Source organism: Luteolibacter pohnpeiensis, from assembly GCF_016595435.1.
Taxonomy (GTDB): Bacteria; Verrucomicrobiota; Verrucomicrobiia; order Verrucomicrobiales; family Akkermansiaceae; genus Luteolibacter; species Luteolibacter pohnpeiensis.
This window is the reverse complement of sequence record NZ_JAENIJ010000003.1, coordinates 173,015-230,685: the sequence shown is the minus strand read 5'-3', so window position 1 is coordinate 230,685 and position 57,671 is coordinate 173,015. Positions and strand designations below refer to the sequence as shown.

Below are 57,671 nucleotides of genomic sequence, written 5' to 3'. Positions count from 1 at the left end.
GCCATGGAAAGCGATTACCGGATGCGATCTAGATTTTGATATGCGTTATGACTTTCAGAAAGAAAATACCATTAATCGCCTGTGCAGGGGTTCTTATTTTAATATTTTTATTAAGCCGATCGAGGAATCCATTAGAACCTTTCCAGAGTCGGGAGAGCGCCAGAAAAAATGCACAAAACTCCTCCTTATTTAATTCTCATGATACGATAGAAGACCTATCAAGCCGCTCGAAAACGAGATTGCATAATGATGAATTGACCGATGAAGATTGGCTTGCAATCAATAGAGTTAAAGAAGAATTCGAAGACTACCTTAAAGAAGAGGAACTTCATCGTGTATATAATGTCGCATCTCATGAAAATCCTGAATATTTTAATGCGTTCACCTATGAGATTTCCATTAAGCCACCAACCAATGATGAAGTCAAAGCGTGGAAGTTATATAAGAAAGAATTGCTCGCCGAGCTAAATGAAAAGCAGATCGGGAAAGCAAAGCTTGCTTTAAATGAATTAGATAAAGAATACTCAGTATATTTGACGAATGAGAAAAAGGTTACGGTAAGAGTTCCTCATGATGAATCAGAGCTTGCCACTTATGGCGAAAGTTTCATCCTTGATCTAAAATCAGGAAGAGACTCTCAGTCCGCATATGCCTCTTCTTTCCCTTCTGGAGGCGTATACAGTTTGCTTAGGTTTTCGGGGCATCGAGCCGATATTTTAAAAGCATGGAGATATGATCATGTATTAACTCTCAAATAAATATGTCTGATGCTTCAAAGTGACGCACGATTCTCTTTTTAGGTCACATCCGAAAACCTCTTACCATAGCCGTAGATTTCAGTTAGACCACAGCATGGGATTTCGACGACCCGGCAGCAACCAGCAGGATCTTTTCGGACAACTTGATCATGATAAAAATGGTGCAACGCATGACGCCGCTCGACAAGTTGACTTCGTTTTCACGATTCAAAATCGTGGTGATGCAAAAATACCACGCGCTTTCCGAGGCGCAGACCAAAGAACAGATTCTTGATCGTTTCAGCTTCATGCGCTTCCTTGACATGGTTCCGGGCGATGCGATTCCCGACAAAAGCATGATCTGGCATTTTTAAAGAAAAGCTGGGAGCCGATGATGTGACGGACTTGTTTGCGGAACAATGGCGATACAGCAGCGCAAAAAGGCAAGGCACGCATTTGCCAGAAGGGGTCAAGGCGCAAACCGCTAACCAAAGCGCAGAAAAGAAAAATCGCAAGGAGAGCTGGATCCGAGCGCGAGCCGAACATGTGTTCGGTGCGCAAGTGTGGCAGATGGGCGCGGACCGGATTGCTAAGATAGGTATCGTAAGAGAGGTGCCTCATTTACAACCTACTTCGACTGGGACAGCTCAATCTACGCGTGGCATGGTGATGAATAGCACGGCAGCCGCCGTCGAGGTCAGCGAAAAAACCACCGAATTTCCCACGATTTATCCGATCCAAGAGACCGCCATGATTCGACTCCGTCACCGGATGTGGCCTTTAGAAAACCCTAATTGGCAACGTCTGCCTTCGCCTCGATCAGCACTGCAAAGTCCGCCACGGTGCTGAGATTTTCAATTTCATTCTCGGATATCGTGACTCCGAATTCTTCTTCCATGGCATGAAGCACTTCGTCCATGGCGAGGGCATCCATTTGTAAATCCTGGCCCAGTTTTTGATCCATGGAAACGGATTCCCCATCGAGATGCAGGGTGGTCGCAATCACTCGGGCAACCCGGTTGCGTAGGGCTTCAGAGACTTGGTCACCAGGCACTGTTTCCCGGGTGGGCGGCCCGTCATCCGAACCAAAGCTTTTGATCACTTCCATCATCAACGGCAACATCTCCTGTTCTTTGGAAATGGAAGTCCAGGCTATCACTTGATGATATGACTTTGCCGTCTCGACCGAATATCGGTGATATACAATATTGATGCCATTTGTTGTGCCTTGAAGCCGATGGTATATCGCCGGGCATCCCCCCATGGTTTGCGATTCTGCAGCCGATAGCTCTGGATTACCCAGTGCCTCAAAAAGTTTACCGGTCGTTAGTTGGTCAAAGTCTTCCAATCCACCCGCGATATCCAATTTGGAATCCGTGATTACCATCGCGCAAACTTGCTCATTCCGACTTGTGGCTCCGATAGCAGCGTAGTCATTCAGGGAAGCTTTCTCCTTCCAGCTTTTGGGAATATCCAGGTGACTGTGTAAATCTTCGGAAAAAATCCGATACTTCGGGTCATCGGTCTCATGGGCCAAACTCGACTTCCCAACGAGGTTCACTACCACACCAACCCCCAACAAACTTGAAACCAAAGCCACCACGCCGGAAAGAACGCACCAAATGACCCAAACGCCCTTGCCCTTGGTGATCGATTTGATGAGTGAAATCATGAACAGCAGCCCGCCGCCCAGAACTCCCGTGGCGACCAAGCCATACACCACCGCTTTTCCAATCAACTCTCCAGTTCCGTCTGCAGACATATCTTGGCATCGTCTCCATTTAGCAATTTTCAGCAAGATGATTTCTCGCCCCGTTAGATTGAGCGAAGCGAGAGAAGATCCATCGACACGGCACGATCCAGCTCCATAAGATTTCCCCAGAGCGCCTTTGCGGTTTAACCATGAAAAAGCAATCCTCCACGATTTCCGTCCAGGCTGGGAAAATCGAGTTTGTCCGTAAAAACTCGATTCACCTGGGGTGGAGAGATCTTTACCGCAACATTTTATCCCTGACGTGGCCGAGATTTTTGCTGGCGGTCCTGGCTGTCTACCTTTTGCTCAATCTACTCTTCGCCACTGCATTCACCTTGGGAGGGCCATGTCTCGCGGAGGTGCCGCAGGGATCATTTCCGGGAGCATTTTTCTACAGTGTCCAAACTTTATCCACGGTGGGATACGGGCACGTTTATCCAAAGACGGCTTACGGGGACATCGTCACCACTTTGGAAATCATGGTCGGGATGTTCTTCACGGCCGCGATCACAGGGCTCATCTTCGTTCGATTTTCCCGGCCGGTGGCCCAATTGCTCTTCAGTGACCATCTGGTGATTTGCCACTACAATGGAATGCCAACGCTCCAGTTCCGAGTGGCGAATCTTTATCATCAGACCATGGTCGATGCCGAGTTTCGTCTGATGATGGTGAGGAAAGAAGCCATTGATGACGAAGAAGATGCGAGGCGATTTCACACGCTCAAACTGGAATACGATCGGCTGATTTTATTTCCCACGGCGCTCACCATTCGCCACGTGATTGACGAAACCAGTCCGTTGTTCGGAGTGACGCCGGCATCACTAGAATCCTCCGCCAGCCGCTTCATGGCCTCGATCGTCTGTGTCGACACTGTGATTCCCGCGAGCGTTCACAGTGAGGCCGATTATTTGTGGAGTGATGTCCGCTTTGATCACCGATTTGTCGAAATTTACCATGAGCATCCAGATGGCCGGATGGAGGTCGACTATGGCAGAGTCCATGAGACCGAATTGCATCCAAAGCGCTTATTTCGGTTAGAAAAATGAGAGTACTTGGCATCCTCCGGCTTGAGCTGGAATTCGATCGACCGCACGGATTGATCCGCAACGTTTGCGAAATCACCGAATTGCCGCTAGGATGAATGTCTGCGGAGCAGGACCTCCGTCAACATTTCCACCACGCCTATTTCTGCCTGTCCGGAATTCAAAAATGCAAAACTCCGTCCCCACCTCCACCGCCAAAGAAAGCCGACTTTCACTGCAACGCCTGCTGGCCAGGTTGCATAAAACGTTTCCTGATGAAGTGGAGTCTGCGGATTGGCAGGCATTTGAATCCCGTCTGGAAGACCACTTCCCTGTCCTGTTCGATCTGTTGTGGAGAATCTACGGGCCGAGCTACGATTTCTTTTTCCACGTAGAAGCCATCCTCCAAACGGCCGCCCAATCCTGGTTGGACCGCCCCGGAGATTTGAAATCTCTCGATGCCATCCGCGAAGGCCATCCGCATTGGTATCAGTCCAATCGCGTGGTGGGCGCTATGGCTTATGTCGATCTTTTCGCCGGAGATCTGGCGGGATTGCGCGAGAAAATCAGCTACCTTAAGGAAATCGGTGTCACTTACCTGCACCTAATGCCGCTCTTCAAAAGCCCGGCGGGCGATGATGACGGAGGCTACGCAATCAGCAGTTACCGCGATCTGGATCCATCGATCGGGACGATGGATGAACTCAGGGAGCTCTCCGCGGAGCTGCGCCAGCAAGGGATGAGCTTGGTATTGGATTTCGTGTTCAACCACACCTCCGACGAACATGAATGGGCGATGCGGGCGCTGGCAGGTGAAGTCGAATACCAATCGTATTACCGAATGTTCCCGGATCGGCATGAGCCCGATGAATACGAGCGAACGCTGCGGCCGATTTTCCCGGACGCGCATCCGGGATCGTTCACTTACCGCACGTCTCTCGGTAAATGGATCTGGACGACATTTAACAATTTCCAATGGGATCTCAATTACGAGAACCCGGCTGTTTTCAATGCGATGGCTGGCGAAATGTTGTTCCTTGCCAACGCCGGTGTGGAGATGCTGCGCATGGATGCCGTGCCGTTTTTGTGGAAGGAAAAAGGCACCTCCTGTGAAAACCTGGAGAATGCTCACCTGTTGATCCAGGCGTTCAACGCCATGGCTCGCATCGCCGCGCCGGCTCTGGTTTTCAAATCAGAGGCCATCGTCGCACCGGATGAGATCAAACGCTACGTTTCAGAGCGCGAGTGCCATTTGTCCTACGATCCACCGCTGATGGTGCAACTGTGGAACTCCATCGCCACCCGCGATGCCCGGATGTTGAACGAGTCCCTGCCCAAGCGTTTCCAGCTGCCATACGGTTGCTCGTGGGTGAACTACATCCGTTGCCACGATGATATCGGCTGGGGATTTGAAGATCGCGATCTATGGGAAATGAACATCAATCCAGGCGATCACCGCTGGTTCCTCAATCGCTTTTTCTGTGGCGAGGAACCGTCGAGTTTCGCCCGCGGAAAACTTTTCCAACTCAATCCCGTCACGGGAGACGCCCGGATCTGTGGGACCACCGCATCGCTCTGCGGATTGGAAAAAGCGCTGGAAGAAAACGACGATTTCCAAATTGGCCAGGCGATCCAGCGGATTCTCCTGCTCCACAGCATCCTTTTCACCATCGGCGGCGTGCCATTGATTTATTTGGGAGATGAAATCGGCCAACTCAACGACCACTCCTATCACGATGACATCGGCAAGGACGGCGATGACCGCTGGTTGCATCGTCCGCCATTCGATTGGGAAAAGGCCGAACGGCGGCGCGATCCAGAAAGCGTGGAAGGGCGCATTTTCAACGGCATTCTAAAGCTTTCTCAAATCCGCAAAAACAACCACGCCTTCAACGAATGCCACACCGAGTTCATCGATACCGGCAATCCTCACGTTTTCGGCTATTTCCGTAGCAGCGAAGGGCAAAGCATTCTCTGCCTCGCCAATTTCTCCGAGCATCCGCAGGATTTGCCGGCAACGCGCCTACGCCAATTGGGAATGCGGAAAACCTTTACGGACATCATCGCAGGGCGCACCATAGTCGCCACCCAAAAACTCACACTTGAGCCATTGCAATTTGCTGCACTGATGTAAGACTCACTCCACGACTTCATCGGCAGCAGGCTGCCACTGACCATTCGCTCCCACGAGATCCGCTCCCCCGAGATCCAATCAACGAATGAAAATCCTAGCATGTCTTCTGCCCGTTCTCCTGGGCACCGCATCTGTCGTTTCCGCTGCAGATGCCTATGTGGAAGGGGAAGTCCTCGTCACTTTCAAACCCGGAGTTGCCGAACAGGACGCCACCACGACGGTGAACGGAAAATCCGCGCGTTTCACCAAACGCTTCCAGCGCATCGGCAAACACAGCAATCGAGTTTCCGGAGTGATTCAACAAGACGGTAAGACAACTGCGGAGTTGATCCAAGAGTTTAGCGCAGACCCTCAAGTCGAATCCGTCGAGCCGGATTACATTCGCCACGTCACTGCCCTTGGCGATGATGATCCACAATTCAGCCAACTTTGGGGACTCGAGAATACCGGCCAGACCGTCAACGGAACCACCGGCACGGCTGGGGTCGATATCGAATTTCAAAGCGCTTGGGCACTTGCCAAACCAGATAGCGACGAAGTGGTGGTGGCAGTCATTGATACTGGAGTCGATATCACCCACCCCGACCTCGCTGATAATATCTGGACGAATCCGGGAGAAATCGCTGGCAACGGAATCGATGATGATGGCAACGGCTACATTGACGACGTCCACGGCTATGATTTCGCGAGTAAGACCGCGACCATCACCGATTCCGGAGAGCACGGAACTCACGTGGCCGGAACCATCGGCGCCACGGGTAACAATGAGATCGGGGTGATCGGCGTGGATTACAAAACCAAGATTCTGCCGCTCAAAGTCTCTACTGACGGAGACACGATGCAAACTTCCGCCGTGATGAGCGCGATCAATTACGTGATCGCCCTCAAGGAAAGCGGCGTCAATATCGTCGCAGTCAACGCTTCCTATGGCGGCAGCTCATTTAGCAACAGCGAATACACCAGCATCAAAGCATTGCGAGATGCTGGCATCGTGATTTGCGCCGCAGCCGGCAATGATGGTACGAACAACGATAGCAGCCCACTCTATCCGGCATCCTACGACAGTAGCAATGTCATCGCCGTTGCCGCGCTAAGCCAAACCAACGGACTGGCGAGTTTCTCCAACTACGGAGCCACCTCCGTCGACATCGCCGCACCTGGAGTGAACATCAAGTCCACCATGCCACTCAGCCTGACCAGCGTCTCCATCAGTTTCACCGCCAATGATGAAGAGATCGATGCGAGCCAGTTGGAATATTCAGAAACCACCGATTCCGCAGGCGTCAGCGGGACCTTGGTCGATTGCGGCATCGGCAACACCTCGGAGTTCCCCACCAGTGTTGCGGGAAATATTGCTCTGATACAGCGTGGCACCCTCACCTTCGCCACCAAGGTCTCCAACGCGAAAGCTGCCGGAGCGATCGCCGCCATCATTTATGACAACACCGATGAGTCACTCAGCGAATCCGCTGGCTGGACCCTCGGCGCGGAAGGCGACTGGTTGCCCGCACTGCAAATCACCAAAGCAAGCGGTGAAGCTCTTCTCGCGACCTTGCCAACCACGGCCACCGTTGTCATCAGCAGCAACACCGACGATGCCTATCAGTTTCTGAGCGGCACCTCCATGGCCACTCCATTCCTCACTGCAGCCGTTGCTTTTTCTGCGAGAAATTTCCCCGAGGAATCCATGAGCGAGCACATTGCCCGCATCCTCAATAACACCACGCCTGTAACCGCCCTGAGCGGGAAAATTGTCACCGGTGGCCGCCTTGATTTACTGAAGATTGTCGATACCGATAGCGATGGGCTTCCCGACTGGTGGGAGACCGAACATTTTGGGGACCTCGCGCAAACGTCATCGGATGATCCCGATAATGACGGATACACCAACCTCGAAGAATTCACCGCAGACACAGATCCTACGGACGCCACCGACTCACCGACTTCTGGAACGACTCAATCCTTGCTGGCGATTGATAGCGTTTCCACCACGACAGATTCCACCGGCAGTCACTTCACCATGACGTTCAATACCGAAGTCGGTTATACTTACGAAGTCGAGTGGAGCGAAACCCTGGAGACCGGAAGTTGGCAAACACTCGGCGATCCGATCACCGGGACGGGATCGGCCGTCCAAGTGTCCGATCCCGATGATATGGCGGATGTGCCAAAACGATTCTATCGAGTCGTGCAGTCAGAATGATTCTGTTACGGTAATCACTTTCCTTTCGGAATGAATTTCGAAGGAGGAGCACCGAGGTATGGGATGGAGCAATCCGTTGGCGTTCTCTTCCCACAATGCCTGCATGCCAAAATCACTTGGGTGCCCGAATGATCAATTCTCCCCACCGCTCTGCCACATGATGGGCAAAGCTGATCTGTGTAGGCGTTTTGGATCCTGATGATTTGCGGGATGGCGATGGTGAAGCAAACGATGAAGAAACCCATTGCTCCCACCCATTCTGCACCGAGCCAATACGCCAGACCGCTGAATCCTCCCATGATCAGAATCGCGAAGAAACTTTTCCGCCCCAATTGATGATACCAAATCTGATGAACGGAATGAAAACATTCTGCAACGTCAGTTGACTCCTTTTCCGGCTTCATCGCTTGAGACGGGTTCTAAAGATCAGGGCACCAGACGTTCTAGCTGGAAATCTTGCCAAGCATTCGCATTGTCCGTGTATTGTTCCAGCGGGACTAAATTGCCGGTCTGACCACCGGGAATGTCCCATGCTTTGCCATCGTGAACGAAGTAGAATTTGAACGTCCCGTTCGTCTTGGGTGCGATGCGCAATTGTTGGTTTGTTAGATTGGAAGTACTATAGCTATATAACTGGCAATCCTCCCCATTGACCGTAGACGCATTGGCCATGCTGATCACCCGTGTCAGGGCATTCAAGCTGGAGGCCTTCATATAGCCATTCGTTGTCCCTTCCAGTCTCCACTTGAACCAAGGATTGTTTTCCCAGGAATATTGAACGATGCGGTCACCATCACTGTTCCCGGAGTTTTCAATGCAAACGTATTTCCCGGTTGAAGCCCTAACAAAGTAGTCCCCCCATGGCTGCAAACGCCATTGCTGGTTATTCGATCCAACATCGGCACTCTGCTGGATACGATCGTTATTGGCAGTGCCCGCCCCTACCACTTCAAGCACCAGGCCGCTGTTCACATTACGAATCTTATAGTAGCCATTGCCAGCATCGACCAAATCAAATTGCTGACCGGGATTGTTTCCCGTGTAGTCGTAGGCATGCAACAATGCTCCGGCGCTTGTAGAGTCCGATTCAATGCAGGCGCACTTGCCACTCACCCATGAACTGATCCGGAAGTGATCGCCATTCTCCGTGGGCGCGAGTGCCCACCGTTGATTCGGTCCATTGTAATCGTAAGTCCACTGATTCACCTGGGCACCGTTTGATGTGTTTCCACTGATCAAATCGATCGCCTTGCCGCTGTTGCGGTTCACGATCATGAAGTAGGCAGGATGCGCCACGGCTCTTCCGGACGGAGCATTGGTATTATAAATCATGCTCGCCCGATCCGCGTTGGCGAAGTCCATCAAGATCGCGCCAAATCTCCCGCTCGGGTTATCATTGAAGAAGGTCGTCAGCTGCGGATTGATGCTGTTCGAGACCGTGGTGATGCTCGGAATTCCCAGAAAGCTGGTGTTCACACCACTCGAAAAATTGACATAGAGCGTATTCGGTCCGCCGTAGCGAGCCTCGTTCAAGATCGCCTTAATCTGATTCCACTTATCGGTATTGCTTGAGACGTTGTAGTGATCCTGCACGCGCAAGGTCCCCCCGGTGCTAAAAGTGGTGTCATCCGGAAAATTTGAGGCATCGATCCCTTTCGGCAAGCTGGATGCACCGAAACGCCGGAACAGCACAATCTTGCCACGAGCCGCACTCAGCGTCGGGATATTTGAACCCAACAACCAGACGCCCGGATTCTGTGCCACATACGCATCGAACGTCGCCTCAAATGAACGCGTCGTATTGGAAGAAGTGTATTCTTCTTTCACGCTCATGATGACGGTTTCACCCGGATTCGCCGTGAGAAACGAGATCGTGGAATTCAGGACATCCGCGAAGTTGAGGTTTTGGTAAACCGAGCCGTGATGGATCGTGAACGCATCATCAATATGCCTGCAACGAATGTCCAAAAAACGGATGCCGGCATTCAATTGCTCTGGAATGGTCAGGTCCTGGCACTTAGCCGTTCCGGGAAAAGACTCATATCTCGCTCCGGTATCGTGGGTTCCCGGGATCGAAAACTGTGAAATCGGAAGCGATCCGTTCAAGGAAGTCATCCAATTGTTACCGGCAGCGGAGGCGGAAGCCGTCAATATCAACAGCATTCCCAATACTTTCGACAGATTGATATTCATGGATTTGTGTAAGGTTGAGCAAGCAACTCTGATTCTACAATCAGAATCCGCATTAATTTCAAACTAATATTCCAGCATGGCATTTACGTCACCAAAGTAGCTCCAAATCCGGCTCCCGCCCGAACGCTAAATGAAGCCAGCGCAAACAGCAGGTAAAAAACCTTTCATTGCTCGCCAACATCCCCGAAGACGGTCGCTCCCATGCATCGCCCCTCACCCGGACAACGTTGGATTTCCACTTCCGAACCCGCCCTCGGCCTCGGCCTCGTCAAATCACTGGATGGCGACCGAGTCGAAATGCGCTATCCAGCCGCAGAGGAAACCCGGATTTATGCGTTGGAAACCGCACCGCTCGTCCGAGTCCAGTTTGCTCCAGGTGATCTGATTTCCGGGCGCGATGGCACTACATTCAGCGTCACCAAAGTCACCGGAGATGAAATTCTAACTTACCACGGCGAGTCCGAGGTTTTGGAAGAAACCGAGCTGCTGGATTCACTGACTTTCATCCGCCCTGAAAAACGTCTGCTAGCCGGATTGACCGATCACCCGCGCGACTTTGATCAACGTCTGCAGGCGCTTGAGTGGAACAGCCATGTGCGTCAATCACCAGCCCGCGGATTTACCGGTGCCCGAATCGATCTCATCCCCCACCAGCTCGCCATTGTCTCTGAAGTTGCAGGCCGGGTGCATCCGCGGGTTCTCCTCGCAGACGAAGTAGGCTTGGGCAAAACCATCGAGGCATGCCTCATCCTTCACGGGCTCCATCTAACAGGTCGTGCGGACCGAGTGCTCATTCTGGTTCCCGAGCCCTTGGTTCACCAATGGTTTGTTGAGCTGCTGCGCCGATTCAACCTGTTGTTCGCGCTCTTCGACGAACCTCGCTGCGAATCCATCGAGACCCATGATCCGCTCAGCAATCCGTTTCTGGATTCCCAACTGATCCTCGCCGCAACCGATTTCCTAGCGTCCCATCCGGATCGGGCCGAGCAGGCAAAATCCGCAGGATTTGATCTGCTGATCGTGGATGAAGCCCATCACCTCGCCTGGTCCCCGGAAGCGGCATCGCCGGGGTATGAAATGGTCCAATCACTGGCCGAAAGCATTCCAAGCCTGCTGCTTCTAACCGCCACGCCCCAACAGCTCGGACCAGCCGGACACTTCGCACGTTTGCGGCTGTTAGATCCTGATCGTTACCCGGATCTGGATGCATTCCTTGCCGAAGCGGAATCGTACACCCCACTCGCCGATGCGGTGGTCGCCTTAAAATCCGGCACCATCCCGGATTCCATGGATCATTTCGCCGCGGACTCACCGCGCGTGGCGGAACAACTTGCATCGCTCCGAGCTGGCAATGAATCCGCCCGCTCAGTGCTGATCGCGGATCTGGTCGACACCTTCGGAACGGGACGCGTCCTGTTCCGCAACACCCGCGAGCGCTTGAAAGGATTTCCAAAGCGCATCCCTCACCTCCATCCACTCGCAAAAGGTGCCTCGCCCTACACCTGGCTCGCCCAGCTCATGCGGGATTTGCCAGAACAGGAAAAAGTTCTGCTCATCACCAGCTCCCCAGAGGCGGCAATGGCGGTCCAAGAAAAGTTGCTGGCGGAAATCCAGGTCGAATCCGCACTCTTCCACGAAGATCTAACACTTCTTCAGCGCGACCGGAATGCCGCCTGGTTTGCAGACCCGGAGGGTGCGCGCATTCTCATCTGCTCGGAGATCGGCAGCGAAGGGCGCAATTTCCAATTCGCCCGCCAACTCGTCCTGTTCGGTCTGCCACGCGATCCGGAATTGTTAGAACAACGTATCGGCCGACTCGATCGCATCGGCCAAACCGGCGACATCCACATTCACATTCCCTACGGCGAACATAGTAAGTCCGAATTCCAGGCGCGCTGGCTTCATGAAGGCCTCGATGCTTTTTCCGCACCACTCAAAGGCGCGACCACGCTCGCCACCACCCTGCTCCCTGAGCTTGAAGAACTGGAAGACATCCAGCAGCTACCGGCATTCCTCAAACGCAGCCAGGACTTCAAAGCATCCATCACGCGACAACTCGCCACCGGTCACGATCTTTTGTTAGAACTTGGTGCCCCTCCGGCGGAAAAAGCAAAGCATCTGCGCCAAGCGATCGAATCATCCGACTCGAACATCCGGTTTGAGAAATTTGTGCTCCGTCTGTTCGATTTCCTCGGTCTGGACGTCTCTGATTTATCCCATCGCAGCCATCACTTCAATCGGGGGCAGCGCCAAAGCGAGGCATTTGCCGATCTACCGGAAGACGGTCTCTCCGCGACCTTTGATCGAAACATCGCACTGGCTCGTGAAGATCTGGCGATGCTCACGCCTGATCACCCGATGTTCCTCGGGGCGCTGGATCAGTTGTTAGACAGCCCTGCCGGCAATGCTTCCTTTGCTCGATGGAAATCCGGCAAAGGCAAATCTGTGATCCTTGAATGTGCCTTTGTGTTGGAAGTCGTTGCTCCAAAACGATTGCATCTGGATCGCTTCCTTCCCCCCACCCTCATTCGGATTCTGGTGGATCATCAGGGAGCTGAGGTAACACAACAACTGCCCACAGCTCTCCTTCAACCCGGTGACGCCCGCAAACTGGTTTCTCAGGAGACTTTCAGAAACACGCTCTTCCCGAAAATGCTCGCCGCAGCGGAACAGCTCGCGCAAAAGCAAGCTGCTCCACTCACGCAAAAAGCCGACAAACTCTCCAAGGAGTCACTTGAGGCCGCGATTCTCCGACTGCAGGATCTGGCGGTGCGCAATTCCACCGTTTCCAGCAAGGAAATCGACGCATTGCACAAAACCCGCGACGAATCGATCGCCCTCATCAGCAAACCAAGAATCCGCCTGGATTCACTGAGACTGATCTGGAAGGACTGAAAAACCCGTTACGTAGGTTTCTGCTAAAACGAATCAGGATCCGCTAGCTGTTTCTCGTCCGGCTCAAATTGATGAGAACCTTTGAATGGACCATAGGCTTGGCGATGCTGCCGCAGAGCAGGAATGAAAAGTTCAGTCTCAATGCCATCGCGCTCTCCTCCATGGATCTTGCAGGTCAAAGTATACATCAATGGAAAATCTTTGGGGATCTCATCGCTCCTTGCATGATAAGCGCCAAGGTCAACTTTGGTAATTTCGATCCGGTCGCACTCAAATCCCCATTGTGACCAAACGAAATGCTCCTTCAACGCGGTAGTCACCTCTTCCCGGTTCAGCACTTCGTAATCTCCGATTTTCTTCCAACCGCGCAGAGTACCAGCGAATTTACAAAACTCCCCACCATCTCCAATTGAGCATGCCAGCGAACCTCCAAAGCCATGCCAGACTGCTGGTAGACCGCCAATCTGCTGTGCAATGTTGAGAGTCATTCCATACTTATATTTTTTTTCAACTTTAGTCCCGTATGCATACATTGAGGAATAATCGACGCGACAGAGGACATCAAATCCATCCGGGCCATCACCGTGTCGGTAAAACTCATTCTCATCAATTCCAAGCTTTGCCATCCACTCACGCGCAATCTTCATCCCCTCTTCCTTGCTCGGCAGAGGCTTCACAATAGGCCTTTGATGTTCATCCCTTTCGTATGAATCGTATTTAGCGACTTCGACATCAATCATGCGAATATTTGGGTTCCCGCCGATTATCTGCCGACCTTTCGAAATTCGATCTCCATAACAAAATCCCCCTTGTTTGATCGTGCCATAGAATTTCTGAAACTCAGATTCCGGGATTGGCTTCATGTGGTATGCTTCCGCAACTTCCTTGAACTTGGAAAAGTCCATGGGACGTTCTCCGTGCACACAGACCGGAGCTTTCTGATGGAACCATTTGCTATCTGCACTCCAAGTGATGTCTCCGAATGTTGCAATCCCCCGGTGCCCCATCAACCTTTCGGGAACTTTGGAAAAGCGGATTTCTTCGGCATGCAATGGAACCATGCACAAGCATAGTAACAAGAAGATGTAGATTTTCATTCGTAGTAAGAATCGTGTTTATCTAATCGCATTTGATTGCCATCTCCATTTGGCTGGGTGAAGCTTTCGTATTTCACTCCTGGTAAGGTATCTCCTTCGCATTCCGGCCAGTAAACTGACCTGGCATTCCGGATCGTACTCACCGTTCCATTGGACTTATTTGTCTTGCTGTTGTCCGAATGAAGCCAGGCGTAATCAAGTGCATTAACTAAGGTCATCTCGGAATCCTGCTTGTCCTGCTGAAGGGCCGCCGTCGAAAATGCCTCGCCGAATTTCCCGTCGATATCGACTGAAGTGGTAAAACTTCCGAGAATATGAAGGCCCGGGCCGATTTGGAGAGTTCCGGCATTTTTCATCGCATCATAAATATCGTGCAATCCCGAACCATTGTGGGCGGCAACCCGCAGATAGTTGCAGCTGATGACATACATCCACTTCAGTTTGCCTGAGCCGAACTTAGGATTTGTGCCGCTCTGTAGCCAAACAGTCTGGCTAGTTCCGCGATCCGCAATGAACGGCAAATAGTGTTGCGGGGGTAGGGTATGTTGCTGGCCCGGCACATCGGTATAAGTACCTCCTGACGAAGCCACACCGTGACCAATAAGAAAACCCATATCATAGTCGTTATAAGCGGTTCCGAGTTTAATATCAACTGCTGGGGATCCGTATCTTCCCCACGGCTGGGCATTGTATTTGTTGTCTGGCAGCCAAAAATTCACTTTCCAGCGGGGAGCCTTACCAATTCCGTCTTGTAGTCCCCCAATCAATGCCTGTGGCCCTGCGCCGAGCGGAGTCCATGGTCCCCACGATCTCTCGTAGGTTGAGCCTCCTGTGGTTAAAATTTGAGTCCACCACTCCGGTCGATATATAGTACGCTCTGCTCCCAGCAAGGTCTCTCCGAGAGCCAGGAGTTTGAACTGCGTGGGACCATTGCGAATCAGAAGCGGCTCGGAATTTCCAATATCACCAGGAATTGATAGGTAAAAGTCAGCATTATACGGCCCATCCGGCGCGGTTGATCCGTCATCCATCGTTCCATCCCATTCAAAGGTGATCTTCCCAGGCCCTGGCCCTGGTTCCTCCCCACTGTGTTGCCGCACCGGATTGCCATACTCATCCGAAATGGTGAAATGGTAGGGTATTATATCCATAGGCTGACCACCACTTGAGATATAGGAAAACTCAAAAGATATCTCGGTGGAAGTCGGATCTCCCGGTTCACCTCCATTGATTTGATCTTCACTTGCCCGAATTCCTGTCAAACCCGGATCATCATTGATAAATGCCACCTCAGGCGTCCTCAGCACCACTGTTGCCGATGTGTCGACTCCATCTTCGGGAGTTGTATAGGAACTGCAATCGATTCTCGCATACACCGAATGGGAACCTGACCGGACCAGGGATCGATTGATCGAATATGTATAGGTATTTGAAGTTGTCTGGTTGCAATAGCCTACCCGCTCTCCATCAATCATCAGCTCGACCAATCCGGGTCCCATGCCGCTGGGTAGATTCGTGGTAACGATCGCCTGGTTCGATAGCGAATCGATGGCAACGGTTCCGCCGAAAGTGCTGGTTCCATCGCCGCCAGACGCATCACTAACCACTTCTGATGCATAGCCAGTTTCAACGACTCGGTAAAAGCGCTTGCTGGACTGGGACCATTGCCCCCAAGTTCCGGTATCGCCAACGACCGGCATAAAATCAGCACCTGGATACCATTCTACCAAATCATCGGAAAACTCGACGCGGAATAGTCCACCTGGTTCACCCTGCCAAGCCAGTAAAGTTTGCCCATTGGACAAGCGCTCCATGGCAATGATTTTCGTAACAACAGGTGCCCCCGTGGAACAGAGCATGGTGCTGGGCCATACCAAATGGATCGACGACGTTTCCCGGGATTCGTCGCTTGTTTCAGCAGCCTTAGCCTTTCTTCCCAAGTGGGGAATTTCGTCCAGGCTTTTCATCACTCCTCGCTCCGTGAGCAATTTGCGAAACCTGCCGAGTTTCTCCTGATCCCTTGCCCTTTTTTGAACCGCAATCTCTTTACGAATCTCCAAGGCAACTTCCGCCTTCACTTGCTGGATGGGTAGATCGCCATGTTCTGGATCTGTGAAATCCAACATCTCTTCGTAATTCGACTTCCCGTCACCATCGTCGTCATTACCGGGCCGGGTGATGTCGACCTTCGGAAATAGATGAAGCCATAAGTCATCCCAGCCATCCTGATTTAGATCCGAAATGGCAAATCGTGTTGATCGCCCTGATTGATTGCCACCGCTTTCCGGGTTCCCCCATCCAGTCGACCACCCACCTAGCAACAGCACCACTCCGTAAGCATAGGGTAAAAAATTACTGCCAAAGCTACACATGATTGAAACGAATAGCGAAACCATTTCAATCTGTAAAGGTATTATGACAACATCTCGGAATCCGAAAGCCACGTCGCACCCTTTCAGCTCTCTGAACTCAATCTGCAACAAGGCAAGTATCGCCCGAATGGACAGCCAGCCACATCACCAAGTAAAACAAATGCCAGGCAGTTTGGTGAACCTGCCTGGCATCGGATTATAAACAGCCACGATACCGCAAGGACCGTGGGATCAAGTTGAGCGAATTAGCTGCCGGGGAAAATCTTGGTATTCTCATCCCGCCTGCCGGTTGGGCCGCCAGTTCCTCCTGGGCCTCCAGAACCGCCTGGAGGTGGACCGGGTGGCCTTTTCCCATCGGTCCCATTTGGGGGAGGGCCCGGCGGGCGTGAAGAATCTCCACCTCCTGGAGGACGACTACCGCCCATTCCCTGACCGCCTTCTTTCCATTCAGCCTTCGGATCGATGCCCACCACTAAAGCTGCAATGTAGCGATCTTTCTGCTCGCGAATGGAACAGTAGGAACCTTCCCCTGCCTGCGTGGCGATCCCATCCAAGCTGTTCAGGGTGTCTCTTGTCTCATCGCGATGGTAAACCGGATGCTTCAGGTAAATGTATTCGCTCAACGCATCCGGGAAAAAGATCTGGCTGGTGAGCACGGTCTTCTCATCCAAAAATACCTTGTAGTGGAGGTGCGTCGTCCGGCCTCGATACCAGCCTGGATAAATGGTCTCAAAAGTCACCACGCCGAACTCATCCGTCATCTGCGTTCCACGGAGGAAGGTTTTCTTTTCCGCGCCTTCCTCGGCCTGCATTTCAAAACCCGAGTAATTCCCCGTAGCGTCACAATGCCACAGATCCACCCGAGCACTTTTGACCGGCTGGCAATCCGCTGTCACCACTTGCACTTTGAGCCGCAACAGAATGCCTTTGCGGTCCTCGGTGATGTCACTTCTAACCAATTTCGGATCCACATAATACGGCCCTTCGGTCGTCTCCGGCATCACCGAGGCGACGTTGGTTGAAATCAGTCCCATCGTCGCTGCAGCTAACGCTAATTCATGGGAAACGGCTGATGTTTCTTCTTCGCCAAATGCATAATTTGCAAATAACGCAGTCGTCGGAGCGGCGATGAGCGCCTGTAGTAAATTGCGGCGTCCAATCAATGGTTGGGGGGATTCCTGAGGCTTCATAAGTATTAAGGTTTTGGATGATCCCTGAAATTTGGATCAACCGATCCATCATGCGCGGAATCACCAGAACTAACCGCAGCAAACCCCTGTTGGTTGCGGGAAATCTCGGATCTCCCGCATCGAAACAAATCGGCCAACGAGTCCATGATGCCTAACTGGCTTCATGATTGACCCGTTGGCCGTTGACTCTTTGAATTTTTCTGAAATCAGACTTTCATCAGGTCGGCTTCTTTCGCGACCGCATGCTCGTCGATTTTTTTGGTGAACTGATTGGTCAGTTCCTGAACCTGCTTTTCGAAATCCTTCTGGCTGTCTTCGGTAAGCAAATTGTCCGCCTTCATCTTTTTCGCCGAATCCATGCCTTCCTTGCGGGCGGCACGCAGACGCACCTTGGCTTCCTCGGCGAGTTGCTTGATCAGCTTCACCATGTCGCGACGGCGCTCTTCCGAGAGCTCCGGAATTGGCACGCGAATCGAGCGATCTGCGGCGGCTGGATTGAGGTTCAGTTTCGATTCACGAATCGCCCGCTCGATGTCACGAGTGGTCGATGGGTCAAACGGCTGAACCACCAACATCCGGGGTTCTGGCGAGTTGATCACCGCGAGGCTCTTCAGTTTGCTCACCGCACCGTAAGCATGAACGTGGACGTCGAGATTTTCGATCAGAGCAGGGCTTGCCTTACCAGTGCGAACACCAGCGAACTCGTGGAGCAGGTAGTCCACGCATTTCGACATCGCATCCTCGACTTCTAAAATTGCTGTATCCGGGTCCATAATCTGTGGGGGTTAGGGAAAAATCATTCGCCGTGAACCAACGTGCCGATCGGCTGGCTGCGGAGGGCATGGGAAAGGTTGCCATGCGGGGCGAGGTCGAACACCACGATCGGAATGTGGTTGTCCATGCAAAGGCTGAATGCAGTGGCATCCATGACGCTCAAGCGCTTGGAAAGGCACTCCTGGAAGGTGACAGTCTCATAGCGGACGGCATCCGGATTTTTGCGAGGATCGCTATCGTAAACGCCATCGACCTGGGTCGCTTTCAGGATGATGTCCGCATTCATTTCGCTCGCGCGGAGTGCGGCAGTGGTATCGGTCGAGAAAAACGGGTTGCCGGTGCCAGCTGCAAAAATCACCACTTTTCCAGTCTCCAGTTGATGCTCGGCACGGCGGCGGATGAATGGCTCCGCAACGTTTTTCATCTCGATCGCCGAATGGACGATGCAGCTCACACCGTGATGCTCAAGAGCGCCCTCAATGGCCAATGCATTCATCACCGTAGCCAACATGCCGACGTAGTCAGCGGTCGCGCGGTCCATGCCACGGGCGGAAGCACTGGCTCCGCGCCAGAAATTTCCACCGCCGACCACGATGCCGAGTTCCAGGCCGGTATCGATCGCTTCGCGAATCTCGACCGCGATGCGGTCCACGATTTCTGGCGAAATATTGTCCCGTGAACCAGGTTCACGGAGAGCTTCGCCGCTGAGTTTCAAGATAGCACGTTTGAAAGGTCGGGGATCGGCAGGCTTCGAGGTCATAGGTTGGTAGTTGGACGAAAGGGAAGCGGAATCACCCCCTGTTTGGAAAGGCTAAATACCATCCGATCCAAGGTTCAGGGCGCTCCGGGCATTTCAAAAGTCACATCGAGGTCCTTCAGGGATGCCTTCGCGTCGTCGACTCCCATGATCACGACCTTGACCTTCAAAATGTCCGCTTGCGGAGCTTGATAAACCTCAAGCGTCTTACGCAGAGCGACAATCGCCAGGTTCAGCACCTGGCGGCTGGTCAAATCGACATCGGCGGGAATTGATAAATTCGCCACATCTAGCCGCACCAGCAAGCCGTCATCGGTCATCTCGCCACTGATTCCGACATTGCAGAGCACCAGCAAATTCACCTCATCCACCGTGTAATTCGGGTTGTTCGTCGGCACCTTGTGCGGACTGCGGATGGAATCGACCAAAACTTCCGGAAAAGCACCCGTTAGAGCCATGGGCCGACAAAGCACCGTTGCCTGGAGAGCTTCGCCGATTTCGGAAATCGCATCGTCGCTGTCGGTGCCGTGCAAACTCAAGGGTTCAAAAATCGGCACCATGCTGATGGTGGTAGCGCGCGCGCCGGTCAGAAATAACGCACTCGCCAGGATCGCTAACTTTACGACTTTCATGAGGTTCAGGGTATTTCCGCGTTGGTGACTTGGCCAGTGGGAAAATGGATCATGCCCATTGCCGTGTTCGTCATTCTCACCACTTGCCAAATCTTCCCATCCGCCGTTCGATGGGGCATGGATTTTCTCGCCCGCGCCCGGTCCGTCATTGAGATCGAAACAGATGGACTGCGGCAAATGTCTGCCCGGCTCGACGCATCCTTCACGGCAGCGGTCGAAATCATGCAATCGACCCTGGACCAACGGGGCAAAATCATCGTCGTGGGCATCGGAAAATCCGGCAACATCGGCCACAAAATCGCCGCCACCCTGAATTCCACCGGCGCCACGGCGGTCGTTCTGAATTCTCAAAACGCCCTTCACGGCGATCTCGGAATCGTCTCGGACGGCGATGCCGTCATTCTGCTCTCCTACTCCGGAGAAACCTCCGAACTCCTTGATTTGCTGCCATTCATCAAGCGATTCGAAGTCCGAATGATCGCCATGACCGGCAAGCCCAGCTCCACCCTCTCCCAGCACTGCGATGTCACGCTTGATACCTCGGTCGACCGTGAAGCCTGCCCGCTGAACCTCGCGCCGACCTCCTCATCCACCGCGATGCTGGTGATGGGCGATGCCTTGGCGATGGTCCTGCTGGAAGCACGCGGTTTCACCGAGGAGGATTTTGCCAAGTTCCATCCGGGTGGCTCGCTTGGCCGCGCGCTTTTGACCAAGGTCTCCGACATCATGCGATCCGATGCCGCGCTGCCGATCGTCTCCGAAGCGGCGACGGTGATTGATGCCCTGCACATGATGAACCAAACCCGCTCCGGTGCGGCGATCATTCTCACGCCCGAGGGCAGGCTCGCCGGGATTTTCACCCACGGTGACTTTGCCCGTTCCTTCCAAAAAGATCCGATGCTGGGCCAGCGACCCGTGGTTGAGCTGATGACCCGCAATCCGATCAGTGTGGATGCCGACTCATTGGCCGTCGAAGCCGTTAAAATGATCGGCCACAATCGGATCGATGACGTGGTCGTGCTGGATGCCGATGGCAAGCCGATCGGGCTCATCGACACACAGGACTTCGCCCGCTTGAAAATCATCTAACCGGCATGGGCCGAATTTCCATCATCGGCGGCGGCCCTGCCGGATTGCGCGCTGCCGAAATCGCTTCCGCGGCCGGGGCTGAGGTCACGTTGTTTGATGCCAAGCCATCAGTTGGCCGAAAATTCCTGATCGCCGGCAAAGGCGGCCTGAATCTGACCCATGGCGAAGATCTCGCATCCTTCGTCACCCGCTACCGTGGGCCGGATTTGGCGAACGATTTTTTCCAAAAGCTGATTGGCGAATTCACCCCACAGGATCTCCGCGCCTGGGCGGCAGACCTTGGTGTTGAGACCTTTCAGGCCAGCAGTGGACGGGTTTACCCGAAAGCACTCAAAGCCGCTCCGCTGCTCCGGCGATGGGTCGGCCGATTGAAGGAAAACGGCACGCGATTCGAAATGAATCACCGGCTTGCTCGCATCCAACCCGGTAGCCCGATTCGGCTCGAATTCGGACAGGGTGCCAGCCACGAAACCGATGCCGTCATCCTCGCGCTCGGCGGCGGTTCCTGGCCCAACACCGGTTCAGATGGATCATGGACCGAGGTTCTAACCAAAATCGGCGTGCAAATCCACCCACTGCAACCGGCCAATTGTGGCTGGGAGCATGCTTGGCCGGATGAAATCGTCGAAGTCATCGAAGGTCAGCCGCTGAAAAACATTCACGTCCGCGCTCGCAACCAGCTCGCGATCGGCGAGTTGATGCTCACCCGCTATGGCCTGGAGGGCGGAGCAATCTATCAGCTCGGGCACGAACTTCGTTCGCAAGCCCATCCAGCGATCGCCATCGATTTCAAGCCGACCTTTGACGAAGCCGGCCTCATCTCAAAGCTCGGCAATCCGCGCAAAGACTTCCTGAAAATCGCCAGATCCGCCTGGAAACTCAGCGATGCAGCCCACGCCCTGCTCTCACAAAAGGACTACCCGAGCATCGAATCTCTGGCGCGCGAGGTGAAGCATCACGTGATTCCCCTCACCTGCCCTCGGCCGATTGAGGAAGCGATTTCATCAGCCGGTGGCATCGGTTGGTCGGAATTGAATGAAGACCTGATGCTCAAGAAACTGCCCGGTCTGTTTGCGGCGGGCGAAATGATCGATTGGGAAGCCCCCACGGGCGGCTATTTGATGCAAGGTTGCTTCGCGACCGGGACTCGTGCCGCGCATGGTGCATTGGCTTTTCTGAGACAATTTGATTGAAACGTCGAATTTCTGACTAGTCCTAGGACCGGGCTTCGTATGGGATGCCATCATGAAATCCCTCTTTTGCTGGATGATTTGCGCGGTCGTGGCTCACGCAGCCCCCGCTCCGGCCGAATCCGCTGCGACTGAAATGGCCACCGCGGCGAAATCGTTTTTGAGCAGCTTGGACGAAGCGCAAACGGGCAAAGCAAGTTTTCCCTTCGCCGCAGAATCGCGCGAAGACTGGCATTACATCCCGAGGGATCGCAAGGGACTTCCGGTCGGCGATTTGACCCCGGAGCAGCTTGAGCTTTGCAAGCAGTTGCTGCATTCCGGAATGAGCGAAAACGGAGTCACTAAGGTTGAGACCATCATTTCGCTCGAAAGCCTGCTCGCGGAAATGGAGAAAAATCCAACTTACCGTGATCCCAAAAAATACGCCGTCACCCTGTTTGGCGATCCCACTGCGGATGGAACCTGGGGTTGGAGCTTCGAAGGACATCACGTCTCGGTGAATTTCACGATCGTCGCAGGTAAATCCATCTCCTGCACGCCGTCGTTTTTAGGAGCCAATCCGGGCATCGTCAAAGAGGGCGAAATGGCAGGAACTCAACCGTTGGCGAAGGAAGAAAACCTCGCCCGGACTCTCGCTGCCACCCTCCAGGAAGCCGGAAAGCCTGTGATCTACTCCGAAAAAGCGCCCGCCGAAATCCTCACCGGAGCGAACCGGAAGGTAACCCAGCTTGAGGAAGTCGGCATTTCAGCCGCCGACATGACGGCCTCGCAAAAGCGCGCCCTGCTCGATTTGATCGGCGAATACGCCAATCGCTACCGCCGCGAAGTTGCGAACAAGGCCATGGGTCGCGCGCGGGAAGACTTGGAAAACCTCCATTTCGGCTGGGCCGGCAGTCTCGCCCCCGGCGAGGCGTATTACTATCGCATCCAGGGAAAACGCTTTCTCATCGAAGCCTGCAACATCCAGAACAACGCCAATCACATCCACACCGTTTGGCGGGATTTCGATGGAGATTTCGGCCGTGATGTTCTCGCGGAGCATCTCAAGGATGAGCACCCCGCAAGTGAGTAACTCAGCTTAACAGCTCGCGGAACCGTGGCAGGATCTTTTTGAACAACGAGTTTTTCCCACCGCGCGAAAGCTGCAGGGCGATCAGTTCGGTAGCAGGCTCTGGATCCGCCGGTGACACCGAGCTGGCGTGATACATCGGAGATTCGATCTTCCGCAGCACCATGCCTGACTCCTTGTTGCACTTCAGAGAAACGGTGGTTTCGCCCGCACTCATCACCAATTCGCCCAAAGCAGCCGAATTCGGATCGGCTTCGAGCACGATCGCGATTTCTCCACCTTTTGCGGCAAAGGAGAACTTCGTCGCGCCCTTCTCCGGTTTCGCAGTCGGATTCCATCCGGCCTGAATCGACAGCCACGCGAGCAACTGCAACGCGCAATTCCGGTGCTTGGGATGATGGACGATGCGAATGCTCTCCATCTTCGGCAATGCGGCCTGCGCGACGGGATCGTCAAAAAGTCCGGCAACACCGACGCGGAATTGCCAGGTCCGTGTCCAAGCGAGATCCTGCAGGATCAGCTTGCTGCTGGCTTCCATCGCTTCAGTGAGACGATCAAAAGTCGCCGCAGGTTGCTCCCACGATGAGCTATCGACAATCAGACGATCGATCACGCTGGCAAGGCGCTCCGTGAAAATATCCGAAAGCTCGCCCTGCCACCAAAACACCAGCGGCAAGTCGGAATCCAGATGCGAGAACACCGTATTGCGGAATCGTCCGGTCACCCTGCCGGTCAAATGGAAGGCAACCTGCTCACAGCAAATCGACTTTTTGCCGTTGGCAAGATGGCAATGAGTGGTGATCCACGCACGCAGGCTCTTTTCTTCGATCGAGCGATCGATTTCGACCAGAATCGCCCGGCAGGCGTGGTCCTGGGTGAGGCAACGGATGAACGCGGAGTTCTCGGCCAGTGAGCCTTTTTTCTCCGAGTAAATCACGAGATTCATCAGGGACGCATTGGTCCGTGCCTCGTCCTGAGCCCACAGGTTGCGCAGCTCTTTTTCGATCCCGGAAACCGGAACCTCCATGCCGATGTCGGATAAATCCTGAATCATGGGAGAGTTGGGTTGGAGCTCACAGGCGGCGCCAATCGTGGCCGTCCTTCTTGATCAAATCATCTGCTTCTTTCGGTCCCCAGGAACCGGCGACGTATTCAGCCATCGGCGGCGGGTTGTCCGATTGATGCCAGGCGTGCTCGATGTGGTCGATGAAGCGCCAGGCTTCCTCCACTTCGTCGCGGCGGGCGAAGAGCGTGGCATCGCCAGCGATCGCATCCAGCAACAGGCGCTCGTAAGCTTCCGGGCTGCCTTTGCCAAAGCTGGTGGAATAATGGAAATCCATCTTCACAGGCTCCAGCCGGAGACTGGTGCCGGGGATTTTCGAAACCATGCGCAGCGAAATTCCTTCGTCCGGCTGAATTCGGATCACCAACACGTTGCCACCGGGAACGCCGCCGGTAAGCGCGCCAAAAAGCACGTTCGGCGCGTCTTTGAAATGCACCGAGATTTCCGTCGATTTCTTCGGCAGTTGCTTGCCCATGCGGATGTAAAACGGCACGCCGCTCCAACGCCAGGTATCGATCAGCAAACGAACCGCCACATAGGCTTCGGTATCCGATTCAGGGCTCACGCGATCTTCCTGGCGGTAGCCGAGGACCTCTTTGCCATCGACATGACCGGCGGTGTATTGCGCGCGGACGACGTTTTCAGCGACTTTCTCCGGTGTATCCCACTGGCGGAGCGAGCGGATGACCTTCACTTTTTCGTCGCGAACTCCATCGGCCGAAAGATCGGTCGGAGGCTCCATCGCCACCAAGCTTAGCAGCTGCAACAGGTGATTTTGCACCATGTCGCGCAGCGCGCCGGATTTTTCGTAATATCCGCCACGTCCGCCTTCCATGCCCAGATTCTCCGCGCAGGTGATCTGCATGTGGCTGATGTAGCGGCTGTTCCACAACGGTTCGAAAATCGCATTTGCGAAGCGGAGCACCATCAGGTTCTGCGCCGTTTCCTTGCCGAGATAGTGGTCGATCCGGTAGGTCGCGCTTTCGTGGAAGGTCGAGTTGACCACCTCGTTCAAGTGCTTCGCGGTCGCCAAATCGGTGCCGAACGGTTTTTCCACAATCACCCGCGCCCAGCAGCCATCCTTCGCCTCGTTCAGTCCGGCATTTTTGAGCTGGATCAGAATGTCGTCGAAAAATTCCGGAGCTGACGCGATGTAGAACAAACGGTTGCCCTTGCCACCGCGCTCTTCATCGATCTGGTCCAGCCGTTCAGCGAGACTCTTGTAGCCGTCCGCATCGTTGAACTCCGACTTGTGATAGAAAATATTCTCCGCCAGGTGACTCCAAACTTCGTCATCGTGACCGGAGCGGGAAACCTTCTTGTTCAACTCTTCCAAACCGGAACGAAATTCTTCGTCCGATTTATCCCGGCGGGCAAAGCCGATGATCCGAACGCCAGTCGGCAATTCGCCATCCACCGCCAAATTATAAAGCGCTGGCACCAACTTGCGATGGGTCAAATCTCCGGTAGCACCGAAAATTACAATCGAGCAGGGTTCCGGACGAGAACGGGAAACCAGATCTTCACGGAATGGATTCATAAAGGATGTATCAGGGATATAAGAATTCGGCCGCCGCAAACGGACGGCTGAGATTTACCAAGGCAGAGGGAATGCCCGGTTGAAGGTAAACACGCGTTCGCGGATCGCATGCAGTTTCTCAACATCCTCGTGAACGGACAAGGCTTCATGAATGAAATCGGCCACCGTTTCGACATGAGCTTCTTTCATGCCACGAGTCGTCACCGCCGGGGTGCCGATCCGGATGCCGCTTGGCTTCATCGGGCTGCCGGTATCGAATGGAATGCCATTCTTATTCACCGTGATGCCTGCTTCGTCCAATGCATGGGATGCAACCGCGCCGTTCAGACCTTTGGGTCGGAGATCCACCAGCATCAGGTGGTTGTCCGTGCCGCCGGATACGATGCGGTAGCCGTGCGAAGCAAGACGGGCGGCCATGGCTTGGGCGTTCTTGACGATCTGCTGCTGGTAACCCTTGAATTCCGGCTTGAGCGCTTCACCGAAGCACACGGCCTTTGCCGCGATGACGTGCATCAGCGGGCCGCCCTGAATGCCAGGAAACACTTGGGAATCGATCTTTTTGGCGAACTCTTCCTTGCACAAAATCAGACCACCGCGCGGACCGCGGAGTGATTTGTGAGTGGTGGAGGTCACGAAATCCGCATGAGGGACTGGCGATGGATGGACGCCTGCGGCAACGAGACCAGCGATGTGCGCCATGTCGACGAAAAGATAAGCACCGATCTCGCGGGCCAGCTTGCCCATGCGCTCGAAATCGATTTCCCGTGGATAGGCCGAAGCTCCGACGGTGATCAAAGCTGGCTTCAGCTCACGAGCCGTGTTTTCCAGCTCTTCGTAATTGATGCGCTCATCATCCGGGCTGACGCCGTAATGAGTGACATCGTAAAATCGGCCGGAGAAGTTTGCCTTGTGACCGTGGGTCAAGTGGCCGCCGTGGGCCAGGTCCATGGTGAAAATCTTATCGCCGGGCTTCAACACGGAGAAATACACCGCGGTGTTGGCCTGAGAACCGGAATGCGGCTGAACGTTGGCGTGTTCCGCGCCGAAAATTTGCTTCGCGCGATCGATCGCGAGTTGCTCGACCACGTCGACATTTTCACAACCGCCATACCAGCGGCGGCCTGGATAGCCTTCTGCGTATTTGTTGGTGAGCAAGGAGCCCTGCGCCTCCATGACGGCAGGCGAAGCGAAGTTTTCAGACGCGATCAGCTCGATGTTGTTGCGCTGGCGCTTTTCCTCCGCCGTGATCGCTTCGTAGATTTCAGGATCGGTCACGGCGATGCGGCTGCCGGAGGATTTACAAACCCGGGCCGTGTGACGCCCGCCTTCGAAGGACGTGGTTAGAAATGCATCGACCATCGCGATGCCGGTCGCCGCATCGGTGTATTTCCCGGCGAGGCACAGCACGTTGGAATCGTTGTGCTGACGGGTAACCGTAGCTTCTTCAACGGTGCGAACATTGGCCGCGCGCACATGGCGGTGGCGATTCGCAGAGATGCTCATGCCGACCCCGGTCGTGCAGGCGAGAATTCCAAAATCGAAGGTGCCGTCGGCAACTCCGCAGGCGACCAGATCCGCGTAGTCCGAATAATCAACCGACTCATGGCCTTGCGTGCCAAAATCAGTGACATCGTAGCCTGCTTCCTTCAGATGGGCAGCTACAGCGTTTTTCAAATCGACAGCGCCGTGATCGGCTCCGAGTGCAATACGTAGGGTGGCTTGGCTCATGGGCAGTCCGGGGATTCAAAGCCGATATCAGCGACTTGCAAACCGCAAATTTACGCGATTGCTTTCTATCCGACTGAGAATGGTAGGGTTTACGGGCAATCAGGCAATATTAGGCACTGCTTGCCCGCCTGCGACTGCGCGAAAGCCCGTCGATCAGGAGCCTTTGCCACCTCTTACATCCTGAATGATCAGTTGCAGAGTGGTCCGGCCTCGGAAGGTATTGCGATCGATCGTGAAAGCAATGTCCCAAGGCAGATCGGGCAAAGTGTGTTCCCCGCCGCCAAAGAAAACCGCATCTTGCTCATGAAATCCCTGACGGAGCATGAACCGCAAATGGTTGTTTTTCATATGGACCGGCGGGCGGCTCAATCCGACCTTACGCGCAATGAAAACCGGCTGCGGATTGCCGTTTCCGAAAGGCTGAAGCAGGTCGTAGCTCGCCAGGAAATCCAGTGACAGCTGATCAAAACCGATTTCCGCATCGTACATCAATTTCGGCAACCGTTGCTCCGGGCTGCTGTGGTTCAACACGAACTCGGAAAAATGACGGCGGAAACTCGAAAGATTGTCCTCGTGAATTGAAAGGCCGGCCGCCATGGCATGACCACCGCCGGTGATCAGATCGCCCTCACAGGCACGCAGCGCTTCCACCAGTGAGATCCCTTCAATGCTGCGCCCGGATCCTTTGCCGATCCCGTCCTCATCGATCGCGATGACAAAGGTCGGCTTATGGTATTGGCGCATCAGCCGGGATGCGACGATGCCGACAACCCCGTGGTGCCAGGCGCGCGAGCCAATGACGATCACCGGGTCCCGTTCCGGATCAAAATCCCGATTGAGCATCTCGACGGCTTCCTTGCGGATGAGATTTTCATGGGCTTGGCGCTCACGATTGTAGCCATCGAGCTTTTTCGCCATTTCCAAGGCAAGGCGGCGGCAATCGGTGGTCAAGGTAGCCAATGCATCTTCCGGCACATCCATCCGGCCTGCAGCATTGATCCGCGGGCCGATGCGGAAGCCGACATCCATGGAAGTGACATGGCCATTCATGCCCGTGACTTCCTGAAGCGCGCGCAAACCGGGATTGAGAGTTTTCGATAGATGCTTCAGGCCGTGCCGCACCATCAATCGGTTCTCACCAACCATCGGCACAATATCGGCGATCGTCGCCACCGCGACCAAATCCATCAGCTCCTTCAAATCGAGCGGTGCCGAGCGGGTTTTCAGCAACGCATGCCCGAGCTTGAACGTCACTCCTGCCGCGCAGAGGTAAGAAAAATCAGATCCGCATTTCGGGTTTACCAGAGCGCTGCAGTCCGGCCTCAAACCAGGCAACGGCTCGTGGTGATCGACGATCAGCACATCAATACCTTGAGCACGGAGCATCGCCACTTCATCGATCGAGGCCGTTCCGCAATCCACCGCGATCAGCAAATCCGGCTTGGGCCCCTCTTCCATGCAGCGCTTCAGGGCTATCGTGCTGAGTCCATACCCCTCAGGTCCGCGGCGCGGAATGAAATGCCGGGGTTCAATGCCGTAGGCCCGAAGTATTTGCCGCATCAGGGTGATGGACGTGACACCGTCCACATCGTAATCGCCGTAGATACAAATCTCTTCCCGACCATCGATCGCACGCAGCAGCCGGGTGACTGCCAGATCCATCTCAGGGATCAGGAATGGATCGGCCAAATCTCGCAATCTTGGGCGCAAATACCCCTCCAGATCCAAACCAACAGGCAATCCCCTTTGGCGGATCAGGTGTTCCAAAATAGGTGGAAACGTCCCGGACGAGCCGGTTTCATCAATTTGAAACGGCTCGCCACGCGGAATCCATCGAAACGGCAGAGCTCGCATAAAGTCGGACGAACTTTAGAACACCTGCGATCATGTAGACAAGACTGGATTCTTAGACTGTGACGAAAATACACATAGCGTCATTATGTCGCGCGCACTGTGCAGAAATGTCCCACTTCCCGTTAGTTTCCGCCTTATCACCGCACCTTGAAATATCTATTTATAATTCTTAGTCTGATAGTTACGGATCGAACAAAATCACATGGCACGGTTGTTGCGATAGATTAGGCAACATCAATCGCCTCACCCTGAGGCAGAACTAAAGCAACCCACACCATGTCAAAAATTCTCGGAATCGACCTCGGCACCACCAACTCCTGCATGGCCGTTATGGATGGCGGAGAGCCAGTCGTGCTTGAAAACTCGGAAGGCGCACGCACCACTCCATCCGTGGTTGCATTTGCCAAAAACGGCGAACGCCTTGTCGGCCAAGCCGCTAAACGCCAAGCGGTCACCAACCCTAAAAATACCATTTTCTCGGCCAAGCGCCTGATCGGTCGCAAGTTCTCGGAACTGACTGAAGCAGACAAGCGCATGCCATATACCATCGTCGCAGCATCCAACGGCGACGCACACATTCAAGTGGAAGTCGCAGGTGAGAAGAAAACTTACTCTCCACAGGAAATCGCTGCGATGGTGCTCGGCAAATTGAAGGCCGATGCCGAAAGCAAGCTCGGCGAAAAGATCACCCAAGCCGTGATCACCGTTCCAGCTTACTTCAACGACTCACAACGGAATGCAACCAAGGCCGCTGGCGAAATCGCCGGTCTTGAAGTGCTCCGCATCATCAACGAGCCAACCGCTGCGGCATTGGCATACGGACTCGACAAGAAGTCCGATGAAAAAATCGCCGTTTACGACCTCGGCGGTGGCACCTTCGATATTTCCGTCCTCGAAATCGGCGACGGCGTGTTCGAAGTGCTGGCAACCGATGGTGACACCCAACTCGGTGGTGATGACTGGGACAACACGCTGATCCAATACATCGTCGCTGAGTTCAAAAAGGACCAAGGCATCGACCTCTCCGGTCAGCCTGACGCGCTGCAACGGATCAAGGAAGAAGCTGAAAAAGCGAAGATCGCGCTTTCTTCCAGCCAATCCTACGACATCAACCTGCCGTTCATTACGGCGGATGCAACCGGTCCAAAGCACATCCAACTTTCCCTCACCCGCTCCAAGCTGGAACAACTCACCGACTCGCTTTTCGAGCGCACCAAAAAGCCAGTGCTCGCCGCCTTCAAGGAAGCTGGCGTTTCCGCATCGGACATCAACGAGCTGGTTCTCGTCGGTGGAATGACCCGGATGCCGAAGGTTGTCGAAACCGCGAAGACACTCGCTGGCCAAACGCCTCACCAAGGTGTGAACCCGGACGAAGTGGTCGCAATCGGCGCCTCGATCCAAGGCGGCGTTCTCAAGGGCGACGTGAAAGACGTGCTGCTCCTCGACGTGACTCCGCTCACGCTTTCGATCGAAACCGAAGGCTCCCGCGCCACGCCGATGATCGAGCGCAACACCACGATTCCTGCGAAGAAATCCCAAGTGTTCTCGACCGCATCTGACAACCAGCCTGCGGTGGACATCCGCATTTGCCAAGGTGAGCGCCCGATGTTCTCCGACAACAAACTGCTCGGTAACTTCAAGCTCGATGGCATCGCTCCTGCCCGCCGCGGTGAGCCGCAGATCGAAGTCACCTTTGACATCGACGCCAACGGCATTCTCCACGTTTCCGCCAAGGACAAGCAATCCGGCAAGGAACAGAAGATCTCAATCCAGGGTTCTTCCGGTCTGTCCAAGGACGAAATCGAAAAGGCCCGTCAGGATGCCGAAAGCCACGCCGAAGACGACCGCAAGCGCGTTGAAAAAGTTGACGCCAAGAACAAGGCGGAAAACCTCGCTTTCTCGGTTGAAAAACAACTCGGCGAACTCGGTGACCAAGCACCTGCAGAGCTGAAGTCCTCCCTCGAGGAAAAAGTGAAGGCGGTTCGCGATGCGATCAGCAGCGACGATCTCGACCAGATCAACGCCGCCAGCACCGACCTCGAAAATTCACTTCAAGCTCTTGCCCAGGCTGCTCAAGCCGCTGGCGCCGCCGGTGCCGGTGCTCCGGAAGCCGAAGCTGCACCTGCAGAAGAAGGTTCCGGCGAACCAAAACAAGCCAAAGGCAAGGTCGTCGACGCCGAAGTCGTGGATTGATCAATTCACCACTCGTTGCCTGAGCCATGAAATATCATGTCGTCATGAAGCCGAAGATTAACGAGCTGATCCAGGAGGTGAATCACCTGATTGCATCAGGTTGGAAACCTCTCGGAGGAGTCAGCAACATTTCCGACGGCGCGTGGCACTTTTTCACTCAGGCAATGATCTGGGAGCCTTGACGGTCCTACATCAACAAACTTTCCGCCCTGCTCCGCGCGGGGCGGTTTTCTCACTAGAATACACCAACACTACTACACAACCAAAATGGCTAACATCAAACCCCTCGGACAACGTGTCCTCGTGAAACGCATCGAAGCCGACGCAATCAGCGCAGGCGGCATCGTTCTTCCGGATACCGCCAAGGAAAAACCACAAGAGGCCGAAGTCCTCAGCCTCGGCACGGGTGGCAAAGACGAAGATGGCAAAACCATCGAATTCAGCGTCAAGGTCGGCGACAAGGTTCTCATTTCCAAATACGGCGGCACCGAAGTGAAAGTTGACGGACAAGAAGTCCTCATCATTTCCGAATCCGACATCCTCGGCATCCTCGCCTGATACCTTCTGACAAACTGAACAAAGATAACTCATTCTAGATATGGCCAAACAACTCCAATTCGACGAAGCAGCACGCCAGGCCCTCCTGCGCGGCGTTGAAAAACTCGCCCGCGCCGTCAAGGCAACCCTCGGACCTGCCGGTCGCAACGTCATTCTCGACAAGAAATTCGGCTCCCCAACGATCACCAAGGACGGTGTTTCCGTTGCCAAGGAAATCGAACTCGACGATCCATACGAAAACATGGGCGCCCAGCTCATCCGCGAAGTTTCGAGCAAGACCTCGGACATCGCCGGTGACGGCACCACCACCGCTACCGTGCTTGCAGAAGCCATCTACAAAGAAGGCCTTCGCAACGTGACCGCCGGTGCCAACCCGATCTCGCTGCAACGCGGCATCATGAAGGCGACCGAAGCGATCGTGGCTCAACTCCGCGAGCTTTCCAAGACCGTCTCCGACACCAAGGAAATCGCTCAAGTTGCCACCGTTTCCGCCAACTGGGACAAGGAAATCGGCAGCATCATCGCCGAAGCCATGGACAAGGTCGGCAAGGACGGCACCATCACCGTGGAAGAAGCCAAGGGCATCGAAACCACCCTCGACGTGGTCGAAGGCATGCAGTTCGACAAGGGCTACCTCTCCCCTTACTTCGTCACCAATCCTGAGAGCATGGAAACGTTCCTTGAGAACGCTTACATCCTCATCAACGAGAAGAAGATTTCCTCCCTCAAGGACCTGCTTCCTCTCCTTGAAAAAATCGCCAAAACCGGCCGCCCCCTGCTCATCATCGCAGAAGACGTCGAAGGCGAAGCGCTTGCCGCACTCGTCGTCAACAAGCTCCGCGGCGTGCTCAACGTGGCAGCCGTCAAGGCTCCTGGCTTCGGCGATCGCCGCAAGGCCATGCTCGAAGACATCGCGATCCTCACCGGTGGCCGCGTGATCACCGACGACCTCGGCATCAAGCTCGAGTCCGTTGAAGTCAGCGACCTCGGCGAAGCAAAACGCCTCACCATCACCAAGGAAAACACCGTCATCGTTGAAGGCGGCGGCACTTCCGACGCCATCACTGGCCGCGTGAACCAAATCCGCCGTCAGATCGAAGAAACCACCAGCGACTACGATCGCGAGAAGCTCCAAGAGCGCCTTGCCAAGCTCGCAGGTGGTGTTGCTGTCATCAACGTTGGTGCTGCAACCGAAACCGAAATGAAGGAAAAGAAAGCCCGCGTGGAAGACGCCCTTCACGCCACCCGCGCAGCGGTGGAAGAAGGCATCGTTCCTGGCGGTGGCACCGCACTCATCCGTGCGCAAGCCGCTTGTGGCGATCTTGGCCTTGTGGGTGACGAAGCAACTGGCGCAGGCATCATTTCCCGCGCAGTTGAAGCTCCTCTCCGCCAGCTCGTCTCGAACGCAGGTCGCGAAGGCGCCCTCGTCGTCGAGCGCGTCAAGAGCGGCAAGGGTGGCGAAGGCTACAACGTTGCAACCGACACCTTCGAAGACCTCATCGAGTCCGGTGTGGTTGACCCAACCAAGGTGACCCGTTCCGCGCTGCAAAACGCAGCATCGATCGCCGGTCTGCTTCTCACCACCGAGGCGCTGATCACCGACCTTCCTGAGAAGGAAGCTCCAGCCGCTGCCCACGATCACGGCGGCATGGGCGGTATGGGTGGCATGGGCGGATTCTAATCCACTCATCAATCCTACGATCCATCACCAAAGCCGGGCGGGAAACCGTCCGGCTTTTTTTACGGCCAAATTCCCTCTCTTTGGCTCGATTTTGCCCGTGGGCTTGCCTGATTTCGCAGCACGGCTAGCATGTGGCGAATGAGCCGCAGATCGAGAAAACGAAACCGTGCCAATGCTCCATCCATCGGCTGGTTGGGAAAATCCCTGATCGCTTCCAGTGTTTTGATCATGGTCAGCCTGGCCGTCGCGCACCTCGCCCTGCGTAAATACCTGCACAGCGAAAGCTTCCGCGTTTTTCTTTCCTCCAAAGTCAGCTCTGCGCTGAAAGTAACCGGTGGATTCGCGCCTCTCCGTTGGGATGGCTTGGCGGTCGACACCCAATCGTTCACCGGCAAGGGCGAGTCTACGATCCAAAACATTAATCTTGAGGGACTTCATACGGAAATCACGTTCGACGGGATCACCCGGGGCGTCTGGGAACTCCAGGGAACCCGCGTGGACCGCGTCGCGATCGACATCGATCCATCTCGGAAACCTGAATCCACCAAGCACTCGCCCCCATCTTCTAAACCGAAAACCAAAGAAGAAAAAAGCCATCTATTGCCTGACCGGGTAGAGGTCAGCCAGCTGAATATCGGCGATCTGCGTGCTAAAATTGCCATGGAAGATGGCATCGCCACCGCAAACGGTCTGCAAATCGAACTGGAGGGCAAACCCCGCTCCAATTCCAAAACCGCCTACACCGCCCACATTCAAGGCGGCATCATTGCCTTGCCCGGCGACAAATACCCCGATATCGCCATCGATCATCTGGATTTGAAGTCCAGTGACGATTCCGTCTTCGTCACCAGCGCGCTGGCCCGCGTCTGGAAATCAGGCAGCATCCAGTTTACCGGCGAATATCATATTCCGGACAAAAGTCATGTGTTCGAGGGAGAACTCAGTCACGTCCAGTGTGATGAACTGTTCAAAGACGATTGGGCCCGCCGACTCAGCGGCGAAGTCCATAGCACATTCGTGGCCGAGGGCCGATCTGCTCACCCATACCTCAAGGGCCACCTTTCCATCCAAAATGGCAAACTCACCGCACTGCCGGTTCTCGACGCCCTGGCAGCTTACGCGGACACACGCCGCTTCCGTGAATTGATCCTGAGCGAAGCTCATACGGATTGGAAAAAAGACGCCAATGGTATCACCCTCAACAACCTGGTGCTGGAGTCCGAGGGGCTGATGCATCTTCAGGGCGATCTGAACATTCACGACGAAAAACTGGACGGATTATTTCGTTTAGGTCTCGCCCCTGGCACCCTGAGCACCATTCCGGGAGCCGAAACCACTGTTTTCCAGCCGGGTGAAAAAGGCCTGCTGTGGACCACCCTGCGAATCACCGGCACCACCAAAAAACCGAAAGAAGATCTCACCAATCGACTCATTGCTGCGGCAGGTCTCCGAATGTTCGAACTGGCCCCGGAAACCGGAGAAAAAGTGCTGCGTTTCACCCAATCCATCGTCGACGAAAACTCTTCTGAAACCCTGCAAAAAGGCGTGGATCAAATCGGAAAAGGCATCGAAATCATCGAAAAATCCACCGATGCCGTTCGGGACGCGGGCACCTTGCTCAACGGACTTTTCGGAGATCGACGGAAAGATCAGTGACTCTGAGCTTATTGGTAAATCCTACCTAACCTCTTTGAAATTTTCAGAGGGGAAATGGTCCTAAATACAGCCCCCCCCAAAAGATTCCCAAGCCGCTTTCAATCTCGCATGAGTGATCACGCGGCGGGACTCAGAAGCGTCAGGAAATTCTGCATTGCCGGAGTCACGCGCCCCTCTCGCACGGCCACGCACAAGCGGCTGACCGGAGCTGGCCCTTTCCCGATTGGTGCATATATCACTCCCGGCACCTGGATCTGAGCCAGGCTGGCTGGCACCAGCGAGACGCCCAGACCCGCGGCGACGAGAACCGCAAGCGAAGTCATCTGCGGGGCCTCCTGTCCCGGCACGGGCGTGAATCCAGCTTTGCGGCAGGCACTGAGGATTTCCTTGTGAAAACCCGGCCCATCGCTGTGCGGAAACAGGATCAGCGGTTCCCGCGCGATCGCCTTCAGTGGCAAGCCCCGGCTCACTTCCTCATGTGTCGCAAAGCCGTAGGGCAGCACCAGCAGCATCGGCTCCTTGTCCAGTTCGACCATTTGCACCCCTTTGGGTGGCGGGGTTTTCCCGGGCCTAACAAAGATCACATCGACTTCCCCGTCCTCCAGCATGCGCAACAGTCGGGCGGTCGGTTCCTCCCGCAGTTGCAGATCCACCCCGGGATGCATCTTGGTAAATCGCCGAACGGTCGCTGCCATCCGCGGATGAAAAGCTGCCGATCCAGTGGAGCCAACTCGCAGGCTGCCCATCTCCCCCAGCGCCGCAAGCTGCGCAGCCTTCTTGGCCCGCTCCTCCTGCGCCAGCAGCGCTCTTGCTTCCGGCAGGAAGGCCATTCCGGCTTCAGTCAGCTGGACGCCATGGGGTAGCCGCAAAAAGAGCGGGGTACCGGTTTCCTCTTCCAAGTCGCGGATCTGGCGACTCAGGGGAGGCTGGCCGATCCCCACCCGCGCCGCCGCCCGTGTGAAATTCAGTTCCTCAGCAACGGCTATGAAATACCGGATATGTCGCAGTTCCATAATCTCGAATAAGAGCGATACTTTAAAGGTATCAGCTGAGGCACAGCAAGATATTAGACTAGCCATCAGAATTCGGTGAAACTGATTTCCATCCTATGAAGTCACCTGCCTCACCATCATCGTCCCGCCTTGTTCTGATCACCGGCGTGAGCTCGGGTTTCGGCCGCGCTTTCGCCACCGCTGCCCTGACCGCAGGCCACCGCGTCGTAGGCACGGTGCGAAAGAAAGAAGATGTCGACGCGTTTGAGAGCCTCGCCCCGGATCGAGCCCATGCCGTGATTCTGAATGTCACCCACTTCGACTGCATCGATCCCGCCGTCGCGGCCATTGAGGCCGCTCACGGACCCATCGATGTGCTCATCAACAATGCCGGCTATGGCCACGAAGGCCTGTTGGAAGAATCGTCTTTGGCGGAAATGCGCCACCAGTTCGATGTGAATGTCTTCGGCGCCGTTGCCATGATGAAGGCCGTCCTACCCGGCATGCGCCAGCGCCGCTCCGGCCGCATCATCAATATCACCTCCATGGGCGGATACATCACGATGCCCGGCATCGCCTACTACTGCGGTAGTAAGTTCGCCCTGGAAGGCATCTCCGAAACGCTAGGACGGGAAGTAAAGCATCTGGGCATCCACGTCACCGCCGTCGCACCCGGGTCCTTCCGCACCGACTGGGCCGGGCGCTCAATGGTCCGCTCGGAACGCCGCATCCCGGACTATGACGCCCTTTTCGACCCCATTCGGCAGGCGCGCGAGGAAAAGAGCGGCAAGCAGGCCGGCGACCCGGCGAAGGCCGCAGCTGTGGTGCTGGACCTCCTCGCCGACCCGAATCCGCCCGTACACTTGCTGCTTGGTCGCGACGCTGTCCAACTCGTGCGAGGAAAAATCGCCACGCTCCAGGCCGAAATCTCGGCATGGGAGGCCATATCCTACTCCACCGACTTCGAATGAGCCATCGGCAGATAACGGATGAATCCAGGGGTTCACCGCCATCCGCCAGGGATCAGCTGGTTAGGATAACTTAACGATAAATTCTTAGTGATCCGAAATAACTGCAGTGATTCACCGGGTAACTTTTCCCCGCATTAATCACTGTTTTCAGATCCAACTTTCCCATTTGTGAAGAAAACGTCACATCGGCCTCATTGATTTGGCATCAAGGGATCGCACGATTGTTGTCACTACTTGGTGTTGGCACAGTCCGTGCAACAAGGGCTTAAAATCCACCCGTCCCCTGATTGAATACCCCCAGGAAAAGTTGCGCAGGGCTGCGCCATGCCCGTTCAGCCTTCTCTTTGATCGAGTTGGTGGTCGTTTTAGCAATTTTCAGCATCCTCGCCGCCATTGGATACAGCGTCGTTCAAAGCAATGGCACCCACGCCCGCAAAGCATCGACCGATCGCATCAGCGCACTGCTTGAGCAGGCGCGGACGACGGCCATCACGCAGCGAACTAAAATCGTTCTCGCCATTGCCGAACCTGGAGACCTTCCGGTGGATGACGGAAAATGCCGCATTGGCCTGTTCAAGATACCTGACTGGCAGGACGGAGCCACTTCGGTGGAGGGAGTTTTGCTTCGCCGCTGGATGCCACTGGATCAAGGGATCGTCCTGATCGGCGGGAACGTCGAAGGCCTGCGAAATGTGATGGATGAGCAACAGATCACCATCACCTACGCCGCTGGCAACCGCGCGCTCAGCACCACCGTGCAGGCCGTTGCGTTCAATCCACGCGGCGGTCTCGCGTGGCCAACCGGGTCTGACCCGATCACCATGCGGATCGCCGAAGGAGGCTACCGCGGTCCGGGAAGCCGCCCGATCCCGAACAAATCTGCGGAGACCCATACCATTCCGGAAAATCGACTTAAAATCGGCCGTGTTCTCGGTCGTGCTTACCGCTTCGACAAATGAATTTCACATCCCCGCCGCCACCCCGGAAGTCGCGCCAAGGAGCGACACTGATCGAAGCCGTGATTGCCGTCGGCGTGCTGGCGGTCGCGGTGCCGTTGATTTTCGCCACATTGGCTCAATCCGGCGAATCCAGTTTGGATGCCGGCGCGGAAACCCGGTGTTCGTGGGTAATTCCGGCATGCGTTGAAGAGCTTCGAGCTGCCAGTTACAACCAATCCCAGTTGCTGGGTGAAATCCCCGCCGGGAAAGAGTTCTCCGACATTTCTCTCGCCTTTTCGGAGAGCGGTAAGGCACTATCCAAGCTCGATCCTGCTGTTTATGCCCAAGGAATCCGGGATAAACGGGTTCGTTATATTGTATCGATGACTGCGACTCTCCCGGAACAAGAGAACTCGACAACGTCGAGTGCCACCCCGATTCGGCAATTGCGACTCCGCTTGGAATACCCGGCTGCCGCTCCTTCCGGCAGCCGCAACAAAATCGACTTCTACACTCGCCTCCCATGACATCGGTTCGCGCCTATCGTCATGGCTCATCTCAGCGTGGTTTCACGCTGATTGAATTGCTGGCGGCGATGATCATCGGCTCCATGATCCTACTGGCTGCAGTTACGATTCTTGGTCGAACGGGCGATTCCTACGACCAGATCGGCGGGAATGTCAGCGCCCAGCGCGAAGCCCGCGCCGCGCTCACCCAACTTTCCCGGGATTTATCCAGCAGCGTTTATCACGAAGAAGAAGTATTTTCCAAAACCGGCGCCAGCTGGTCGACCGACCGCATCGGCTTTCTGAGCCTGCAACCATCTGAAGCTCAATCCACCGAGAAAGACATCGGAGATCTTTGCGCCATCAATTACTACGTCGCGGACATCACCAGCGGAGGCAAAACCGTTCGCTGCCTCAAGCGTGGATTCCGCAACAGCCTGGACACCATCAACGCCATCAAAAACTCCAGCATTGCCTCGCTTTTCCAGCCGGACTCGCAGCTGGATGAGGAAATCGCCTTCGGCGTGGTTTCCTTTCAGGCAAGGCCGAAAATTCGCAATCCTGAAACCTCCCAGCTCGTCGATTGGGATAAATCCAAAAGCGATTCCCCGGAATACATCGAACTCCAACTCGTCATCGCCCGTCCGGATTTGGCCGGCAAACTGAAAAACGCGGATGATTGGAGCAACTCGCGCCTTCTGGGAGCCCCAGTCAATGTGGATAACACCAAAGGCCTGGAAGTTTACCAAACCCTCGTTCATTTCGGAAATGACACCTCTACCGAATAAAACAAGCAGCCACCGCGGCTTTACCTTGCCGGTGGTGCTCATACTTGTCGCAGCCCTGCTGATTCTCGCAATCGGGCTCGTCGCCGTTCTCGGCGTTGAACGGAAAACCGCCCGCTCCTATGTTGACCTGCAGCGCGCCGACTTGGCGACCGAAGCCGGCCTTGAGGAAGTGAAAGGCATCCTGAATCAGGAAACGGCCAACGACGACTACCTCGTCGTCTCCGGTGAAATCCAAAACCCGGCTCCCTCAGCCAAGGAAAACACCCCGTATCTTTATCTCGTTCGTGGCAGCGGTGGCGGTGATTCGGTCAAATACACCTACACGCCGCTCTTCAGCACCCTTTCCTCTCCCGACAAAAACGCTGCACTTACCGCTCCATACCCGGAGTCTCTTGTCGGATCAGACCCGGAAGAGCTCGATACCCAACCTTGGTATGACCCGGCCCGTATCGCATGGATTCCCATTCGCGATGCAAAAGGGAAATTGGTTTCTCGCTACGCCTACTGGGTCGAGGATTTACAGGGAAAACTTGATACCAAGACCGCCGGCAACACTGCTGGCGACGAGGGTGCCCAAACCCGCGCCGTCTGGCCGGACGCGACCAATAAGCCGCTTTCCGATAACGCTGTCGCGACCTCCGTCATCGCGCCCTACGCTCTGGACCCGAATGCGGACGATGACAATCCCGGTGACCTGGAGCACCGGCTCACCGAAGGTCGCAAAGCCATGCTTTCACCAAATTCCGTGCTCGGTGCCGCTGGATTTCAGCCCCCACTCAATCGACTCGAAACCGGACTTCTGGATGACCCGTTGGCTGCAAGTGTGGAGAAAAATACCTGCCCGGTCATTCAGTCCTACCTGGAGCGTCCCATCGTGCCTCACGCTCTCGGCATTTCCGAAGACGTCGCTGGCCAAGCCAAACTCAACCTGAACAAGCTGCTCAAAGCAAACCGCTCATCCGGAGTGAATGACTTCGCCAACTGGATCGATAAAGGTCTGCCGGATTTTGCCAAAGAACGCAAAGGTGACTTTCCGGAGGATTACTCCAAGACGCTGGCTGCCAATGCCTTTGACTATGCGGATCCAGGCAATGGACCGACCGTAGAGCTGGGTAGCTATCGAGGCGTCGGCAGCTTTCCGATGTTGAGCGAGTTTCTGCTCAAATACGAATATCTCGGGCCCAGCGCTTCATCAGACAACCAGTTGGTTCTGAACTGGAAGCTCACCCTCTTTGCGGAATTCTGGAATATGACCAATCGCCCGCAAAGCGGATCGGTCCGTCTCAGCTACGAAGTGGCCTCCAACACCACGGCCATCGGCAGCGGCACACGCGGCCTGCCCTTCGACGATCCATCCCTGCTAGATAATGAAACTAAATCGACTCACGATTTGGAAAAAATCGGAGGAGTCTATTACGGGCCGCCCGTGCAGATCGATTTGGATCCGGACCAATATCGTTTCTTCGAATGTGCCACCGTGGAATATCACATCCCCGTCGCGCCAAACAACGTTAGCTACAATACCAAGTTCAGTTTGGTGGAAAAAGAAAGCGAAGCCCGTGGCATATCCGTCATGTGGAACGGCAAGGTGGTCGACCGGGTGAACAAGATCGTCCGCGATCCGGGTGTCAGCACTGAAATGGAGTTCACCATCCTATATCCGAAACTCGCTGGGAAAGCCGCCATTCCCGGCCATTCCTACGGCCCTTATGGTGACTTTACCAACAACATGGGCGATCCGCGGATTGCTTATTATATACCAGACCTCAGGCTCGGTGAAAATTCGGTAAAAAATCTCAGCCCGAACCGGCGTAACATCCGCCGCGTGACGATTTACGATCTGGATACCAGCACCAGCAAACGCAATTTCTACGGTCGTGTCCTGCCATCAGAATGGCCGGATGGCGGACATGATTCCGGTGTTGGTGACTGGACGGTCCAATCATCCAACGATGCGGCATTGAAAATCGATCCAACCGATAAATCATTCCTAACCAAAATGAGCACTGCGGATCCGCGCAATGCCCCGCAGCGAGTCTCCTTGGACGGTCGATTCTACAGCGCAACCGAACTCGGCAATGTTTACGATCCTTTGATGTGGTCGCCTCAATACACCAACGGCCCACATGATACGGGCAATGTGGCGACGGACACCACCCAGCTGATGGGGGGGTACATGCCGGAAACCCGCCATCGCTGGCCCTCGGTCGCGGTCGCATCGGCCACCTACGGAAGCGGCAGCGCCGTCCGCTATGGCGGCGGGAACACCCTGCGCATCGGTCGCCCGGAGCATCCCAAATTCCAACGCCATCCCGGGCAGGAAGCAGCGCAACTGCTCGATCTATTTCACGCCGGCATCTCGAATTCAACCGACGGTGATGAAGTCGAAGGAAACGAAATCAAAATCAACGGCCAGATCAATATCAACACCGCCAGCAAAGAGGTTCTGCGGGCGATGATGGTCGGCATACTCCAGCAGGATACCAAAATCGGTCAGGTCGAAAAATGGGACCACGTCATCCGTAACGGAGCTTATGCGCCCGTTCCTTCCCAAATCGAACTCAGCCCGCCTGCACAGTCCAAATCTGCGGATTTGCTCGCGGATGCACTCATTTATTCGCGCCCGTTTGGCAGTGCAGGAGAAATCGCAGCCACTCGGGATCGGAACGATGAACTCGTGTTCGGCAATCCAGACCTATACACGGTCAAAAACATCCAGTGGACCGATGCCGCAGCGGAAGAGGCTTTCGCCCGGCTGTACGATGCCTCGACTTTGCGCTCCAGAAATTTCCGCGTTTGGGTCATTGGCCAATCGTTGGCAGGCACCGAGCAAAATCCACAAATCCTCGCCGAATCCAGAAAAGTCTATACGGTATTTGCAGACCCGGGAACCCGTTCCAGCCAGGGCGCGATCAATCCGGAAAACTTCAAAACCCGAGTGATGTATGAAAACGATTTCTAGAATCTTTCCCCTGATTCTCGCCGCCGCGCTAATGCCGATCACGATCGCACGCGGCGAAGAAGCCAAGCCTGTTCCTCCAACCGGGAAAATGGGATTTGTCCGTCTGGTCGCGGCTGTCGCACAAGGCAGTGGCACGCTCAAAATCAAAATCGATGGCAGTGACATCAATCCAACCGGATACAATCTCGGCGATGTCACTGGCGGGCTAGGCCTGAAAGCTGGCACCCACGAAGTGACCATCAGCCGCGAAGGAACCGAAGAAGGCACCACCAAGGTGAAGGTCGAAAACGATGACACCACGATCCTGATTCCTTTCGCCGAAAAAGTTCCTGCCAGCGATGAAAAACCTGCGTATTGGGCCATTCGGATTCTTCGCCTGAAGCAACTGGACGTCCCCGAAGGAAAAACTGCATCATTTGTATCCGTATCACAAACCCCCGAGCTGAAGGTGGAAATGCGCGATCCAGAAGGCAAATGGACGCCAGTTTACGTCAAACGTCTTGCTGTGGCAAAAGCCGCCATCACCTACCCTCGAGGCTACGTTCCTCTCAAATCCAAAGACGGTAATATTGAATCCATCCCGGTTGCCCAGGAGGGAAATTATGTCGTTTTGCTATATGATGATAAGGATGGTAAAGTTCAGTCACTTAACTTTCAGGATCAAAAATTCCTCAGTGCGGATTAATCAATTGGGAGATTACATTAATCTCTAATAACCCAATTCATCATGCGTTCACTAAATGAATTAATCCCAAATCATATTGGCCCGGACATTGCTAAGTAATTCACCTAGTCACGAACGCTTGAATATGAACCAGACTGGCTATCGTGGCGATTAATCAACCATGAATCGTCTGCGAGTCCTCAAATTGGGTTGGGAGTTTCCTCCCTTGATAAATGGTGGCCTTGGCGTCGCCTGCCTCGGGTTATCACGAGCGCTTTCCCAATATGTGGATCTCACCGTCATCGTTCCCCGCAGTGCGCCAGAGGCAAATTTTGACGGATTTCGCCTGCGCGGATTGAATCAGATCACCGTCGAAGAACTGGAAACGGTCGAAAGTCGCTATCAATACGAAAGCTTCGCTCAGGTTCGGGAAATCCCGATTCACATCGATCCTTACGCCGATGAGCCGACTTCCATTGAAATCCTGGAAACCCTGGAACTATTTCCGGGTGGGGAAATTCGATTCTCAGAAACCACTCGCAAACAGCTCGATTCGTTCAAAATCGGCGAACTCTACGGCCCGGATCTGGGGGCGAAAGTCGTCGAATTTTCCAAAGTTGCCGCCAAATTGGCCATGCTTGAGGACTTCGATGTCGTCCACGCTCATGACTGGGTCACTTTCCTTGCAGGGGTGGAAGTGAAGAAAGCGACCGGCAAACCGTTGGTGGTCCACCTTCATGCCTCACAATACGATCGCGCCGGAGCAGATGCCCGTGGTTGGATTTTTGACATCGAAAAGTATGGCATGGAAGAAGCTGATGCGGTCATTCCAGTCAGTTCCTACACCGGGGAAATTGTCGTTTCCCATTATGGAATTGATCCTGCGAAAGTTCATCCGGTCCACAATGGAGCGGATCCAGTGGATGCCTTCCTTACCAAGAAGAAATTCCCTGAGAAATTGGTACTCTTCCTCGGGCGCCTTACCGCTCAGAAAGGTCCCGAGTTCTTCCTGGAAATCGCATCCCGCGTTCTGGCGGAAAATCCGAATGTCCGATTTGTTGTAGCTGGCACCGGCGAAAAACTTCGCCCGCTCATTGAGACCGGAGCCTTCCGCGGTCTTGGTGGACATTTCCATTTCACCGGCTTTCTCAATAAAGAAAAGGTGAACGATCTCCTTTCCATGACCGATGTTTACTGCATGCCATCGGTTTCCGAACCATTCGGCTTATCGGCTCTGGAGGCGGCACAATTTGGCATCCCCGCCGTGATTTCAAAACAGTCCGGGGTGGCCGAAGTTCTCAAAGGCGCACTGACCGCCGATTTCTGGGACGTTGAAAAAATGGCAAAACATATCATCGATCTACTTTCTGATGACGAGTTGCGCCAAGCCGTGGTGGCACAAGCCAAGGCTGATATGGAAGCCTCCACTTGGGATGCCGCCGCCTTAAAGGTTTTGGAAATTTATCAGGAAGTTACCACCTGAATCGGAATGACGACTGCTCCCGCTTTATCCCAACCCGAAAAGTTTCCCCCGGACTGAGCCTGTCCGACCTGTCACCGTCTAAACCCATGCCCGACGTCTGCCTTTATCTCCAGGTTCATCAACCTAACCGGCTCATCCCATACGATTTCTTCAGAATCGGCGAACACGCGTTCTACGAAGACGATGGAATGAATGCCGGTATCCTGAACAAAGTCGCGGAAAAGTGCTACCTCCCGGCCAACCGGATGTTCAAGCAACTGCTCGAAGAACACCAGGGCCGCTTCCGCATGGCGTTATCAATCAGCGGAATGGTGATCGAACAAATGGAGCGATATCGGCCGGATGTGCTGGAATCATTTCAGGAGCTCATCGCCACTGGTAGTGTCGAGATTCTCGCGGAAACCTATTATCATTCATTGGCCTTTGTGCATTCGAATCGGGAATTCGAGCGCCAGGTGCAGCTTCACTTGGACAAGGTCGAAGATGTTTTCTCAGTCCGTCCGCGGGTATTTCGAAATACCGAGTTGATCTATAACAATGCCATCGCCGCCAAAGCGGAAACCATGGGATTCGATGGCGTCATTGCGGAGGCCGTTGAACGCACCATGATGGGGCAGTCGCCAAACTTTTTATACCGCGCGCCCGATACCGCCCGCGTCAAAACTCTGCTGCGGAATATCGGCTTATCAGACGATCTTGGATTTCGCTTTTCCGATAAAAATTGGTGCGAATACCCGCTCACCCCGGAAAAGTTCGCTTCCTGGATCGTGAATTCCCCCGGCGATGTCGTGAATCTATTCATGGACTACGAATCGATCGGCGAACATCAATGGAAAGACTCCGGTGTGTTCGAATTCTGGCAAGCTCTACCGGAAGCGATCATCGAAGCCGGTTCCCAATGGGTCACGCCATCGGAAGCAGTCGATCTCTATCGCGCATCCCGAGTTTACGATTGCCAGTTCATCACCTCATGGGCCGATGAAGAGCGGGATCTTTCTGCCTGGATGGGAAATGTCATGCAACAGGAAGCCATCGCCAAAGTTCACCGGCTTGAAGAGGCGGTGCTGGCGGTCAAGGATCCGGACCTAACCCATACCTGGGCGAAGATGCAAACTTCGGATCACTTCTATTGGATGTCGACCAAAGGTGGCACTGACGGAAGCGTGCATTCTTATTTCACTCCGTATCCGAGTCCATACGACGCCTATATTTATTTTATGAACGTCCTCGCGGATTTACAAATCCACCTACGCAGGGCCCAGGAAAAAGAGGATGCAGCTGCAGCATCCGCCGGACTCGATGACCAGCGGACCAGCGAAAGCAAAAAGGGATAAAACTTCCTCTGGTGGGGGGCCGCTGGCCATCAAAATCCGTATTCGCCACCTTGAAAACCAATCTGGAGATCCAGATCCATTTGGGCTGGGACGAGCTCCCAAAGTCTCGGTGATCCACCTAGGGCACGCACCGCTTTTCCGCTGAATTGGGCAAATTATCTGATGAAATGGGCAAGTTCTACAGTCCTTCAAACACCTAATCCCCAGACAGTAGCGCCCGCACCCGTGCAGCGGAGGTTCGCCGCAACATCAGTGGCTCCTCAATGCCCCTCAAACTCAAGGAAGCAGCATCCCGCGATATGGTTTCCAAAGCCTCCACGGCACGGAGATTGATCACCAAAGAGCGGTTGATCCGCACAAATGAGGCAGCTGATAAACGCGGGACAAAACTACCCAAATTCCCCCCGATCAGAGCCGACCTCTCACCGGAGATTAAAAAACGAGTAAGATCGCCATCTGCCATCAAGGCCGCAATTTTCCGCAATGGCACCACCCGCGTCATCCGTTTGTCAGAAAGTGTTAGATGCTCAGCATTTAGGTTTCTTGCCGATTTTGCTTCACGCGCCCGATCCAACGAAACCGATAACCGCTGCGGGCGAACCGGCTTCAACAAATAATCCAGCGCCCTGACATCAAACGCGGCGGCCGCGTGCTGGGTATGCGCGGTCACAAAAATCACCTTGGTTTCTTCCGGCAACATCCCAAGCAAATCAAAACCACTTCCCCCAGGAAGCTCGATATCCAGGAAAATAACGTCGGGAGAGCGTTCTTCTAACATCGAAAGTGCCGCAGCGATGCAATCCGCCTCACCAATCACCCGCACATCCGCGTGATTTTCTAACAAACGCTTCATGCCACGCCGGGCTGCCGGCTCATCATCCACCAGCATCACCTCTAGCATGGAGCTCCTTCCAAGTTCAATTCAGCAACCACCATTCCCGCGTCTTCATAAAGCCGGAAGCAATGCCGCTCCGGGTAATGAATCTGCAGACGGCGCTTTAAATTTTCCAAGCCAACACCCGCTCGCGGTTGTGTCCGAGGCTGCGATTCCAGGCATCCGGAATTTCTAACAACTATCGTCAATTGATCATCTCCTTTTGAGCTTTTCACACTCACCTTCCACGGCGGTGCTGAGGTCTTCAGCCCATGTTTCACCGCATTCTCCACCAAAGGCTGTAGCAGAAAACTCGGCACCATCGCATTCCTGGCCTCAAAATCCGTATCGATAAGAACGCTCAATCGATCTTCAAACCGCCCCTGCTCAATCGCCAGATAATCCTTCACGGATTGGATTTCCAGCGAGAGCGGAACCAGCAATTCCCCCCGATAGTCAAGCGAGTGCCGCAAGTATTCCGCAAGCCGGTGCGTCATTTCCAACGCCACATCCGGCCGATCGTTGATCTCTGTGACCAGTTGATTCAACGAATTGAAAAGAAAATGCGGATTGAGTTGATAGCGTAGCATTTGCAGCTCTGCTTTTTCTGCCGCCAGGACCGCCGCTTTCCGGCGTGATTGCTCCGAGCGTTTCTCCAACTCCGCTCTCAACCAAAGATAAGCAAAGCTCCAACCGGAAAATAAGATCCAAAAGAAAATCAGCCTAGGCAGATAGCGGGCATCTCCTTGGGCAACCAGGCCGAACCGGCGGATCATCATCAACATCAACTCCACCCATCCCAAATGAACCACGGCCGCAACACCACTGATGGCCGCAATGGTCCATACAGCCTGACCATCAAATGCTTCGCGAATCCCGCGCCGCCGATAAACCCACCGTAACCCAAAGGTAATCAGCACCGTAACCGGCTCAACCAGCAAGGTCAGTGTGAACGCAACAGGAAATCCCCCCCAAAACGAAATCCTGCTGAACAAGTCGCAGATCGCGTAACCACCCCAGCCAATAAGCTGTAAACGCGGGAAAATTGGCATCCGCCTGAGCAGATTCCCGGATTTTCCAATTTCCTCCCCCCCTGATAGGACGGCGCGGGTCAGCGCGATGAGCATTGATCTTTGATTTACGTGATGATGTTTATCCCGCCAGTGAGGATTGATTGTCAGGAAATATGCACATTACGGAACGATTGGCAAAGATCATTCAAACCGTAATCCATCGGTCATCCACAAATTCATACAGCGCTTCATCCTTAGGAAATTCCTTAAGAACTTTCGATCCTGCGCAACTTTCGGTTGGGCACTGGGTTCCCTCTATCGTAAGATCAACCCGCCATGAACCGAAGCTCCCTACCTACTGACGATTCTTGGGAAAATGATGCCGTCTGGATGTTGCTGGATCAAGCAACTCCGCAGTCTCCCAGCGCTCGTTTTGTCGACGATACGGTGCGTGAGGCTCGCCTCGAAGGTTCTCCATCACCTTGGTGGCGCCAGCTTTTTGGCCCACTCCAAATGGGCATCGCGGGCACAGTCACCGCTGCTGCTGCGGTTGCGATTGGTATTTTTGTCGTATCGAAATCGCCAACAGCCCCCGCTCCAGTTCCTGTCGCCAAGCAAGTCGTCATCAACCCGGCCTCGGCGAACATTGCGGCGATCGAAGACATCGCGGAAACGGAAGTTCTCATTTCCGCTGTTGATCGGATGGATGACTACAGCGATCACGAGCTGGTCACCCTGATCGGATTTTAAGCGCTTCCCCCATCTGCAACCATGTTGCAGGCTTCAAGGGTGACCCGCGCATTGATTTTTGACTTAGATGGCACCTTGGTGGATTCCCTTCCAGGGATTACGGCTTCAGTGAACCACGCCCTGCATCATGCGGGATTCAGCAGCCACACCGAATCCGCAGTTCGCGGGTTTATTGGAAATGGCTCAAGAATTCTCATCGAGCGGGCGGTGCCATCCGGGACATCAACGAGCGTGATCGACCAGGTGGAGGCAGAGTTCAAACGGCACTACGATGCGAATTGGCCTTTAGGAACCAGCCCCTATCCCGGCATTCCTGAACTGTTAGCTGGGCTCAAATCCAAGGGGCATCCTTTGGCGGTCCTGTCCAACAAACCGGAGCCTTTCACCTTGGCGATCGTGAACGCTCTTTTCCCGAATGCCGGATTTTCTGCAATCGTCGGCCAACGCAATGGCATCCCTCACAAACCGGATCCGAGAGGCGCTCTGGAAATCGCTGCTGAAATCGCAATCCCCGCTGAGAATTGCGTGTTAATCGGAGATTCCACCATTGATATCCAAACCGCCCGGGCCGCGAAGATGACCTCAATCGCCGTTGGCTGGGGATATCATGATGCCGAGCGACTGCATCAAGAGCGGCCGGATCACTTTGTCCAATCGATCGATGAATTGGCGATGCACTGTGCTTGATTTTCTCAAGCAAGGTCGACAGCAAAGCCGATCTGTGAAATCATAGCCCATCGTTACCGATCGATTTTCATGGCTGAATACATTCAATTTCCCTGCCCAGCTTGTTCAGCCGTATTGCGGATACCGCTTGAGATGGCGGCCACCGCCGGGCCTTGCCCGATGTGCCAGGAGGAAATCATTGCTCCAGACCCGGAACACGGCACTCCAGCCACTCAAGCTTTTGTGCCGGTCTTATCACCTCCCCCAAAACAAATTGTCCGACACGAGCCTTTTCTGGAAGAGCCAACGCCGCCTCCCGCTCCACTTGAAGAGGCCGCCCCCGTGCCGCCTGTTAGAGAAGTGCCGGCAGCACCGATCCAGCCTCCTCAAGAAGCGCCATCAACTCCGGCTCGCACTCGCTCGGCAGCTCCATTGCTCCTGCTCGGAGGAATTCTAACCACTGCGTTTGGATTCGCGCTAGGCTTCTTCGGAAGGCCATATTTGACACCTTCCTTGGCGATATCTCCACCCATTCACCAACCAACCCCGGCGAAGCATGCTCGGTTGGATAACAATAATGCGATGGTGCAGGCAACGCCACCGTTGGAACCAAAAATTCAACCAACGCCTGCCGAAACGCCTCCACAACCCATGCCGCCTGGTATCGACGACAAGCCGAAAATCACGGCGGAGGCGGAAGCTACCCTGAAGGCATTTCTAACAGCCCCCGATTGGGCGGCGAGAAGCGCTTACGTGATCAATGCCTCGAAAGTTCGCAGCCGGATGGAAGCATATTCCCATCAAGTCCCGGATGGCCCGATCCACTACCAATCCATTTCCAGCCCACAATCCGAAGTGAATCCGGATACCGGAAACACGCTTTTCATTTTCCAGGTCGTCACCGATCAATTCCCTGCCGGAATTCCCACGCCTGTGATGGAAACCCCGACCGGCTGGCTGGTCGATTGGGAAACCTTCGTTGAGCTCCGGGACAGTTTATTCCAAAAATTCGTCAACGGCCCCGCCGGACAACAAGGGACTTTCCATCTATTGTTAGAACCGGTTCCTCCTGACGACGAGCAACGCGAGAACGAATACTTCGCGGCCTACATCGTCCGAACCCGGCTCAATGGCCCGGGCGAGAAAGCATTCGTCAAAAAGGACTCCGCAGCTTATTCACAGATTAAAAATTCCACCGCATCCGGCGTGATCATTTCACCCACATTGGTCATGGCCAAGCAGTCCACCGATGGCGGGAAATCGTTTTTGGAAATCCTCTCCATCCTCTCTAACGATTGGTGGCCAAAACTCGATTGATCTATATGAACCCGGATTGTCCCATTCGTCTCATCTTCTCTGGCGATCTATCATTTGGTCCCGGCAAAGCGGAGCTGTTAGAAAAAATCACCGAACTCGGAAGTCTCAACGCCGCCGCAAGCTCCATGGACATGTCATACATGAAAGCCTGGAAAATGATCAAAAGTCTGAACGCCACGTTCAAGGAACCACTGGTCGAATTGCGGCGCGGCGGCAAAGCCCAAGGCGGCGCGCAACTCACTGCCACCGGTGAAATGGTGCTCTCGCTCTATCAACAGTCGGTAATCTCAGCGGAAAAAGCCGTTTCAACCAAACTTGACCAACTCAAGGCCCTCATGAGCTGAAGACGCCTCGGAGATCGTTATACTTGAAAAAATATATCGAGCCGCTTTCATCAACTTCTGATGAAGGCTGCGCTTCCGTTTTTATTCATTCCGCTGGCACTCTACGCACAGGATTCCGACCGCTCAGAACTGGGCGAAATCATTGTCACCGCCAAGGCATCTCAGGATGATCCCAACCGCGTTTCTTCCCAACTGGCAGAAGACCTCCAACGAAATGATCTAGCGGAAGCCATCGATCTCATTCCCGGAGCCAGCCTGCAACGCACCGGAAATCGGGCGGAAACCGGCATCACCCTGCGAGGATTCGACCTGCGTCAGGTCCCGGTTTTCATCGATGGCATCCCGGTCTATATTCCATACGATGGCTATGCCGACCTTGGCAGGTTCAGTCTGCCTGCGGATTCTGAAATCGAAGTGGCCAAGGGAATCAGTCCGGTCCTAGCCGGGCCGAATGCGCTTGGCGGCCTGATCAACATCGTCACACGACGTCCCGAGAAACCCTTCGAAGGTCAGATCGATCTCGGCGCTTTCAGTGGCGATGGCTGGCAAAGCCGGCTCGCTGCAGGAGGCAAATATGAAAAAGCCTATTGGCAGCTTGATCTCTCATATCGCGAACAAGATGCGTTTGTCTTGTCGGATGATTTCAAAAGGCATGCCAATGAAAATGGCGGCGACCGGGAAAACTCTTACAGCGAAGACTGGCGTGCCTCCGGCCGGATCGCCTGGACTCCCGCCGCTACCGATGAACATGTGTTCGGCTTTTGGATTCAGCGCGGAGAAAAGGGCAATCCTCCCTACGCAGGAGACGATCCGAGCAACAATCCGACCCGTTACTGGCAATGGCCACAGTGGGACAAGACCACTTTCTACGGATTATCTCGTACTTACCTCGGCCACGAAACGACCCTCGAGGCCAAAGCCCATTATGACCGGTTCGAAAATCTTCTGAGATCGTTCGATAACGATGGCTACGATTCACAAACGCTCGGCCGCGCGTTTGACTCCTACTATGATGACTACACCGCCGGTGGCTCGGTGACATTGACCAACGAATCTCTTCCCGGAACCCGATTGGCGACTGCGATCCACTACAAGCTCGACCACCACGAGGAATGGGAACCTGGAACACCGCACTACAACTTCGAAGACGAAACCGCATCGGTCGGCCTCGAAGCAGAGCATGATTTCCATCACGGCACCTTTCTAACAGCTGGTGTTAGCTACGACTGGAGGGATGTTCGCGAAGCGGTGGATACCAATACAGGAAGCTCGCTGGGCGGGGATTCCACCGATTCCTGGAACCCCCAGATCACCTTGCGGCAGGAATTTTCCGATCAGTTGAGCGCGCATCTCGGTTTTTCAGAAAAGAGCCGATTCCCCACCATCAAGGACCGCTATTCGTATCGGTTGGGGCAGGCGATCCCGAATCCTGATCTCGCCCCGGAGACTGCCGAGCATTACGATCTCGGGCTTTCCGGGAATTTCCTGGAGAAACGCTTCAGCTGGGACGCCAGCCTGTTTTTCTCCCGGGTCGATGACGCCATCCAGCGAGTCGACAACGTGACGCCTGGCGTTTACCAACTCCAGAACGTCGGCGAGGTGGAACGCAAGGGAGCCGAGTTTTCCTTCGATGCGAAATGGAATGAACAGATCGAAACCTCAATCCGCTATGCGTGGATCGACGCGCAAAACCGATCTGACTCCAGCATCCCGGTAACGGGAACCCCGGAGAACGATTTGTTGGTTTTTGCCCGCATCAAACCCCACGAAAAAGTCACGCTGATCCCATCGTTCACTTGGTCGGACTCGCGAACCACATCGACCACGGGAGCGCGGGTTGGCTCCTACATGAGTTTTGATCTGAAAACCAATTTGGAACTCACCGAGAACACCACACTCGGATTCGGAGTCACCAATTTGCTCGATCGCAATCAGGAACTCGACGAAGGATATCCGGAGCCGGGACGCAGTTATTTTGTCAATTTACGCTATGAATTCTAAACTCATTTTCCCAGCAATCGCACTCGCCACGCTGGCAGCAGTTCACGCCCAACCCTTGATTCTACAAGGAAAATCCAAAATCACGGTGGATGCGGAAGCGTGGAGCAAACTGCCCCACGAGGATCTCACCGCGACCGGACACGACAAGAAGGAGCACCGCTATTCCGGGGTCGCCATGGCGAAGTTGTTAGAAAAAATCGGTGCTCCTGCCGGAGATCAGCTTCGTGGCAAAGCAATGACCGAGGCGGTCTTGATCACCGCGGCCGATGGCTATCAGATTGTGTTTTCCCTCGCCGAACTGGATGCAAGTTATCGCAGCAATCCTGTGATTCTTGCAGATGCGGCGGATGGAAAGCCGCTGGAGGGTAATGAAGGCAAGCTCATGCTGATTGTTCCTGGCGATGCCAAGCACGCGCGTTGGATTCGCCAGGTCGAACGGATCGTGCTAGTCTCGGTGCAGGAACCCGCTTCATGAAACTGCTTATTCGAGTTTTTCTCGCCATTGTATTGCTCAGCACGGCACAAGCCGATGCATTGCGGATTTCCGCTGCCGCCAGCTTGAGCGATGTCATGACGGAGATTTCGAAGCTGCATGAAAAGGCCGCGGGCGGAGAAATCCAACTCAACTTTGGCGGATCAAACGTTCTCGCTCGCCAAATCGAAGCCGGGGCTCCCTGCGATCTGTTCTTTTCAGCCGACGAGGCCACGATGAATGGGCTGAAGGCAAAAGGGCTGCTGCTGGACTCCAGCATTACCGCACTTTTGGCGAACCGATTGGTGGTGATCGTGCCTAATGAAAGTCACCTAACCATGGATTCCGCTGAGACTCTGGCATCTTCAAAACTGAAACGACTGGCGCTCGGGGATCCCGCCGCCGTTCCCGCCGGAGTTTATACCCGCAAGTGGCTGGAGCAGCAAAAACTGTGGGGAAAAGTCGCGCCGAAAGTCATCGCTCTGGAAAATGTGCGCGGCGCACTCGCCGCCGTCGCCAGTGGCAATGTCGACGCCGGGGTGGTCTATCAAACCGATGCGATGATCTCTAACAAGGTCCGCGTCGTTTATAAAGTTCCAGCTGAAGATGCCCCGGAAATCCGTTACCCGATCGCGGTTTGCAAATCCTCCTCACAATCGGCTGCAGCCCGTGAGTTCATCAAGTTTCTGCAAACCCCTGCCGCCGTGGAAATTTTCAAGAAATTCGGATTCAGCGTCACGCTCGCCGAACCATGAAAAGCGGCGACTGGCACATCGTTTTCCTCACCATGGGCGCTTCCGCACTAGCGGTGGCCATCGCGCTTCCATTCGCCATCGCCCTCTCATGGCTGTTAGCCCGGCGAGAGTGGTTCGGCAAATCTTTGGTAGAAACGCTCGCCAGCCTGCCGTTGGTGATGCCACCGGTCGCAATCGGCCTGCTGCTGCTCAAGCTTCTCGGACGCAACGGCCCGATCGGCGGCTGGCTGCATCGGAGCTTTGAAATCGATGTCGTCTTCACCTGGAAAGCTGTCGTGATCGCCCTGGCAGTCATGGTTTTTCCGTTACTGGTCCGATCCATTCGCACCGCGTTTGAAGAAATCCCGTCTTATCTGGAAGAAGCCGGTGCCAACCTTGGACGCTCACCTTGCAAAGTTTTTTTCCTGATCACCATTCCCCTCGCCCGGCGCGGGATTTCCGCGGGGATTCTGTTAGCTTTCGCCCGCGCGCTGGGTGAATTTGGCGCAACGGTGATGGTGGCCGGATTCATTCCAGGAGTCACGGAAACCTTGCCTCTGGCAATTTACCGCAGCGTCCAGACTGGGGATGACTCGCGCGCGCTCTGGCTCGCCGGGCTCTCGGGCCTCGTCGCTTTCGCGGCAATCTGGCTGTCCTCCCGTTTGGTGGGTCGATCCTCGCGGCGGTCCCTCTGAAGTCCGGAAAATTCCGCCTTTCCCATGGCTGGGCGCGTCGCCAGACTGCGGCATGTCGATCTTCGAGAAAGCACGCGAACACGCCGTGATCAGCTCCGCCTCCTCCGCCTTGGGCTGGGATCAGGAAACCTACATGCCTGACGCCGCCGCGACCCACCGTGCGGCTCAACTTTCCTGGCTGTCCTCCCGAGCGCACGAATTGGCAACCTCTGATGCTTGGAAAAAAGATCTCGAAGACGCCGAAGCGGCCAACACCGGCACCGATGCGAAACTCACCGCCAACTTGCGTGAGCTGCGCCGTGAGTTTGATCGCGCCACGAAATTACCGGTCGAACTCGTCGCCCGCGAATCCGAAGCGACCTCCCTCGGCATGCACGCGTGGGCCGAGGCCCGGAAAAATAACGACTTCGCTTCCTTCGCCCCGCATTTGTCGAAGCTCGTCGCCTTGGCCCGCGAAAAGGCCGAACTTTGGGGCTACGAAAACGAGCCTTACGACGCTTTGTTAGATGGCTACGAACGTGCGACCAGCACCGCTGCGGTTGCTTCTCTGTTCGATGATTTAAGGCCACAACTGAGTTCCATCGCAGCCAAAGCGGTGGAAATTTCCAAAGCGAAGGCTGTTCCACTTCCAGCCGGGCCGTATTCCATCGAAGGCCAGATGAACTTGAATCGCCAGGTCGCGGAAGCGGTTGGGTTCGACTTCAGCGCGGGTCGGATCGACACCACCACTCACCCGTTCTGCACCACGCTTGGCCCATCGGACGTGCGTTTGACCACGCGCTATAATCTGGAGGATTTCACTTCGTCCCTGTTCGGCGTTTTGCATGAAGCCGGCCACGGGCTCTACGAACAAGGCATCCCGGGTGAAGATTTCGGCCTGCCGTCGGGCTCTTCCGTGTCGTTAGGCATTCACGAATCCCAATCCCGGCTTTGGGAAAACCATGTGGGCCGGTCCGACGCATTCTGGAACCAATGGTATCCAGTCGCTCAGGAAATTTTCCCACAACTCGCTAGCTACCCGCTGGAAAGCTTCCTCAACCACGTGCGCCGGGCCGAATTCTCCCCCATCCGTGTGGAAGCTGACGAAGCGACTTACGATCTTCACATCATCCTGCGCTTTGGTTTGGAGCGCCGCCTGGTTCGTGGTGAGCTGGAGGTGAAAGATGTCCCCGCAGCCTGGAATGCTAGCTTCGAGGAGCTGTTCGGATTTGTTCCGCCCGATGATCGGCATGGGTGCCTGCAGGACATCCATTGGTCGATGGGCGGACTCGGCTATTTCTCGACTTACTCACTCGGCAATCTCAATGCGGCGCAGTTGTTCGCCGCAGCCCGGAAGAATCCGGAAATCGCCGCCGCGACCGATCGCGCCGATTACGCCCCGCTGCTCAAGTGGTTGCGTGATTCGGTTCACGTTTTTGGAGCAACGCTTGATCCAGCCGATTTGATGAAGCAAGCCACGGGCAAGGCTCCATCTCCAGAAGATTACCTTGCCCATCTCACGCAGCGCTACCTCGCCTGACCGTTTCCGGGTCATTTTACCTTGTCAGATTCATCCCCGATGCTGATCTAAGCCCACCGAAACCTACCCGGCTCCATCCCGGGGACATCATCACAGCTCATTCATGAACCAAGGGTATTGCATCGCGTTTGAAGGCATCGACGGCACCGGAAAGTCGACTCACTCCAACCGTCTGGCCCAATCCCTGCGGGAAAAAGGATACGAGGTGGTGGTCGATCACGAACCGACCAACGGACCATGGGGCAGAAAACTCCGGGAATCCGCAGCCACCGGGAGGCTTTCCTCCGAGCAGGAATTGGAGTATTTCCTCAACGACCGGAAACAGCACGTTGAAGAACTGATCCAGCCGTCCATGGCTGCGGGAAAAATCGTGATTCTCGATCGCTACTACTTTTCCACCATGGCCTACCAAGGTGCCCGTGGATTTGATCCGGTGGAAATCCGGAAAATGAACGAGGAATTCGCCCCGGTGCCGGATCTCGTCGTGATCATGGATCTCACGGTAGACGACGCCCTGGCACGGATCGGAGCGCGTGGCGACATTGCGAACGAATTCGAAAAACGGGACAATCTGGAAAAGTGCCGGGAGATTTTCCTCGGCCTCGTTCCAGAAAAATTCGTCCGACTCGTTTCGTCCAACGCGCCTGAAGCAGAAGTCAGCGCCAGGATCGACACATTGGTCGACCAGCTGCTCGCTGACTGATTTTTTGAGAACCGGGTCAGCCGGTCACTTGAACCAGGCGGATGCTATAACCGACCAAACGCTCGTCTTCGATCAGGCAGGTCACTTCCAACCGGCCATCTTTGAGGTCCAGCCGAATTTCAAGCCCAGTTGCGGCGAGTTGATGAATCGCGTTCGAAACCTGCTCCTGATCAGCTGGGTCCAATCGTGAAGCCAGATGATCCAGCGAATGCAATCCGCCCAAGATCGGATCGGCAACGGCTGCGTGGTTTTGGAAAACGATGAATCCGCTTTCATCCGCCAGCAACACGGGTTCCGCGCTGCTTTCGTGGGCCAACCGGTGACGGATCGCTCCCGGAGCTTCCATGGATTTACGAAAGTGGTGCGCGGTGATCACCACATCGGATAGAGTCGCACCAATCTGAATCGAAAGCTTCACTTCTTCAGGAGTCCACAACTCGCAGGTGCCGCTGACTGTTTCCTGCCACACTTCGAACGAAGCACGAGGTTTCAGTCGGGGTGCGCCACTGGAACGATCCAGCCCCTTGACCGGATCTCCCGCCCATTTGATTTTCACCGTCTGTTC

General features: G+C 54.7%; 48 protein-coding genes (1 of these 48 cut by a window edge). 32 read left to right on the top strand and 16 right to left on the bottom strand.

Features of this window, described 5'->3' with window-relative positions; translation table 11 throughout:
- Positions 1–47: 47 nt before the first annotated feature.
- The gene (locus tag JIN85_RS03205; protein WP_200267585.1) at positions 48–758 is read left to right on the top strand and encodes a hypothetical protein; all 711 of its coding nucleotides are present in this window, start codon (positions 48–50) and stop codon (positions 756–758) included.
- A gap of 170 nt (positions 759–928) precedes the next feature.
- Positions 929–1,111, top strand: coding sequence for a transposase (locus JIN85_RS03200; protein ID WP_200267583.1), 183 nt, complete (start codon positions 929–931; stop codon positions 1,109–1,111).
- A gap of 416 nt (positions 1,112–1,527) precedes the next feature.
- On the opposite strand, the gene JIN85_RS03195 is transcribed toward JIN85_RS03200, so the two are convergent.
- A complete protein-coding gene (locus JIN85_RS03195) occupies positions 1,528–2,499 on the bottom strand; it encodes an acyl carrier protein (RefSeq protein WP_200267581.1) in 972 nt (323 codons plus the stop codon).
- A gap of 140 nt (positions 2,500–2,639) precedes the next feature.
- Here JIN85_RS03195 and JIN85_RS03190 point away from each other — a divergent pair, with 140 nt between their 5' ends.
- The 3 genes from JIN85_RS03190 (at position 2,640) to JIN85_RS03180 (ending at position 7,849) form a co-directional block, all read left to right on the top strand.
- Positions 2,640–3,536, top strand: a complete 897-nt coding sequence (locus tag JIN85_RS03190) for an ion channel (protein WP_200267580.1) — start codon at positions 2,640–2,642, stop codon at positions 3,534–3,536.
- A 163-nt stretch (positions 3,537–3,699) separates the two neighbouring features.
- The gene (locus tag JIN85_RS03185) at positions 3,700–5,646 is read left to right on the top strand and encodes an alpha-amylase family glycosyl hydrolase (RefSeq protein WP_200267578.1); all 1,947 of its coding nucleotides are present in this window, start codon (positions 3,700–3,702) and stop codon (positions 5,644–5,646) included.
- An 85-nt stretch (positions 5,647–5,731) separates the two neighbouring features.
- Positions 5,732–7,849 (top strand): S8 family serine peptidase, encoded by a 2,118-nt coding sequence (locus JIN85_RS03180; RefSeq protein WP_200267576.1) that lies wholly within the window; start codon positions 5,732–5,734, stop codon positions 7,847–7,849.
- 426 nt (positions 7,850–8,275) lie between these two features.
- On the opposite strand, the gene JIN85_RS03175 is transcribed toward JIN85_RS03180, so the two are convergent.
- Complete coding sequence (locus JIN85_RS03175; RefSeq protein WP_200267574.1) at positions 8,276–10,042, bottom strand: phosphatidylinositol-specific phospholipase C domain-containing protein; 1,767 nt, start codon at positions 10,040–10,042, stop codon at positions 8,276–8,278.
- 201 nt (positions 10,043–10,243) lie between these two features.
- Between JIN85_RS03175 and JIN85_RS03170 the strand changes: the two genes are divergently transcribed.
- Positions 10,244–12,937 carry a helicase-related protein gene (locus JIN85_RS03170; RefSeq protein ID WP_200267572.1) on the top strand — a complete coding sequence of 898 codons (2,694 nt, stop codon included), beginning with the start codon at positions 10,244–10,246 and terminating at the stop codon, positions 12,935–12,937.
- Between the two features lie 23 nt (positions 12,938–12,960).
- Here JIN85_RS03170 and JIN85_RS03165 read toward each other — a convergent pair whose 3' ends face one another.
- From JIN85_RS03165 to JIN85_RS03140, 6 genes are all read right to left on the bottom strand, one after another.
- Positions 12,961–13,800, bottom strand: a complete 840-nt coding sequence (locus JIN85_RS03165; RefSeq protein ID WP_200267570.1) for a hypothetical protein — start codon at positions 13,798–13,800, stop codon at positions 12,961–12,963.
- Between the two features lie 230 nt (positions 13,801–14,030).
- Complete coding sequence (locus JIN85_RS03160; protein WP_200267568.1) at positions 14,031–16,406, bottom strand: hypothetical protein; 2,376 nt, start codon at positions 16,404–16,406, stop codon at positions 14,031–14,033.
- 245 nt (positions 16,407–16,651) lie between these two features.
- Positions 16,652–17,596 carry an intradiol ring-cleavage dioxygenase gene (locus tag JIN85_RS03155; protein ID WP_200267566.1) on the bottom strand — a complete coding sequence of 315 codons (945 nt, stop codon included), beginning with the start codon at positions 17,594–17,596 and terminating at the stop codon, positions 16,652–16,654.
- 206 nt (positions 17,597–17,802) lie between these two features.
- Positions 17,803–18,369, bottom strand: coding sequence for a ribosome recycling factor (frr, locus tag JIN85_RS03150; RefSeq protein ID WP_200267563.1), 567 nt, complete (start codon positions 18,367–18,369; stop codon positions 17,803–17,805).
- A 23-nt stretch (positions 18,370–18,392) separates the two neighbouring features.
- Positions 18,393–19,130, bottom strand: a complete 738-nt coding sequence (pyrH, locus tag JIN85_RS03145; RefSeq protein ID WP_200267561.1) for a UMP kinase — start codon at positions 19,128–19,130, stop codon at positions 18,393–18,395.
- A gap of 74 nt (positions 19,131–19,204) precedes the next feature.
- On the bottom strand, positions 19,205–19,759 hold the full coding sequence (locus tag JIN85_RS03140) for a hypothetical protein (RefSeq protein WP_200267559.1): 555 nt from the start codon (positions 19,757–19,759) through the stop codon (positions 19,205–19,207).
- 51 nt (positions 19,760–19,810) lie between these two features.
- On the opposite strand from JIN85_RS03140, the gene JIN85_RS03135 reads away from it, so the two are divergent.
- Genes JIN85_RS03135 through JIN85_RS03125 form a run of 3 tightly spaced genes read left to right on the top strand, consistent with a single transcriptional unit; the run spans position 19,811 to position 23,110 of the window.
- On the top strand, positions 19,811–20,848 hold the full coding sequence (locus tag JIN85_RS03135) for a KpsF/GutQ family sugar-phosphate isomerase (RefSeq protein ID WP_234047200.1): 1,038 nt from the start codon (positions 19,811–19,813) through the stop codon (positions 20,846–20,848).
- A gap of 5 nt (positions 20,849–20,853) precedes the next feature.
- Positions 20,854–22,041 carry a BaiN/RdsA family NAD(P)/FAD-dependent oxidoreductase gene (locus JIN85_RS03130; protein WP_200267557.1) on the top strand — a complete coding sequence of 396 codons (1,188 nt, stop codon included), beginning with the start codon at positions 20,854–20,856 and terminating at the stop codon, positions 22,039–22,041.
- 52 nt (positions 22,042–22,093) lie between these two features.
- Positions 22,094–23,110, top strand: a complete 1,017-nt coding sequence (locus JIN85_RS03125; RefSeq protein WP_200267555.1) for a DUF3500 domain-containing protein — start codon at positions 22,094–22,096, stop codon at positions 23,108–23,110.
- A 1-nt stretch (position 23,111) separates the two neighbouring features.
- Here JIN85_RS03125 and JIN85_RS03120 read toward each other — a convergent pair whose 3' ends face one another.
- The 4 genes from JIN85_RS03120 to recJ form a co-directional block, all read right to left on the bottom strand.
- On the bottom strand, positions 23,112–24,161 hold the full coding sequence (locus tag JIN85_RS03120; protein WP_200267553.1) for a glucose-6-phosphate dehydrogenase assembly protein OpcA: 1,050 nt from the start codon (positions 24,159–24,161) through the stop codon (positions 23,112–23,114).
- Positions 24,162–24,180: 19 nt separating this feature from the next.
- Entirely contained in the window at positions 24,181–25,710 is a 1,530-nt protein-coding gene (gene zwf / locus JIN85_RS03115; RefSeq protein ID WP_200267551.1) for a glucose-6-phosphate dehydrogenase, read from the bottom strand.
- A gap of 54 nt (positions 25,711–25,764) precedes the next feature.
- Complete coding sequence (locus JIN85_RS03110; protein ID WP_200267549.1) at positions 25,765–27,438, bottom strand: serine hydroxymethyltransferase; 1,674 nt, start codon at positions 27,436–27,438, stop codon at positions 25,765–25,767.
- Between the two features lie 153 nt (positions 27,439–27,591).
- Positions 27,592–29,292, bottom strand: a complete 1,701-nt coding sequence (gene recJ / locus JIN85_RS03105) for a single-stranded-DNA-specific exonuclease RecJ (protein ID WP_200267547.1) — start codon at positions 29,290–29,292, stop codon at positions 27,592–27,594.
- Between the two features lie 276 nt (positions 29,293–29,568).
- Between recJ and dnaK the strand changes: the two genes are divergently transcribed.
- The 5 genes from dnaK to JIN85_RS03080 all read left to right on the top strand — a co-directional run bounded on the left by dnaK (position 29,569) and on the right by JIN85_RS03080 (position 35,380).
- Positions 29,569–31,485 (top strand): molecular chaperone DnaK, encoded by a 1,917-nt coding sequence (gene dnaK / locus JIN85_RS03100; RefSeq protein WP_200267545.1) that lies wholly within the window; start codon positions 29,569–29,571, stop codon positions 31,483–31,485.
- A 44-nt stretch (positions 31,486–31,529) separates the two neighbouring features.
- Complete coding sequence (locus JIN85_RS03095) at positions 31,530–31,667, top strand: DUF1737 domain-containing protein (RefSeq protein ID WP_200267543.1); 138 nt, start codon at positions 31,530–31,532, stop codon at positions 31,665–31,667.
- An 85-nt stretch (positions 31,668–31,752) separates the two neighbouring features.
- A complete protein-coding gene (locus JIN85_RS03090; protein WP_200267541.1) occupies positions 31,753–32,043 on the top strand; it encodes a co-chaperone GroES in 291 nt (96 codons plus the stop codon).
- Positions 32,044–32,083: 40 nt separating this feature from the next.
- Positions 32,084–33,724: a chaperonin GroEL gene (groL, locus tag JIN85_RS03085; protein WP_200267539.1), complete on the top strand. Its 1,641-nt coding sequence runs from the start codon at positions 32,084–32,086 to the stop codon at positions 33,722–33,724.
- 138 nt (positions 33,725–33,862) lie between these two features.
- Complete coding sequence (locus tag JIN85_RS03080) at positions 33,863–35,380, top strand: hypothetical protein (RefSeq protein ID WP_200267537.1); 1,518 nt, start codon at positions 33,863–33,865, stop codon at positions 35,378–35,380.
- Positions 35,381–35,496: 116 nt separating this feature from the next.
- Here the strand turns inward: JIN85_RS03080 and JIN85_RS03075 are convergent, their stop codons facing one another.
- Positions 35,497–36,393 carry a LysR family transcriptional regulator gene (locus tag JIN85_RS03075; protein ID WP_343225479.1) on the bottom strand — a complete coding sequence of 299 codons (897 nt, stop codon included), beginning with the start codon at positions 36,391–36,393 and terminating at the stop codon, positions 35,497–35,499.
- A 95-nt stretch (positions 36,394–36,488) separates the two neighbouring features.
- Here JIN85_RS03075 and JIN85_RS03070 point away from each other — a divergent pair, with 95 nt between their 5' ends.
- The 8 genes from JIN85_RS03070 to JIN85_RS03035 all read left to right on the top strand — a co-directional run bounded on the left by JIN85_RS03070 (position 36,489) and on the right by JIN85_RS03035 (position 46,018).
- The gene (locus JIN85_RS03070; protein ID WP_200267533.1) at positions 36,489–37,343 is read left to right on the top strand and encodes an oxidoreductase; all 855 of its coding nucleotides are present in this window, start codon (positions 36,489–36,491) and stop codon (positions 37,341–37,343) included.
- Between the two features lie 287 nt (positions 37,344–37,630).
- Positions 37,631–38,302 carry a GspH/FimT family pseudopilin gene (locus JIN85_RS03065; protein WP_200267616.1) on the top strand — a complete coding sequence of 224 codons (672 nt, stop codon included), beginning with the start codon at positions 37,631–37,633 and terminating at the stop codon, positions 38,300–38,302.
- Positions 38,299–38,808, top strand: a complete 510-nt coding sequence (locus JIN85_RS03060; RefSeq protein ID WP_200267531.1) for a type IV pilus modification PilV family protein — start codon at positions 38,299–38,301, stop codon at positions 38,806–38,808. The genes JIN85_RS03065 and JIN85_RS03060 overlap by 4 nt, the downstream gene beginning before the upstream one ends.
- Positions 38,805–39,575, top strand: coding sequence for a PilW family protein (locus JIN85_RS03055; protein WP_200267529.1), 771 nt, complete (start codon positions 38,805–38,807; stop codon positions 39,573–39,575). The genes JIN85_RS03060 and JIN85_RS03055 overlap by 4 nt, the downstream gene beginning before the upstream one ends.
- The gene (locus JIN85_RS03050; protein ID WP_200267527.1) at positions 39,556–42,537 is read left to right on the top strand and encodes a hypothetical protein; all 2,982 of its coding nucleotides are present in this window, start codon (positions 39,556–39,558) and stop codon (positions 42,535–42,537) included. The genes JIN85_RS03055 and JIN85_RS03050 overlap by 20 nt, the downstream gene beginning before the upstream one ends.
- Positions 42,521–43,222 (top strand): hypothetical protein, encoded by a 702-nt coding sequence (locus tag JIN85_RS03045; RefSeq protein WP_200267525.1) that lies wholly within the window; start codon positions 42,521–42,523, stop codon positions 43,220–43,222. Before JIN85_RS03050 ends, JIN85_RS03045 begins: the two co-directional genes overlap by 17 nt.
- 160 nt (positions 43,223–43,382) lie before the next feature.
- On the top strand, positions 43,383–44,684 hold the full coding sequence (locus JIN85_RS03040) for a glycosyltransferase (RefSeq protein ID WP_200267523.1): 1,302 nt from the start codon (positions 43,383–43,385) through the stop codon (positions 44,682–44,684).
- An 86-nt stretch (positions 44,685–44,770) separates the two neighbouring features.
- A complete protein-coding gene (locus JIN85_RS03035; RefSeq protein ID WP_200267521.1) occupies positions 44,771–46,018 on the top strand; it encodes a glycoside hydrolase family 57 protein in 1,248 nt (415 codons plus the stop codon).
- A 196-nt stretch (positions 46,019–46,214) separates the two neighbouring features.
- On the opposite strand, the gene JIN85_RS03030 is transcribed toward JIN85_RS03035, so the two are convergent.
- Both JIN85_RS03030 and JIN85_RS03025 read right to left on the bottom strand, forming a co-directional pair.
- Positions 46,215–46,919 (bottom strand): LytR/AlgR family response regulator transcription factor, encoded by a 705-nt coding sequence (locus tag JIN85_RS03030; RefSeq protein ID WP_200267519.1) that lies wholly within the window; start codon positions 46,917–46,919, stop codon positions 46,215–46,217.
- Entirely contained in the window at positions 46,913–48,019 is a 1,107-nt protein-coding gene (locus tag JIN85_RS03025; protein WP_200267517.1) for a sensor histidine kinase, read from the bottom strand. The genes JIN85_RS03030 and JIN85_RS03025 overlap by 7 nt, the downstream gene beginning before the upstream one ends.
- A gap of 222 nt (positions 48,020–48,241) precedes the next feature.
- On the opposite strand from JIN85_RS03025, the gene JIN85_RS03020 reads away from it, so the two are divergent.
- The 10 genes from JIN85_RS03020 to tmk all read left to right on the top strand — a co-directional run bounded on the left by JIN85_RS03020 (position 48,242) and on the right by tmk (position 57,106).
- Positions 48,242–48,655: a hypothetical protein gene (locus JIN85_RS03020; RefSeq protein ID WP_200267515.1), complete on the top strand. Its 414-nt coding sequence runs from the start codon at positions 48,242–48,244 to the stop codon at positions 48,653–48,655.
- 21 nt (positions 48,656–48,676) lie between these two features.
- The gene (locus tag JIN85_RS03015) at positions 48,677–49,342 is read left to right on the top strand and encodes an HAD family hydrolase (protein ID WP_200267512.1); all 666 of its coding nucleotides are present in this window, start codon (positions 48,677–48,679) and stop codon (positions 49,340–49,342) included.
- Between the two features lie 69 nt (positions 49,343–49,411).
- Positions 49,412–50,638: a hypothetical protein gene (locus JIN85_RS03010; RefSeq protein WP_200267510.1), complete on the top strand. Its 1,227-nt coding sequence runs from the start codon at positions 49,412–49,414 to the stop codon at positions 50,636–50,638.
- A 5-nt stretch (positions 50,639–50,643) separates the two neighbouring features.
- A complete protein-coding gene (locus tag JIN85_RS03005; RefSeq protein ID WP_200267508.1) occupies positions 50,644–50,982 on the top strand; it encodes a winged helix-turn-helix domain-containing protein in 339 nt (112 codons plus the stop codon).
- 60 nt (positions 50,983–51,042) lie between these two features.
- Positions 51,043–52,983 (top strand): TonB-dependent receptor plug domain-containing protein, encoded by a 1,941-nt coding sequence (locus JIN85_RS03000; RefSeq protein WP_200267506.1) that lies wholly within the window; start codon positions 51,043–51,045, stop codon positions 52,981–52,983.
- Positions 52,973–53,458 carry a molybdopterin-dependent oxidoreductase gene (locus JIN85_RS02995; RefSeq protein WP_200267504.1) on the top strand — a complete coding sequence of 162 codons (486 nt, stop codon included), beginning with the start codon at positions 52,973–52,975 and terminating at the stop codon, positions 53,456–53,458. The genes JIN85_RS03000 and JIN85_RS02995 overlap by 11 nt, the downstream gene beginning before the upstream one ends.
- The gene (gene modA / locus JIN85_RS02990) at positions 53,455–54,210 is read left to right on the top strand and encodes a molybdate ABC transporter substrate-binding protein (protein ID WP_200267502.1); all 756 of its coding nucleotides are present in this window, start codon (positions 53,455–53,457) and stop codon (positions 54,208–54,210) included. The genes JIN85_RS02995 and modA overlap by 4 nt, the downstream gene beginning before the upstream one ends.
- Positions 54,207–54,884 carry a molybdate ABC transporter permease subunit gene (gene modB / locus JIN85_RS02985; protein WP_200267500.1) on the top strand — a complete coding sequence of 226 codons (678 nt, stop codon included), beginning with the start codon at positions 54,207–54,209 and terminating at the stop codon, positions 54,882–54,884. Before modA ends, modB begins: the two co-directional genes overlap by 4 nt.
- Before the next feature lie 52 nt (positions 54,885–54,936).
- Positions 54,937–56,403 (top strand): carboxypeptidase M32, encoded by a 1,467-nt coding sequence (locus JIN85_RS02980; protein WP_200267493.1) that lies wholly within the window; start codon positions 54,937–54,939, stop codon positions 56,401–56,403.
- A gap of 103 nt (positions 56,404–56,506) precedes the next feature.
- Positions 56,507–57,106, top strand: a complete 600-nt coding sequence (gene tmk / locus JIN85_RS02975) for a dTMP kinase (RefSeq protein WP_200267491.1) — start codon at positions 56,507–56,509, stop codon at positions 57,104–57,106.
- A 16-nt stretch (positions 57,107–57,122) separates the two neighbouring features.
- Here tmk and JIN85_RS02970 read toward each other — a convergent pair whose 3' ends face one another.
- Positions 57,123–57,671, bottom strand: the 3' end of a protein-coding gene (locus tag JIN85_RS02970) for a GAF domain-containing protein (protein WP_200267489.1). It continues 1,314 nt past the right edge of the window; 549 of the gene's 1,863 nt are visible here — the last part of the coding sequence; its start codon lies off the right edge, out of view; the stop codon is at positions 57,123–57,125.

Bases quoted from the DNA above. Each gene is read 5' to 3' on its own strand.
- JIN85_RS03205 (WP_200267585.1), top strand. From the start codon at position 48: ATGACTTTCAGAAAGAAAATACCATTAATCGCCTGTGCAGGGGTTCTT.
- JIN85_RS03200 (WP_200267583.1), top strand. From the start codon at position 929: ATGACGCCGCTCGACAAGTTGACTTCGTTTTCACGATTCAAAATCGTG.
- JIN85_RS03195 (WP_200267581.1), bottom strand. From the start codon at position 2,499: ATGTCTGCAGACGGAACTGGAGAGTTGATTGGAAAAGCGGTGGTGTAT.
- JIN85_RS03190 (WP_200267580.1), top strand. From the start codon at position 2,640: ATGAAAAAGCAATCCTCCACGATTTCCGTCCAGGCTGGGAAAATCGAG.
- JIN85_RS03185 (WP_200267578.1), top strand. From the start codon at position 3,700: ATGCAAAACTCCGTCCCCACCTCCACCGCCAAAGAAAGCCGACTTTCA.
- JIN85_RS03180 (WP_200267576.1), top strand. From the start codon at position 5,732: ATGAAAATCCTAGCATGTCTTCTGCCCGTTCTCCTGGGCACCGCATCT.
- JIN85_RS03175 (WP_200267574.1), bottom strand. From the start codon at position 10,042: ATGAATATCAATCTGTCGAAAGTATTGGGAATGCTGTTGATATTGACG.
- JIN85_RS03170 (WP_200267572.1), top strand. From the start codon at position 10,244: ATGCATCGCCCCTCACCCGGACAACGTTGGATTTCCACTTCCGAACCC.
- JIN85_RS03165 (WP_200267570.1), bottom strand. From the start codon at position 13,800: ATGAAGCCAATCCCGGAATCTGAGTTTCAGAAATTCTATGGCACGATC.
- JIN85_RS03160 (WP_200267568.1), bottom strand. From the start codon at position 16,406: ATGTGTAGCTTTGGCAGTAATTTTTTACCCTATGCTTACGGAGTGGTG.
- JIN85_RS03155 (WP_200267566.1), bottom strand. From the start codon at position 17,596: ATGAAGCCTCAGGAATCCCCCCAACCATTGATTGGACGCCGCAATTTA.
- frr (WP_200267563.1), bottom strand. From the start codon at position 18,369: ATGGACCCGGATACAGCAATTTTAGAAGTCGAGGATGCGATGTCGAAA.
- pyrH (WP_200267561.1), bottom strand. From the start codon at position 19,130: ATGACCTCGAAGCCTGCCGATCCCCGACCTTTCAAACGTGCTATCTTG.
- JIN85_RS03140 (WP_200267559.1), bottom strand. From the start codon at position 19,759: ATGAAAGTCGTAAAGTTAGCGATCCTGGCGAGTGCGTTATTTCTGACC.
- JIN85_RS03135 (WP_234047200.1), top strand. From the start codon at position 19,811: ATGCCCATTGCCGTGTTCGTCATTCTCACCACTTGCCAAATCTTCCCA.
- JIN85_RS03130 (WP_200267557.1), top strand. From the start codon at position 20,854: ATGGGCCGAATTTCCATCATCGGCGGCGGCCCTGCCGGATTGCGCGCT.
- JIN85_RS03125 (WP_200267555.1), top strand. From the start codon at position 22,094: ATGAAATCCCTCTTTTGCTGGATGATTTGCGCGGTCGTGGCTCACGCA.
- JIN85_RS03120 (WP_200267553.1), bottom strand. From the start codon at position 24,161: ATGATTCAGGATTTATCCGACATCGGCATGGAGGTTCCGGTTTCCGGG.
- zwf (WP_200267551.1), bottom strand. From the start codon at position 25,710: ATGAATCCATTCCGTGAAGATCTGGTTTCCCGTTCTCGTCCGGAACCC.
- JIN85_RS03110 (WP_200267549.1), bottom strand. From the start codon at position 27,438: ATGAGCCAAGCCACCCTACGTATTGCACTCGGAGCCGATCACGGCGCT.
- recJ (WP_200267547.1), bottom strand. From the start codon at position 29,292: ATGCGAGCTCTGCCGTTTCGATGGATTCCGCGTGGCGAGCCGTTTCAA.
- dnaK (WP_200267545.1), top strand. From the start codon at position 29,569: ATGTCAAAAATTCTCGGAATCGACCTCGGCACCACCAACTCCTGCATG.
- JIN85_RS03095 (WP_200267543.1), top strand. From the start codon at position 31,530: ATGAAGCCGAAGATTAACGAGCTGATCCAGGAGGTGAATCACCTGATT.
- JIN85_RS03090 (WP_200267541.1), top strand. From the start codon at position 31,753: ATGGCTAACATCAAACCCCTCGGACAACGTGTCCTCGTGAAACGCATC.
- groL (WP_200267539.1), top strand. From the start codon at position 32,084: ATGGCCAAACAACTCCAATTCGACGAAGCAGCACGCCAGGCCCTCCTG.
- JIN85_RS03080 (WP_200267537.1), top strand. From the start codon at position 33,863: ATGAGCCGCAGATCGAGAAAACGAAACCGTGCCAATGCTCCATCCATC.
- JIN85_RS03075 (WP_343225479.1), bottom strand. From the start codon at position 36,393: ATGGAACTGCGACATATCCGGTATTTCATAGCCGTTGCTGAGGAACTG.
- JIN85_RS03070 (WP_200267533.1), top strand. From the start codon at position 36,489: ATGAAGTCACCTGCCTCACCATCATCGTCCCGCCTTGTTCTGATCACC.
- JIN85_RS03060 (WP_200267531.1), top strand. From the start codon at position 38,299: ATGAATTTCACATCCCCGCCGCCACCCCGGAAGTCGCGCCAAGGAGCG.
- JIN85_RS03055 (WP_200267529.1), top strand. From the start codon at position 38,805: ATGACATCGGTTCGCGCCTATCGTCATGGCTCATCTCAGCGTGGTTTC.
- JIN85_RS03050 (WP_200267527.1), top strand. From the start codon at position 39,556: ATGACACCTCTACCGAATAAAACAAGCAGCCACCGCGGCTTTACCTTG.
- JIN85_RS03045 (WP_200267525.1), top strand. From the start codon at position 42,521: ATGAAAACGATTTCTAGAATCTTTCCCCTGATTCTCGCCGCCGCGCTA.
- JIN85_RS03040 (WP_200267523.1), top strand. From the start codon at position 43,383: ATGAATCGTCTGCGAGTCCTCAAATTGGGTTGGGAGTTTCCTCCCTTG.
- JIN85_RS03035 (WP_200267521.1), top strand. From the start codon at position 44,771: ATGCCCGACGTCTGCCTTTATCTCCAGGTTCATCAACCTAACCGGCTC.
- JIN85_RS03030 (WP_200267519.1), bottom strand. From the start codon at position 46,919: ATGCTAGAGGTGATGCTGGTGGATGATGAGCCGGCAGCCCGGCGTGGC.
- JIN85_RS03025 (WP_200267517.1), bottom strand. From the start codon at position 48,019: ATGCTCATCGCGCTGACCCGCGCCGTCCTATCAGGGGGGGAGGAAATT.
- JIN85_RS03020 (WP_200267515.1), top strand. From the start codon at position 48,242: ATGAACCGAAGCTCCCTACCTACTGACGATTCTTGGGAAAATGATGCC.
- JIN85_RS03015 (WP_200267512.1), top strand. From the start codon at position 48,677: ATGTTGCAGGCTTCAAGGGTGACCCGCGCATTGATTTTTGACTTAGAT.
- JIN85_RS03010 (WP_200267510.1), top strand. From the start codon at position 49,412: ATGGCTGAATACATTCAATTTCCCTGCCCAGCTTGTTCAGCCGTATTG.
- JIN85_RS03005 (WP_200267508.1), top strand. From the start codon at position 50,644: ATGAACCCGGATTGTCCCATTCGTCTCATCTTCTCTGGCGATCTATCA.
- JIN85_RS03000 (WP_200267506.1), top strand. From the start codon at position 51,043: ATGAAGGCTGCGCTTCCGTTTTTATTCATTCCGCTGGCACTCTACGCA.
- JIN85_RS02995 (WP_200267504.1), top strand. From the start codon at position 52,973: ATGAATTCTAAACTCATTTTCCCAGCAATCGCACTCGCCACGCTGGCA.
- modA (WP_200267502.1), top strand. From the start codon at position 53,455: ATGAAACTGCTTATTCGAGTTTTTCTCGCCATTGTATTGCTCAGCACG.
- modB (WP_200267500.1), top strand. From the start codon at position 54,207: ATGAAAAGCGGCGACTGGCACATCGTTTTCCTCACCATGGGCGCTTCC.
- JIN85_RS02980 (WP_200267493.1), top strand. From the start codon at position 54,937: ATGTCGATCTTCGAGAAAGCACGCGAACACGCCGTGATCAGCTCCGCC.
- tmk (WP_200267491.1), top strand. From the start codon at position 56,507: ATGAACCAAGGGTATTGCATCGCGTTTGAAGGCATCGACGGCACCGGA.